Source organism: Chlamydiifrater phoenicopteri (genome assembly GCF_902807005.1).
Lineage (GTDB): Bacteria > Chlamydiota > Chlamydiia > Chlamydiales > Chlamydiaceae > Chlamydiifrater > Chlamydiifrater phoenicopteri.
In genome coordinates, this window is sequence record NZ_LR777658.1 from 173,015 (window position 1) to 230,685 (window position 57,671).

At 39.9% G+C, this 57,671-nt stretch carries 49 protein-coding genes, 1 tRNA gene and 1 other RNA gene (2 of these 51 running past the window's edge); 29 read left to right on the forward strand and 22 right to left on the reverse strand.

Annotated elements, in window-relative coordinates:
* Positions 1 to 2,809 carry the 3' portion of a serine/threonine-protein kinase PknD gene (gene pknD, locus KJA58_RS00775; protein WP_213357575.1) on the forward strand. 44 nt of this gene lie to the left of the window's left edge, so 2,809 of the gene's 2,853 nt are visible here — the last part of the coding sequence; the start codon falls outside the window, past its left edge; its stop codon occupies positions 2,807 to 2,809.
* A gap of 37 nt (positions 2,810 to 2,846) precedes the next feature.
* On the opposite strand, the gene uvrA is transcribed toward pknD, so the two are convergent.
* Positions 2,847 to 8,276 carry an excinuclease ABC subunit UvrA gene (gene uvrA, locus KJA58_RS00780; protein WP_213357576.1) on the reverse strand — a complete coding sequence of 1,810 codons (5,430 nt, stop codon included), beginning with the start codon at positions 8,274 to 8,276 and terminating at the stop codon, positions 2,847 to 2,849.
* Positions 8,277 to 8,492: 216 nt separating this feature from the next.
* Between uvrA and pyk the strand changes: the two genes are divergently transcribed.
* Positions 8,493 to 9,932, forward strand: coding sequence for a pyruvate kinase (gene pyk / locus KJA58_RS00785; protein ID WP_213357577.1), 1,440 nt, complete (start codon positions 8,493 to 8,495; stop codon positions 9,930 to 9,932).
* A gap of 28 nt (positions 9,933 to 9,960) precedes the next feature.
* On the opposite strand, the gene KJA58_RS00790 is transcribed toward pyk, so the two are convergent.
* From KJA58_RS00790 to cdaA, 4 genes are read right to left on the reverse strand one after another with little or no spacing between them, the layout of a single operon-like run.
* Positions 9,961 to 11,298, reverse strand: a complete 1,338-nt coding sequence (locus KJA58_RS00790; protein ID WP_213357578.1) for an LpxL/LpxP family acyltransferase — start codon at positions 11,296 to 11,298, stop codon at positions 9,961 to 9,963.
* A gap of 33 nt (positions 11,299 to 11,331) precedes the next feature.
* Positions 11,332 to 11,643 carry a hypothetical protein gene (locus KJA58_RS00795; protein WP_213357579.1) on the reverse strand — a complete coding sequence of 104 codons (312 nt, stop codon included), beginning with the start codon at positions 11,641 to 11,643 and terminating at the stop codon, positions 11,332 to 11,334.
* A gap of 18 nt (positions 11,644 to 11,661) precedes the next feature.
* Positions 11,662 to 12,960 carry a CdaR family protein gene (locus tag KJA58_RS00800; RefSeq protein WP_425513808.1) on the reverse strand — a complete coding sequence of 433 codons (1,299 nt, stop codon included), beginning with the start codon at positions 12,958 to 12,960 and terminating at the stop codon, positions 11,662 to 11,664.
* Positions 12,960 to 13,742 carry a diadenylate cyclase CdaA gene (gene cdaA / locus KJA58_RS00805; RefSeq protein ID WP_213357580.1) on the reverse strand — a complete coding sequence of 261 codons (783 nt, stop codon included), beginning with the start codon at positions 13,740 to 13,742 and terminating at the stop codon, positions 12,960 to 12,962. The genes KJA58_RS00800 and cdaA overlap by 1 nt, the downstream gene beginning before the upstream one ends.
* 329 nt (positions 13,743 to 14,071) lie before the next feature.
* Here cdaA and KJA58_RS00810 point away from each other — a divergent pair, with 329 nt between their 5' ends.
* From KJA58_RS00810 to KJA58_RS00820, 3 genes are all read left to right on the forward strand, one after another.
* On the forward strand, positions 14,072 to 15,391 hold the full coding sequence (locus KJA58_RS00810) for a cytochrome ubiquinol oxidase subunit I (RefSeq protein ID WP_213357581.1): 1,320 nt from the start codon (positions 14,072 to 14,074) through the stop codon (positions 15,389 to 15,391).
* A 32-nt stretch (positions 15,392 to 15,423) separates the two neighbouring features.
* Entirely contained in the window at positions 15,424 to 16,485 is a 1,062-nt protein-coding gene (cydB, locus tag KJA58_RS00815) for a cytochrome d ubiquinol oxidase subunit II (protein WP_213357582.1), read from the forward strand.
* A 96-nt stretch (positions 16,486 to 16,581) separates the two neighbouring features.
* Complete coding sequence (locus KJA58_RS00820) at positions 16,582 to 17,670, forward strand: exo-alpha-sialidase (protein ID WP_213357583.1); 1,089 nt, start codon at positions 16,582 to 16,584, stop codon at positions 17,668 to 17,670.
* A gap of 6 nt (positions 17,671 to 17,676) precedes the next feature.
* On the opposite strand, the gene KJA58_RS00825 is transcribed toward KJA58_RS00820, so the two are convergent.
* A complete protein-coding gene (locus tag KJA58_RS00825) occupies positions 17,677 to 18,894 on the reverse strand; it encodes an SH3 domain-containing protein (RefSeq protein WP_213357584.1) in 1,218 nt (405 codons plus the stop codon).
* Between the two features lie 164 nt (positions 18,895 to 19,058).
* Positions 19,059 to 19,787, reverse strand: coding sequence for a hypothetical protein (locus KJA58_RS00830; RefSeq protein ID WP_213357585.1), 729 nt, complete (start codon positions 19,785 to 19,787; stop codon positions 19,059 to 19,061).
* A 218-nt stretch (positions 19,788 to 20,005) separates the two neighbouring features.
* On the opposite strand from KJA58_RS00830, the gene KJA58_RS00835 reads away from it, so the two are divergent.
* Positions 20,006 to 21,310, forward strand: a complete 1,305-nt coding sequence (locus KJA58_RS00835) for a PhoH family protein (protein ID WP_213358352.1) — start codon at positions 20,006 to 20,008, stop codon at positions 21,308 to 21,310.
* 143 nt (positions 21,311 to 21,453) lie between these two features.
* On the opposite strand, the gene KJA58_RS00840 is transcribed toward KJA58_RS00835, so the two are convergent.
* From KJA58_RS00840 to ssrA, 5 genes are all read right to left on the reverse strand, one after another.
* Positions 21,454 to 21,918 (reverse strand): hypothetical protein, encoded by a 465-nt coding sequence (locus KJA58_RS00840; protein ID WP_213357586.1) that lies wholly within the window; start codon positions 21,916 to 21,918, stop codon positions 21,454 to 21,456.
* A 201-nt stretch (positions 21,919 to 22,119) separates the two neighbouring features.
* Positions 22,120 to 22,626, reverse strand: a complete 507-nt coding sequence (locus tag KJA58_RS00845; protein WP_213357587.1) for a hypothetical protein — start codon at positions 22,624 to 22,626, stop codon at positions 22,120 to 22,122.
* A 181-nt stretch (positions 22,627 to 22,807) separates the two neighbouring features.
* Positions 22,808 to 23,260, reverse strand: a complete 453-nt coding sequence (locus KJA58_RS00850) for a hypothetical protein (protein WP_213357588.1) — start codon at positions 23,258 to 23,260, stop codon at positions 22,808 to 22,810.
* Between the two features lie 79 nt (positions 23,261 to 23,339).
* Positions 23,340 to 23,828: a hypothetical protein gene (locus KJA58_RS00855; protein WP_213357589.1), complete on the reverse strand. Its 489-nt coding sequence runs from the start codon at positions 23,826 to 23,828 to the stop codon at positions 23,340 to 23,342.
* A 28-nt stretch (positions 23,829 to 23,856) separates the two neighbouring features.
* Positions 23,857 to 24,283, reverse strand: a transfer-messenger RNA (tmRNA) gene (gene ssrA, locus KJA58_RS00860).
* A 317-nt stretch (positions 24,284 to 24,600) separates the two neighbouring features.
* Here ssrA and ileS point away from each other — a divergent pair.
* Entirely contained in the window at positions 24,601 to 27,720 is a 3,120-nt protein-coding gene (gene ileS, locus KJA58_RS00865; protein WP_213357590.1) for an isoleucine--tRNA ligase, read from the forward strand.
* 30 nt (positions 27,721 to 27,750) lie between these two features.
* On the opposite strand, the gene lepB is transcribed toward ileS, so the two are convergent.
* Both lepB and KJA58_RS00875 read right to left on the reverse strand, forming a co-directional pair.
* A complete protein-coding gene (gene lepB / locus KJA58_RS00870) occupies positions 27,751 to 29,667 on the reverse strand; it encodes a signal peptidase I (RefSeq protein ID WP_213357591.1) in 1,917 nt (638 codons plus the stop codon).
* A 124-nt stretch (positions 29,668 to 29,791) separates the two neighbouring features.
* On the reverse strand, positions 29,792 to 30,472 hold the full coding sequence (locus KJA58_RS00875) for a hypothetical protein (protein WP_213357592.1): 681 nt from the start codon (positions 30,470 to 30,472) through the stop codon (positions 29,792 to 29,794).
* 83 nt (positions 30,473 to 30,555) lie between these two features.
* Between KJA58_RS00875 and KJA58_RS00880 the strand changes: the two genes are divergently transcribed.
* The 13 genes from KJA58_RS00880 to KJA58_RS00940 all read left to right on the forward strand — a co-directional run bounded on the left by KJA58_RS00880 (position 30,556) and on the right by KJA58_RS00940 (position 40,679).
* Positions 30,556 to 30,906: a type B 50S ribosomal protein L31 gene (locus KJA58_RS00880; protein ID WP_213357593.1), complete on the forward strand. Its 351-nt coding sequence runs from the start codon at positions 30,556 to 30,558 to the stop codon at positions 30,904 to 30,906.
* Positions 30,907 to 31,021: 115 nt separating this feature from the next.
* The gene (prfA, locus tag KJA58_RS00885; RefSeq protein WP_213357594.1) at positions 31,022 to 32,083 is read left to right on the forward strand and encodes a peptide chain release factor 1; all 1,062 of its coding nucleotides are present in this window, start codon (positions 31,022 to 31,024) and stop codon (positions 32,081 to 32,083) included.
* Positions 32,080 to 32,922 carry a peptide chain release factor N(5)-glutamine methyltransferase gene (gene prmC / locus KJA58_RS00890; protein ID WP_213357595.1) on the forward strand — a complete coding sequence of 281 codons (843 nt, stop codon included), beginning with the start codon at positions 32,080 to 32,082 and terminating at the stop codon, positions 32,920 to 32,922. The genes prfA and prmC overlap by 4 nt, the downstream gene beginning before the upstream one ends.
* A gap of 66 nt (positions 32,923 to 32,988) precedes the next feature.
* Positions 32,989 to 34,332: a signal recognition particle protein gene (gene ffh, locus KJA58_RS00895; protein WP_213357596.1), complete on the forward strand. Its 1,344-nt coding sequence runs from the start codon at positions 32,989 to 32,991 to the stop codon at positions 34,330 to 34,332.
* The gene (gene rpsP, locus KJA58_RS00900) at positions 34,323 to 34,685 is read left to right on the forward strand and encodes a 30S ribosomal protein S16 (protein ID WP_213357597.1); all 363 of its coding nucleotides are present in this window, start codon (positions 34,323 to 34,325) and stop codon (positions 34,683 to 34,685) included. The genes ffh and rpsP overlap by 10 nt, the downstream gene beginning before the upstream one ends.
* A gap of 12 nt (positions 34,686 to 34,697) precedes the next feature.
* Entirely contained in the window at positions 34,698 to 35,789 is a 1,092-nt protein-coding gene (gene trmD, locus KJA58_RS00905) for a tRNA (guanosine(37)-N1)-methyltransferase TrmD (protein WP_213357598.1), read from the forward strand.
* Positions 35,790 to 35,793: 4 nt separating this feature from the next.
* Positions 35,794 to 36,162 (forward strand): 50S ribosomal protein L19, encoded by a 369-nt coding sequence (rplS, locus tag KJA58_RS00910; protein ID WP_213357599.1) that lies wholly within the window; start codon positions 35,794 to 35,796, stop codon positions 36,160 to 36,162.
* A 53-nt stretch (positions 36,163 to 36,215) separates the two neighbouring features.
* Positions 36,216 to 36,875, forward strand: a complete 660-nt coding sequence (locus KJA58_RS00915; RefSeq protein ID WP_281412039.1) for a ribonuclease HII — start codon at positions 36,216 to 36,218, stop codon at positions 36,873 to 36,875.
* On the forward strand, positions 36,860 to 37,495 hold the full coding sequence (gmk, locus tag KJA58_RS00920; protein ID WP_213357600.1) for a guanylate kinase: 636 nt from the start codon (positions 36,860 to 36,862) through the stop codon (positions 37,493 to 37,495). Before KJA58_RS00915 ends, gmk begins: the two co-directional genes overlap by 16 nt.
* Positions 37,470 to 37,760, forward strand: a complete 291-nt coding sequence (locus tag KJA58_RS00925) for a hypothetical protein (RefSeq protein WP_213357601.1) — start codon at positions 37,470 to 37,472, stop codon at positions 37,758 to 37,760. Before gmk ends, KJA58_RS00925 begins: the two co-directional genes overlap by 26 nt.
* A gap of 9 nt (positions 37,761 to 37,769) precedes the next feature.
* Positions 37,770 to 39,404, forward strand: coding sequence for a methionine--tRNA ligase (gene metG, locus KJA58_RS00930; protein ID WP_213357602.1), 1,635 nt, complete (start codon positions 37,770 to 37,772; stop codon positions 39,402 to 39,404).
* 80 nt (positions 39,405 to 39,484) lie between these two features.
* The gene (locus KJA58_RS00935; RefSeq protein ID WP_213357603.1) at positions 39,485 to 40,036 is read left to right on the forward strand and encodes a hypothetical protein; all 552 of its coding nucleotides are present in this window, start codon (positions 39,485 to 39,487) and stop codon (positions 40,034 to 40,036) included.
* A gap of 139 nt (positions 40,037 to 40,175) precedes the next feature.
* Entirely contained in the window at positions 40,176 to 40,679 is a 504-nt protein-coding gene (locus tag KJA58_RS00940) for a hypothetical protein (RefSeq protein ID WP_213357604.1), read from the forward strand.
* Here KJA58_RS00940 and recD2 read toward each other — a convergent pair.
* On the reverse strand, positions 40,676 to 42,871 hold the full coding sequence (recD2, locus tag KJA58_RS00945) for an SF1B family DNA helicase RecD2 (protein ID WP_425513803.1): 2,196 nt from the start codon (positions 42,869 to 42,871) through the stop codon (positions 40,676 to 40,678). The two genes, KJA58_RS00940 and recD2, sit on opposite strands and share 4 nt — an antisense overlap.
* A gap of 85 nt (positions 42,872 to 42,956) precedes the next feature.
* Positions 42,957 to 43,997, reverse strand: coding sequence for a DMT family transporter (locus KJA58_RS00950; RefSeq protein ID WP_213357605.1), 1,041 nt, complete (start codon positions 43,995 to 43,997; stop codon positions 42,957 to 42,959).
* 113 nt (positions 43,998 to 44,110) lie between these two features.
* Between KJA58_RS00950 and KJA58_RS00955 the strand changes: the two genes are divergently transcribed.
* On the forward strand, positions 44,111 to 44,920 hold the full coding sequence (locus tag KJA58_RS00955; RefSeq protein ID WP_213357606.1) for a BPL-N domain-containing protein: 810 nt from the start codon (positions 44,111 to 44,113) through the stop codon (positions 44,918 to 44,920).
* A 22-nt stretch (positions 44,921 to 44,942) separates the two neighbouring features.
* Here KJA58_RS00955 and KJA58_RS00960 read toward each other — a convergent pair.
* The 6 genes from KJA58_RS00960 to KJA58_RS00985 all read right to left on the reverse strand — a co-directional run bounded on the left by KJA58_RS00960 (position 44,943) and on the right by KJA58_RS00985 (position 50,852).
* Positions 44,943 to 45,014 (reverse strand) — tRNA-Asn (locus KJA58_RS00960).
* Positions 45,015 to 45,104: 90 nt separating this feature from the next.
* Entirely contained in the window at positions 45,105 to 45,836 is a 732-nt protein-coding gene (locus tag KJA58_RS00965; RefSeq protein WP_213357607.1) for a hypothetical protein, read from the reverse strand.
* 193 nt (positions 45,837 to 46,029) lie between these two features.
* The gene (gene groL / locus KJA58_RS00970; RefSeq protein WP_213357608.1) at positions 46,030 to 47,658 is read right to left on the reverse strand and encodes a chaperonin GroEL; all 1,629 of its coding nucleotides are present in this window, start codon (positions 47,656 to 47,658) and stop codon (positions 46,030 to 46,032) included.
* Between the two features lie 43 nt (positions 47,659 to 47,701).
* Positions 47,702 to 48,010: a co-chaperone GroES gene (locus KJA58_RS00975; RefSeq protein WP_213357609.1), complete on the reverse strand. Its 309-nt coding sequence runs from the start codon at positions 48,008 to 48,010 to the stop codon at positions 47,702 to 47,704.
* Positions 48,011 to 48,252: 242 nt separating this feature from the next.
* Positions 48,253 to 50,079, reverse strand: a complete 1,827-nt coding sequence (gene pepF, locus KJA58_RS00980; RefSeq protein ID WP_213357610.1) for an oligoendopeptidase F — start codon at positions 50,077 to 50,079, stop codon at positions 48,253 to 48,255.
* A gap of 23 nt (positions 50,080 to 50,102) precedes the next feature.
* Complete coding sequence (locus KJA58_RS00985; RefSeq protein ID WP_213357611.1) at positions 50,103 to 50,852, reverse strand: Nif3-like dinuclear metal center hexameric protein; 750 nt, start codon at positions 50,850 to 50,852, stop codon at positions 50,103 to 50,105.
* A 273-nt stretch (positions 50,853 to 51,125) separates the two neighbouring features.
* Between KJA58_RS00985 and rpiA the strand changes: the two genes are divergently transcribed.
* The 8 genes from rpiA to KJA58_RS01025 all read left to right on the forward strand — a co-directional run.
* Positions 51,126 to 51,842, forward strand: coding sequence for a ribose-5-phosphate isomerase RpiA (rpiA, locus tag KJA58_RS00990; RefSeq protein ID WP_213357612.1), 717 nt, complete (start codon positions 51,126 to 51,128; stop codon positions 51,840 to 51,842).
* Entirely contained in the window at positions 51,839 to 52,276 is a 438-nt protein-coding gene (locus tag KJA58_RS00995; protein ID WP_213357613.1) for a bifunctional nuclease family protein, read from the forward strand. Before rpiA ends, KJA58_RS00995 begins: the two co-directional genes overlap by 4 nt.
* 35 nt (positions 52,277 to 52,311) lie before the next feature.
* The gene (locus tag KJA58_RS01000) at positions 52,312 to 52,881 is read left to right on the forward strand and encodes a YqgE/AlgH family protein (protein ID WP_213357614.1); all 570 of its coding nucleotides are present in this window, start codon (positions 52,312 to 52,314) and stop codon (positions 52,879 to 52,881) included.
* A 100-nt stretch (positions 52,882 to 52,981) separates the two neighbouring features.
* Entirely contained in the window at positions 52,982 to 54,292 is a 1,311-nt protein-coding gene (locus tag KJA58_RS01005) for a glutamate-1-semialdehyde 2,1-aminomutase (RefSeq protein WP_213357615.1), read from the forward strand.
* Positions 54,293 to 54,297: 5 nt separating this feature from the next.
* Positions 54,298 to 55,089, forward strand: a complete 792-nt coding sequence (locus KJA58_RS01010; RefSeq protein ID WP_213357616.1) for an MlaE family ABC transporter permease — start codon at positions 54,298 to 54,300, stop codon at positions 55,087 to 55,089.
* An 11-nt stretch (positions 55,090 to 55,100) separates the two neighbouring features.
* On the forward strand, positions 55,101 to 55,925 hold the full coding sequence (locus tag KJA58_RS01015; RefSeq protein ID WP_213357617.1) for an ABC transporter ATP-binding protein: 825 nt from the start codon (positions 55,101 to 55,103) through the stop codon (positions 55,923 to 55,925).
* Positions 55,926 to 55,936: 11 nt separating this feature from the next.
* Positions 55,937 to 56,749 carry an MlaD family protein gene (locus KJA58_RS01020; RefSeq protein WP_213357618.1) on the forward strand — a complete coding sequence of 271 codons (813 nt, stop codon included), beginning with the start codon at positions 55,937 to 55,939 and terminating at the stop codon, positions 56,747 to 56,749.
* Between the two features lie 59 nt (positions 56,750 to 56,808).
* Positions 56,809 to 57,671 carry the 5' portion of an ATP-dependent Clp protease ATP-binding subunit gene (locus KJA58_RS01025; protein WP_213357619.1) on the forward strand. The gene runs 1,744 nt beyond the window's last position, so the window shows 863 of its 2,607 coding nt (coding positions 1–863); it begins with the start codon at positions 56,809 to 56,811; the stop codon falls past the right edge of the window.

The following is a 57,671-nucleotide window of genomic DNA, read 5'->3' on the forward strand; positions in this document are numbered from 1 at the left end:
AGGAATGGGAGAAGTATATTTAGCTTATGACCCTATTTATGACAGGAAGGTAGCTTTAAAAAGAATACGTTCGGATTTACCCTCAAGTCCTGTTCTTAAACAAAGATTTCTTAGAGAACCTCGTATAGCAGGTAGGCTAGTGCATCCTGGTGTGGTTCCCGTGTATTCCATCCGAGAGGAGGAAGATCATGTGTATTACACAATGCCCTATATAGAAGGCAAAACATTAAAAAGTCTTTTTAAGGAAGTTTGGAACAAAGATCTTATACCTCAAACTCTTAAAGAGAAAACATCCGTATCCTCCCTTGTTTCTATTTTTTACAACGTGTGTAAAACTATAGAATATGTTCATTCGCAAGGCGTTTTACATCGAGATCTGAAACCAGATAATATTTTACTTGGACTCTTTGGTGAAGTTGTTATTCTAGATTGGGGAGCTGCTATAGAAAAGCAGTATAGCTCAGCAGAGGATTATGATGAGGATATAGCGGGGGGTAGCCACGGAGATAGGGAAGGATTCTCTGGCATTACAGTCCCAGGTAAAGTTGTTGGAACATTAGATTATATGGCTCCCGAACGTCTAAACGGGGAGCCCGCAACAGAGCTAACGGATATTTATTCTCTCGGGGTTATGCTGTACCAGATGTTGACGCTTTCATTTCCTTTCCCTAAGAGAAGGAAAATGAAAGCCTCGAAGCTTGGAGAGAATATTTTACCTCCGGAGACGGTGGCTCCTTACCGCGAAATTTCGCCGATATTATCTAAAGTTGTTATGAAAGCTTTAGAGTTTGATCCGGCATTGCGTTATCAATCAGTTGCTGAGTTGTGTTCAGACCTAGCATCTTATTTGTCTGGGACTTCAGGTTATTCTGAAGAGGAAGTATTATTTCTGTCTGATAAGAGCGTGTGGAAATTTTCTGAGCCCATACTTTTATCAACGTATTTCCCAAAGCTTAAGGGAGCGTCTTCTCTTTGGTATGAATTGTCCGTATCTAAGCAGGCTTGGTTTTCAGATGTAAGGTTTCGATATACTATTCCAAAGAACCATATTCGAGAAGGCTTAGGAGTACTGTTTCCGGTAGCTCTGCATACAGGAGTTTCTAGTCCTCTAGGGTATGGGCTGTGGCTTGCTTTACAGAATAACGAAGTGGTTTTTTCTTTAACTAAAAACGGTACAGAACTAGCTCATCAAACGATTTCCATTTTGGGAGATGCTGTGTCTATTCCTGTTCTTATAGAAAAAGAAGAAACAAAGATAACTTTTAAAATAGGCGACTTTTTCTTATTTTCTTGTACGGAAGACCTTTTGAGAGGGGGACACGTAGGTATATTGTCTTGTGACCCGAAAGTATTTTCTGGGGAAATATTTGTTTCTGAGATTAACAATAGCTTACAAGTAAGCTGTCTATCTATTCCGGATGCCTTTTTGGCTGAAAGATTTTATGACCATGCGTTGGCATTGTATCGACGCATAGCAGAAGCTTTTCCTGGAAGGAGAGAGGGGTGTGAGGCTCGGTTTCGCGCAGGGATGACTCTCTTAGAGAATTATTCGGGTAAAAAGGGAGATCTGCGTACTGATTCCAGAAACTTATTGACGGCTTTAGAAGAATTTTCTTACCTACACAACACTATACTAGCTCCTTTAGAGTATTTGGGTAAGTCTTTTGTATATCACGTTATGGGGGATTATTCTGAAGAATCTAAATGTTTAGCTCTAGGGCTGAAACGTTATTCTACACATCAGGAAGTTTATCGTCTTAAAGAGCAATTGTTATATCGAGTTCACGAATCATCCCGTAAAGATCCAAGAGCTTTTTTGCGATTTTTATCGTTAGCCTTGGGAGTTTCTCCAGAGGCATTTTCTCAGTCAGATAGACAGCGCTTTTTCCAATTATTACAATTGAAAATTGATGCTACATTTTTGTTTGATGATCGATCTTTGACACTTTTTGATTCGAAGAAGATTCGCCTTTTGCTGAGTTATTGGACTGGAGAATCTACAGCTGTTTTGGGATTTGTAGAGAAAGACAGCAGGGAAAAAGATTTTTGGGCAAAAGCTCTTACTGTGTTGTTCATAAATTCTCCTAAGCAATTTGCTACGCATGTACAATCACTGATAGATGAAGAAGAGATAGCTTTAGATAAACATTTGATGCTATTTTCTGAATGGTTGTCAATGGTGTTCACGAAATTTGATGATGTGTATTCTTCCGTGACTCAAGTAGGTGCAGAATTTCCTGAGAGTTGTCTAGTTTATTTGTTCGAGATTCTTTTATTAGCGGCTCCATTGACAAACCGTGAAGAACAAATGCTGGAACTAATCGCTAGGGTAGAAGAAAGTATTTGTCAATCCACATCTCTTATTGGGGATATTTTTGCAGAAAAATTTTTGAAGTTTTACGCTGGAAAGTCTCTTTCTGAGATAAAATTCTCTTTGGACTGTAAGAAGATTCGACTTTTGTTATTCTTAGGAGACAGAAAACGTGCTGGAGCTCTATTAGCCTCTTATAATGAGAACCTTTTTATTGATGATGCGAAAGAGCTTTTTGTTTTGTATGGATGTTGGTTAGCTTTAACAGAGGGAGAAGAACTAGCTCGCGTACATTTTTTAGGTGTAAATGAATCTTCAGATTATTCTCCCAAAGTTCTCCTTGCTCGACTAATTGTCGAAGGCTCTAGGTTTCCTCTTCAGTCGTTGTTGGAAGGAGAAAAAAGAGAGCTGTTGGGGCAACAGCTACTGTATTACAAATGTTTAGGAGATGTTGAAGGAGTATCAACAGTGTTACGTCAGTATAGGGAAATGTTTTAGCCCTATTGAAAAGGACTATTCTTAATAGAAAACTAGTTTAAGTTAACTCTAGGACGTAGGAAGCAGACTGAAGAATTTCTTTTGAGTGGTCTGCACAAAGGACGGAGTGACCATCATTTACTAGTTGTTTTAAGATTTTAACCAGGGCTTGAATTCCTTTTTTGTCTAGTTGAGAAGAGGGTTTATCTAGAAGGTACAGGGAGGGGGCAACATTTTTTTTGCAAAGAGTCTTTGCTATTTCTATTAAATATCTTTCACCCTTGGACAGAGAGGATAACTTTTTTTCTAGTGGCAGATAATCTATCTGTAGTTCCTTCATTATTTGAATCTGAGCAACTAATTTCTTCAAGAAAGGGAACGTTTCTGAGAGGACATATGCTGGGAGTCGTAGAATTTCACCGAAATGTTTTTCCTGATAGAAGACGCTTAAACTTATGGGGTTTAACATAAATCCGTGGCACTCTGGGCAGCGGATTTCTTCCTGAGACAATGATGTTTGTTGAGAATGTAGTTTGCCTGTCCCAAAACATGATGAGCACATACCCTTTTTAGTATTTGAGCTAAAAGAAGATGGAGAAAGATTGTGGGCAATAGATTTTGGGAGTGATGCAAAAAACTTTCGCAATAGAGGAGATAGATCCAAATAAGTTCCTACATCAGATCTTGTGTAAGATCGATCTATATGTGAATCTAGGAAGATTAAGTGTTTAATCTTGCTAGAAGGGAGGGTTAGCAAATTTTTGCCTGTTTTAAGAAATCCATCGCGCAACAAAGCACTGGGTTCAGCGTTTGCAGATCCCGTTATACAAGCCAGAGTATTCAGGGGAGCTTTATAGGAAGTTTCTGTTTTTTTCCCTATGGTTACCTCTTCTGTTATAATCCATTCTTGGAAAGTATTTTTCGATGGTTTTAGAGGAGAAGGAGTAGCAGAAGTTGGGGATTGGCTGAGAGGGCATAAATATCCTCCTTCAGGACCAGAAAGAGGTCCCAGGTGGATATTATGATCGGCAAAAACAGTCAGTTGGTTATTTCTATCTGTCGCTATAATGGTGTTACGCAAAGTTTTTAATCGGGTGAAAAGTTCTACAAGTTTTGGAAGCTCTCGAGGATAAAGATAAGAGGCTGGAGACTCTAAGATATAAATAATATTTGATAAGAAATTACTTGTTTTAGAAACGATGTAAGCAAAATACAGTTCACTAGTACAGAGAGTGTCTAAAGAACGAATTAAAGACAGATGCGATAAGCCTAACATTTTGATGGAAGAAAGAATGCTAGTTAGCTTTTGTTTGATGGGTAAAAGCACAGAAGATAGAGTTGGAGAGTAGAGTGTGGGATCAAAAAATGATTCCAGATTTGCGAAGGAATTATTCATGAGATCTAGCAAAGATGAGCCCTCTACTTTAATGGAAAGAGAAAAAGAATTTAAGCCTGTTCCAGAGCATTCTGTGCATAGTTTCTTTGATAGAAAATGTTTTAAAAAGAACCACTCTTCTTCCGAATTATCTCGTAATTTTTGGGAAAGGAGGGTTTCTATTCCGGGATAACTTTCAGAACCTTTTAACAATCTTTCTATTTCTTTAGAGGAGAATTGTTTGATTTTTTCTGTAAAAGACAATCCAAGGTTCAGGATGGCTTGCTCGTCTTCTTTTAAATTAGTTTTTTGAGGAAAGAAATAGGTGAAAAGTTCTTTGGGAGACATTTGAGATAATTTGTCTTTATGTAAAGACAAGTCGAATGTTTTTAAGAAACCCTTTCCTAAGCATTTCTTACATGAGCTTAAGGGGTTTTCTTCAGAAAACGTTTCTGAAGAAATTTTAGGGAATGTTGTTCCTAAGTGGTTTTGAAGGCCTTTGCGAGCTTGCTGAATGGATTTAGTATTCTCTTTATCTGATATCAGAAAGATACATTTGTCTCCTGATAAATCGAATGCTAAAGAAAATGCTTGTGAAATTTTACTTTTGTTCTTTTCTGCAATCAACAGATGATTGATAACAGCTCCAGCTTCTTGTAAGTCTTTGAGCGGGAAGTTATCGATATCGAAAATTTGTTTGTTTCCAAAAAATTTTACGTACCCCATTCTTTGTTTTTCTTGGAACTCTTCTTTGATGTTATCTGATGTGAATGGAGCTACTATTGTCACATAATTTCCATTTGCTTTAGCAAGAAGGTCTTCAGTCAAAGATTCTTCGTGGACATCTTTTAAGGGGTTTTGTGTTTCCGGATCTGTTGGTACTCCTACGGAGATAAAGATTAGTTTGAGAAGATCATAGATGCCCACAATTTTGGCCAGAGATTTATTGGCTGGAGAGTTTTGAGAGCTGATGGCGTTTTTTTCGAAGATCTTCATATCTTCAGAAGATAGCGCCACAACAGGAGAAAGATTGTGAACTTTTCCACCTTCGCTATGCGATGCTTTTGGTAATAAAGGAGCTAAATAAGAAGGGAGTAGATCAGAATAATTAAGCATTCCTTCTGAGAATATCGTGCCAAAGGCCAAAGAATTTTTACCAGAAGCTATAGGACCTGATATTACGTTGAATGCATTTCTCTTGATAGTGACGTCAATGTTTTTGAGGTTATTTTTATTAGCTTGGATAATTTCAATGTCTGGTAACTCTGGAGCAGAGTGTCTTTGGGAAGAGTGATGTAGGGGTAGAAGATTTGTCGAGGATAGAAAAGGTTGTAGAAATCTACCTGTTTGAGAAGAAGTTTTTATAAGCTCTTCGGGGGTGCATTCATGAAGAATATATCCACCTTCAGGACCTCCAACGGGGCCTAAATCTATAACAAGGTCGCTCATTTTAATGACATGAGCGTTGTGCTCAACGACAACCACTGTATGTCCCAACTCTGTAAACGCATAAAGAATTTTTAGTAAGTCTTTTATATCTTGTGTGTGCAACCCTGTTGTGGGCTCGTCTAATACATAAAGAGTAGGTTTTTTCATTCGTTTAAACGAATGAAGCTCTGCTGCTAATTTTAATCTTTGACATTCTCCCTCCGATAAGGTGGATAAGGGTCGACCCAATTGCAAATGATCCAATCCTATTTGAGTTAATGAAAGAATTTTTTCATGAATAGTTGGATAATCTTGAAAAAACGTTTCGGCTTCTAAGGCAGTCATATCCAAAATATCAGCAATATTTTTTCCTCTGAAAGAAACAGACAATACTTTGGGAGAAAAGCGCTTCCCTTTACATGCGGAGCATGGTACAGCGTATTCTTCACAAGATTCAGAAATTTGTATTTCGCCTAAACCAGAGCATGATGAACAAAGATGTTCGGGATCAGGAGTATTGAAGCTGAAGGAAGATTTTGTTAATCCGAACTGATTAGCCAAAGGTTGTTCTGCAAATAAATCCCTTATAAGATTGAAAACACCTATGTAGGTGGCGGGAACTGAACGTTTATTTTTTCCGGGGGCTTTTTGATTAATGCTGATTACATTAGAAAAAATTTCTTTGCCGTAGACTTTGATTTTGGAGTGTTCAGAGTTTAGTGGATAGCCGTTTAAGCAAGCTTCCATAATAGGGACTAACGTATCATTAATAAGAGAAGATTTTCCTGATCCAGAAACTCCTGTTATGGAGATGAAGAGTCCTTTAGGAATATTTAAGGTGACATTTTTGAGATTGTTCGTGGAGATATTTTCTATCCGCAAGCATTCTGAACTAGTTCTTCGTTTCTTTGGAATTTCTATCACAGCTTCCTTTCTGAGGAATTTAGCCGTCATGGAATCAGATTTCTTTAGAAAATCCTCAGGAGTTCCGTTAAATAGGATATTTCCTCCAAAGGATCCGGCTTTGGGGCCGATATCGATGATTCTGTCTGCAAAGGACAAAGAGTGATCGTAATGATCGACAAGAATGATAGTGTTGCCTTTTTGCTTGAGCTCTTGGATGCAAAGAGACAATTTCTCGGTATCTAATGGATGTAGTCCTATTGAGGGTTCGTCTAAAACATAAATAATGCCTACGGGGCCAAAGCTAATTTGTTTTGCTAGCATTGTTCTTCTTGCTTCCCCTCCAGATAACGATTGCATGGGTCGATCGCAGGAGAGGTAGCCCAATCCCAAGCGGTTCATCAAGGAAATTTTGTTTTCAAGGTTTTGAATAATTTCTTGAGAAAAAATTTTTTCTGTCGGACTCATAGACAGATTTTTCAAATGCTCAGAAAGAGAAGCTATGGGCATAGAAAGAGTTTCTGCAAAAGTTTTTCCTCCTAGGGTAACATTTGAGATCCATGGGTGGTAGCCATTCCCTTGGCATGTAGGGCATTTCGAGATGGTGAGGTAGGGTGAAAGTTTGCTTTTGACTTGTTTGGAAGAAGATAAGATAAATCTTTCTGCCAGTTCGGGAATAACGCCCTTCCATCGGATATAAGATTTTTTGCCAAATAGATTGATTTCTAAGTACTTATTTGGATCGCCGTGTAAGAAAACCTTCTTGGCTACTTTGTCCAACTGTTTCCAAGGTGTTTTCAGTGAGAAATTATAGTTTTTTGCCAAGGCGTCATAGACAGCCTGATAGTAAGCAGTTTGATATTTACCTGCGGGGATACAAGCATTCTCGGAAATACTGAGTTCTTCGTTAATGGAAGTTTGGGGGTTTAGTTGCACTAGGCTCCCTAACCCAAGGCATTTAGGGCATCGCCCCTTTTCTGTTTTGTTAGAAAAATCTTGAGGAGATAAAGGGAAAGAGAGTTCTTCGGGTAGGTTTGGGGTTAATGATAATTTTTGCTCTTCGTGATTAGGCTGGGCAAGAAAGCAAATACCGTGGCCTTCATCGAAGGCTTTAAATAAGGAAGAGGCTATTCTGGATGCATTGGATGGTTTGACAGATATTGTGTCGACGACAAGGTTAAGATGAGATAGCTGTTTTATTTTAGAAGAATTTTGAAGATCGTAAAGGGACATGAGTTGTCCATCATAGAGAATTTTAGAAAAGCCTTTTTGGATAAGGGTTGTAAGAGTTTCTGGAGAAAGATTTTTAGGGTTGAGGGAAATTCTTAACTGAATTTTAGTGTTTTCAGGAAGAGCTAGGATATTTTTTAAAAATTTTTCTTTGGATCCAAACACCACGGGCTGCTTTGTGTTTGGGTCTCTGATGATGCCAAGAAGAGAAAAAAGTGTTTTTAAATATTCCGTAATTTTCGTTGTGGTTCCCACTGTAGAATAAGGATTGGTGCTCTTTATTGAGTGTCGGTGAATGGCGATTGTTGGAGTGAGCCCTTTAATATCATCAGCCTCGGGAGCTTGTGGTAGTTGGAAATGTTCTGAAAGATTAAATGTTGAAGCGTATTGTCTATGTCCAGAAGCAAAGATGGTATCGAAAGCTAGAGAAGACTTCCCTGATCCAGAGGGGCCGGTAAGTAAAACTATTTCTCCGAAGTAAAAATAAGCAGAAGCATTTTTCAGGTTTCGTACTCTGACATTAATTAATTCTACAATATGATTTTGCTGCATGATAGCGTATTTAAAATGTTGGTTGCTTAACAGAGATGCTTTTGGCAATTAATTATTAAGGAAAGGTTTGTTTTTAGAAAAAGTTTTTATTTCTTTTTATAGGTTTGTTTTTGAACGATTTTTTGTTTTTTTTTTTGGTCTGGAGCGTATACTGCCTCTTTAACCCCCCGTGGTTTTTGTTAACTAGGCTTTATTTTTTGGTGGGAATAGGCGCTAATGATTACACGAACAAAAGTTGTTTGCACTATAGGTCCAAGGACATCCAGTGAAGAGATGTTAAATGCTTTATTAGATGCTGGGATGAACATTGCTCGGTTAAACTTTAGTCATGGATCCCATGAGGAACATGCTAAAGTCATTACTAGATTGCAGACCCTTCGTCAAGAAAGAGGAGTTCCTTTAGCTATCATGTTGGATACTAAAGGGCCGGAGATCCGGATAGGAAAGATTCGTCACGGAGCTATGAATATTTCCAAAGGACAAAAGCTTTCTTTAGTAGCTAGGGAATTAGAGGGCGATGAGCAGGGAGTGTCGTTATACCCAGCGTCGGTGATTTCTCATATTTCTCCTGGGGTAGAGATTCTTGTAGATGACGGTTATATCCACGCTAAGGTAACCAAGATTATTGAGGATGGATTAGAAATAGAATTTACCGTTAATGGAACTTTAAAATCCCACAAGTCCGTAAGTATAAGGGGTGTAGATGTCGATCTGCCTTTCATGACTGATAAAGACCGTGAAGACCTTAGATTTGGCATAGAACAAGGGGTAGATTTTGTGGCAGCCTCCTTTGTTCGTTATCCTGAAGATGTTAAGAGTATGAAGAAGTTTTTGGCTGAGAATGGAAGACCGGATATGCCTATCATAGCCAAGATTGAAAACCAATCTGGAGTGCAAAACTTTAATCAGATAGCTGATGTTGCTGATGGCATCATGATTGCTAGAGGTGATTTAGGTATAGAGTTGTCTGTGGTCGAAGTTCCTGTTTTGCAGAAGCGTATGGCAAAAATTGCCAGAGACAAAGGGCGTTTTTGTATTATTGCTACGCAAATGTTAGAATCTATGATCCATAATCTATTGCCGACAAGGGCAGAAGTTTCTGACATAGCAAATGCTATATATGATGGAGCTTCAGCTGTGATGCTTTCCGGAGAGACAGCTTCAGGAAATTATCCTATAGAAGCAGTGAATATTATGAAGGCTGTTATTTCTAAGACTGAAGGCAACATAAGTTGTGATGAATTTTCTCAATGTGATGATGGGGCCTGCATTTTAAATGTTTCTTCTGGACTAAAGGCTTTAGGATCCTCTGTTGTTTCTATCGTTAAGCGAGCAAAAGTAAGGGCAATTGTTGTTTACACGGAGAATGGGGTATCGCCTGTGTTTTTGGCTAAATACCGTTCAGAAATACCTGTCTTGGCAGTAACAACTTCTTCCTCTTTGTACCATAGGCTTTCTGCAGAATGGGGAGTATATCCAATGCTGACGGGAGAATCCAACAGGACTGTGTGGAGGAGACAAGCATGTCTTTATGGTTTGGAACAAAGGTTCTTTTCAGAAGATGATCGTATTTTGGTTTTAAGCCGTAGCTCCGGAAGCAGAGAAACAAATATGTTGGCAATAGCCTCGGTAAAAGACATTATCAGAGGAGAGTAATTTTTTCCGCGAAGAGATTTGTTTCGACTTATTTAAGAAAACTTTCTGTTAGAGAAAAAAGTTCTTTGGTGGTCTTTTTTGCTAAGGGGAAAGCGTGGTTTGTTCCTGTTTTTTTTAGGTGTCTTCGGAGAGCTTTGTTATTTGTGCAGTCGAATACAGCTTCGAACGTATTGGGAATGGAAAAAATCTCAGAGCTGTCTTTTAGAAGAGATATTTTCGTTTCTGGGTGCTTGGAGGTTATGTCTGCTATTAGTTGTCTAGAATGGGCGTCTTCTGCAGCAACGGATATGTCCGCACCTTTAAATATTGTAATCCATCGGCTAAGAACCACTTCTCTTTCTTTTGAAAAGTTTTCATCGAGCAATATAAGGATGCGGCTAAAGGAGAATTTTTTCTTAAGGGAAGACGGAAGTTTTTTTTTCCAACGTTTATGTAGCCACATCCACTGCTCTGGTCGATGTCGAATACCAATTTCTAGGAAACGCATCAATTTATCCATAAGAGCAGAACAAGCTTCTTTAGGAGACAGATCTTTGTCTATAAAAAACGGGGGGGAAGGGCGAAGTACATAACCGTGTTTTTCCCTAGATACGGCTACAGCTATGATTGGAGCAGAGGTTCTGTGAGCTAATATTGCTGGTGATATGGTTGTCCATGCCTCGCTTCCGAATAAAGGATAAGAATATGTCGACATAAGCAAAGCTTGATCTCCGACAATACCTACTAAGTTGCCTTGGTGTAAAGCTTTCAAACATTTGCTGATACCATCTTTGGGAGATGAGATCTTTCCTTTGTGCAATTCTCGTAATTTACAGATTTTTTTATCAAGGAGCTGATTTTTGACTGTTTTCGCCAAGGCTAGTCCAGGATAATCCTTGGTAATAAAAAGAAATGGGAGTTCCCAGTTGGCTTGATGCCCGCAGAATGCGATAAGCCCTTCTTTCTTTGCAAGTCTTTGATAAATACTCTCTAATTCGAGGTCTGAAATAATTGTGGCGGGAAAAGTAGGGTCTCTTTTGGATTCTGTTTCTATGTGAATAAGGTTATTGATTTTTTTAGCTATTCTTTCTACGGAAAGAATTTCTAATAAAGTAATTCCGAGGTGAGCAAAAGATTTCTGGGCAATCTGTTGCCTCTCTGCAAAAGTTTTCTCTGGATACGCTAGAGCAAGGTTTCTTAGTGCAGTATTTCTATAATCTTTAAGGCTTATGTAAGCAATTCGACCTAGTAACTTACCTGTGAGATGTATGAATGAAATAGGAAAACATTTGAGTATGTGAATGATGGCGGAGACAGAGAGGTAAAGAGGTAATTCTGCCAGAATGCGTCGAAGATGTTTTGTTTTTGATTGACGACTCTTGCTCATTTGAATTCCGGGGAGTTTCGGCGTGAATTTGTTCTAAATCGTTCGGGAAAATTTATTCCATGATTTGATGCAAGCTATAGCCAGAGATAGAGAAATTAGAGCAGACGCTAGAAGGAGTGCTATAACTAGGTATGATGATTGCACGCCAAAGAAGGGGGAAGGTAGAGTGATTATTTCTGCTGCTGCCAAGCTTATCAGAGAAACCGATGTTAGAAAAATAATAGACATTAAGGTGGATGCTGCTAACGTTATAGCTTCTCTTTTTTTATGGCTTCGATCGAAAGGAGAACAGGTTATTGTAAGCAAGCAGTTAGTCGAAGCCGAAATACAATCTGTACAGCACATGTGCTTGTCCTTGAGGGTTCAATGTTGCTCTAGAGTTATACCAGAGGGTTTTTTTAAAGGAATATCATTTTTCATTAGTGATAGCTTTTGTTCTGTAATAATCACTTTGTTTTCTTTAACTTTTGCAGACAGGGAAAGAGGTTTACCGCTGTCATTGAAGAGAGTTATTTTCCTTAAGTATTCTCGAAATCTGTGTCGAATCTGTTGCTCGTCAGCTTGTCTCAGAATTTCGTTTTCATAAGTTTCGTGTTCTATGGTAGTTTTTACAAAAGTGTTCTCTAGAGTCTTCTCATCGATAAACTCGATGGCACAGTTGGCCTGGGAGCTAGGTTGCTGAGAAGGAATAACCACGACGGCTACTGAAAGATTATCTTTAACGACATCAAGGAATAGTCTGCTAACATCTTTGACGTATAAAGGAATATTTAGTACGGGGATGCCGTTTTTTTGAGAAACAGCTTTGGTAGGTAGGATGGAATAGTCTAGAGGGTTTATGGAAGCACTATATTTGACTGGGAAAAAAAGAAATATAGGTAATTTTGCGTCTAGAGGCATTAGCTCTTGTTTCAGAAACAATATTCTTAAAAAATCAGCCTTAGGATCATTTAAAGTAATAAGAGTATTATCTCCAAAGGGAACGGAAATTTTTTTCCAACTATCAGGGACCTTGAAAACAACCTCGTCGTGGTGATTTTGTTCTATATAGTTTTTATCTAACTCTTCTGCAGAGACTTTATTCAAATTTAAAGTTAGTTCCAACCCTTGTTCTTTTAATGCAGCAATTTGTTCTTGAGGCCCGCTGATTTTTTGATTTAAATATTTAGGCCATACATCAAGATATTCGTAGCCTCTGGGAGGATTCCCTGTTGGAGGCATGATAGTGACAGTAATGTCTTCTGTTATAAATTTTGTTAGGTTGATAAAGACATCCGAAGCAACAACAGAGGTTACTTGTTTTCTTATGTCTACATTTTGATTTAGACTTACAAGATTGTGCTTATCAATAGAAGCTATCCAACTTTCTCTATGTCCAGAAGCATCGATCACTACTTCAAGATCATTAGGACGTAAATCTTGGACAACGATTTTGTTTCCTGTAATAGTGATAGTTATTCGTTTTTTTAATAATCCTGTGGGAAGCAAGCCTACGACAGTTTGTTCTGGGAGTAAGCCTATAATACGAATAGGGATGTTGGTAAGCGTTTTAGAGACCGTTGTGGTTTGATTAACGAGGAACCAAATGCTAACAGCAAATACTAGAGAAACGAGTTTTCTTGGCCAATTTTTTACGAATAAAGAAAATAAAAACGATTTCATTAGAAAGAAAGCCATGATTTATAAGATTTATTTCTATTTTTATTTGCTGCGAATAAACTCCTTAATACAGCCTTAAATCGATCCATCTTTACTCCTCTGGTTAGAAGCCCGTCCCTAGACAAAGAAACGTTTCCATTTTCTTCGGAAACAGTAATGATCAAGGCATCCGTTTTTTGGCTGGCCCCTAAGGCTGCTCTGTGCCTAGTCCCCATTGTCCTAGAGAGTTGCGCCGTATCTTGGGCCAGAGGTAAAATTACCCTAGCGTAAGCAATAACCTCTCCTCGTATAATAACTGCGCCGTCGTGCAAAGGTGAAGTAGGTTCAAAGATAGATTTGAGCAATTCCTCAGAAAAATCAGCATTCAGTGCAACGGAAGATAGATTGAGGTATTCGTTGAGAGAGTCTTTGTTTTCCAGTACGATAAGAGCGCCAATTTGTCTTTCGGAAAAATAGTAAACAGTATTGGTAATTTGTTCGATAAAATGGTCTTTGGCATTTAGATTATACTTTCTTCCTCGGATGCGTATTCGAGAAAGAGCTAGTCTAATTTCAGGTTGGAAAATAATAAAGACGGCTACAGCGGCGATATTCACTACATTAAGCATTAACTTGTTTATAACAGGAAGATTTAGTCTGTCAGAAAGAACGAATAGGAACAAAAAGAATAAAAAGCCAAAGACCACATCCATGGCTCTTGTTCCCCAGAAAAATTTCAAGAGGTAGTGTAAGAACGCCCAAATCAAAACAATTTCGGCAAGAGGAATTAAATGGGAAGCATCCATAACAGACAAAACTACACGCGTGCTCTTCTTTTGTTTTTAATATCGCCCCCTTCCATTAGGGATCTTTAGAGAAAGAATCTTTCTAAGAATTTAGCCGCAGCATACAGAAGATACCCTTAAGGTGAAAGAATTTTTATTTATTTTTAGATAGAAATAGATAGTTGACTTGTTTAGCTTTGATAAAGATGATCAGAATGACCCTTGTTTATAGAATAAAATAGATTTGTTTTGTAATTACAAATGAGGGGAAAAGGGTTTATATAGACTTGAGAGTAAGATTTCGTTCGTGTATGGTAAACTTTTTTTAATCTTTTAGACAGAATTGATTTATGGATGCTTTGCTTTTGTCTCGAATTCAATTTGGTTTGTTCGTGGGTTTTCATTATCTCTTTGTTCCGTTAAGTCTGGGATTAGGAGGTATGTTGGTTATTATGCAGGGGCTATTTTTAAAAACTGGCTTGGAAGTATATCGCAGGCTTACTTACTTTTGGGTTAAGATTTTTTCTTTACTGTTTGTTGTTGGAGTCGTCACTGGGTTAATGCAGATCTTTTCGTTCGGATCTAATTGGGCCAGATTTTCTACCTATGTGGGCAATGTTTTTGGAACGCTTCTTGGAAGTGAAGGTGTTTTCGCCTTTTTTTTGGAATCTGGTTTTCTTGGTGTTTTGGTCTTTGGCAGAGGCAAGGTTTCTGAGAAAATGTATTTTTTCTCCACATGTATGGTGGCATTAGGTGCTCATATGAGCGCTTTTTGGATCATAGCGGCTAATTCTTGGATGCAGACACCTTCAGGGTACAAGATGGCTATTGTTAATGGACAAGAGGTTCCGGTGATAGAGTCGTTCTGGAAAGCTGTTTTTTCTCCTTCCTTCTTAGACAGATTTACCCATGCCACCTTGGGGGCTTGGTTATCCGGATGTTTTCTTGTATTAAGCATTTCCGCTTACTATCTATGGAAAAAAAGACATTTAGAGTTTGCTGTTAAGGGTTTGAAAGTAAGCTCTATAACAGCTGTAATTTTGCTGGTCTTGCAGTTGTGGTCAGGAGATACCACTGCGCGACACCTAGCCGTTAATCAGCCAGCAAAATTGGCTGCCTTTGAAGGAGTTTTTAAAACTAAGGAAAGAACGCCTATATGGTTATTCGGATACGTTGATGTAGAAAACGAAAAAGTTCATGGAGTGGCCATTCCTGGAGCTTTATCTTTACTGGTTCACAGGAACATCAATACTCCGGTAACCGGATTGGACGCTTTCAGTAAAGAAGATATTCCAAATGTTCAAGTAGTATTTCAATTGTATCATTTAATGATAGCTCTTTGGGGCGTGATGTTTCTTCTTGCCATTACTGGTATCGCAGCATACAAAGGAAAAAGGTGGGCTCAATCAAACTTTTTCTTTAGGCTTTTATCCTTTTCCGTGTTGATACCGGCTATCTGTAATGAGGTTGGCTGGGCAGCTGCGGAGATAGGAAGACAACCTTGGATTGTGCAAGGTTTGATGAGAGTCAAAGACGCGACCTCGTTATTTGTTAATCGAGGACAAGTTATCCAATCCTTGGTTCTTTTTAGTATTATTTTTTGCTTATTATTTGGTTTATTTACGACTTTACTTTTGAAAAAAATTTCAGAGGGACCTGAACAAGAATAAGCTGAAAGAAATTAGAGTTTAGAGGTTATCAAATGCTAAGTACGTTTTCTTCTGGAGTTTTTTCTTCTCTTTTTTCTGAGAATACGCTTGCAGTTCTTTGGTATGTCATATTGGCTGTGGCTGTGTTCGCCTACTCTTTAGGAGAAGGCTTTGATTTAGGTGTCAGTTCCATATATTTTTTGTCAAAAACGGAAGAGGACAGAAGAAAGCTTCTGAACTCTATAGGGCCTGTTTGGGACGGGAATGAAGTCTGGTTAATTATTGTTATTGCGGGGATGTTTGCTGGCTTTCCCAGTGCCTATGCATTATTGTTGTCTATATTCTACATGCCCATGTGGAGCTTTGTGACTATGTTAATTCTCAGAGGAGTATCTTTGGAGTTTCGTAGTAAAAGTGAATCAAAAAGGTGGAAGAAGTTTTGGGATTGTTCCTTTGCTTTTTCTGGTTCATTAATAGCATTTTTCTTAGGTGCTTTTCTTGGAAATTTATTAATGGGGTTGCCTATAGCTCCAGATATTTCTTATGCAGAAATATCTTGGTCTCTTTTCTTTCGCCCTTACGCAGTATTATGTGGATTATTGGTAGTCTCCGCATATTCTATTCATGGGGCCTGCTTTTCTTTAATTAAAGTAGATGGAGAGTTGGAGCAGCGGATTTCTCAAAAAATGTCTCAGCTAGTGTCTATATTTTTGGTTCTTCAGCTCACTGTAGTTGTAGTAACTACTTTAAAGTTAAAGGAACTTCTTTTCGGAGCAGGCTATCCTGTTATGATTGGCTGTGTTTTAGCTAGTTGTTTGGCTTTGGTTGCTTCTGTCAAAAAAGTTAGAATAGCTAAGTATCGCCAGGCTTTCTTTTTTTCTGTTTGCAACCTTGTTTGTTTAGTTGTTTCTAGTAGTGTAATGCTTTTTCCTAATTTATTGCGTTCTTTAGTGTCTCCAGAGCATTCCCTCACTGTTTACAACAGCGCAGTAGAAGCAAAGACGTTGAAGGTGCTTCTTCTTATTGTTTTAATAGGGCTGCCTTTTGTTATTGCTTATGCTGTTTACATATATCGAGTGTTTCGAGGTAAAACTGATTTCAAATCCATATATTGAAAGAGCTTTGTTTAGAAATTGTTTCTAGAGAGCTGTTAGAGGTTCTACATAAAACCTTCTGAATGTAAAATATTTATTTTATTTTTAGAGGGTTTTATGTTCTGTCGGTGTTTCATCGTCTTCTTTATTGCGTTAATAGGTTTTTTTCGGGAAGTTTCAGGAGAAGTATTCTGGGAGGATAATGTATGTGATGAGGAAGAGTGTATTCTTTCTTCAGAGAGTACAAATAGCGATAAAGCTAGCATTGTAGATTTAGGGGGGAGGCTTCTGGTTGTTTGGGAAGAAGACTGTTCAGTTAAAAGGCTTGTGGCAAAGGAATACGTGGGGGGAATATGGAAAGATCTAATGTTGCCTTTTAAGAGCGAAAAAAGTTCGCATAGCAATCCTATATTAGCCAAAATTTCTTCAAAGGAGATTATATTGTTTTATGAAAAACAGAGGGAGGGCTCTTCCCACTCTTGTGCTAAGATTTCGTCTAGTGGAGGGCGTTTATGGGGAGAGGAGAAAATTTTGCCTCCAGGAATTTTAGGCTCAATGAGGAATGCTCCATTAGTGAAAAGATCTTTAGGAATGATGTATCTGCCCGTTTATGCTTGTTACCCCTATTCCAAAAAATTAACAACAACGACCTCTGTTTGGTTAGAAGTAGTGGATATCAAACTCAGAAAATGGAAGGGGAAAAGAGGCCCAGTATATTCCACAAGCTTTGATAAACAACCTAAAGAACCGTCTCTAGTATCTCTTGGCGATGATAGTTTGTTACTAGTATGTCGTAATCATGCGGGTTCGAGTTACGATACAGGAGCAAGCATTTTATTTTCTCGATCTTTTGATGAAGGCAAAAGCTGGTCTGAAGTAGAAACGAGTCCATGGCCTAATCCAGACACTTCTGTTACCGCTGTTTATGGGATGAATACTTTGTTTGTCTTTGCAAATAACTCGCTTATTGGACCCCAAAACCTATCTTGTTTTTCTATTTCTGATATAGAAACTCAATGGAATGAGGTAAAGGAGATAGAAAAAGGGTTCTCGGAAAATCCTTCAGCTGTTTTAACCTCAGATGGTTATGTGCACATAGTGTATACGGTCAAAATCAATGGTAAAAAGAGGATAAAATATAAAAAGCTCTCATCTCGTGCTTTAATTTCTGGAGACGCTGTGTTCGTTAGCGAAATCTTCGATTAGTCAGAATCAAAGCTTGTCCTCTCTGATAGACAAGATGAAATAAGCTGGAAAAGCAAAATGGTTATTGGGTCTGGGAACAACTTGTACAACAACTTTTTTTCCAACCCAAGCATCCATGTCAAATTTGGTAGTATACAGAAAGGCTAGAGTGTTGTCTTGATCTTTGAGTAGATAATCTCCTGGGTTATTTCGAACAACGTGAGTATACTGCTCTATTGTTCCTCTTAAGGTAGAGGCTTTAGCTTGCTCCGCTTTATAAAAATCTTCTAGCGAGACGTTGCTAGAGTTTTGCATATTAGCCCATACCGAAAACAAAGAATTTTCCATCGTCACCCGCCCCTTAGTTTGAGGAGAGCACTTGATGGTTGTCTGTTTGCGAATATGTTGAGATAGAAGAGATTTTCCCATATAGTTTTCTATAGCTTTGGGAAGATGAGAGGAAAAAGAGTTCGTAGGAGGTAGCGGTTTTGAGCTAGAGATCTCTTCCGTAGAGGTTTTTTCTAGGTAACGGTCCTGTATCTTTTCCAAAACTTCCTGAATTTTTTTTTGCAGTTCAGGAATTCCAGCAAATTCTTCTGTTTGGACAAGGTTGACTTTGCTATAGATAGATTCGAGATCGACAGACTTCAGAGGTTTTTCTAACTCCTTAAAAGCGAAAGAAGCTGCGGAGTCCAAGAGATCTAAAGCAATTTTTCTGTTATGCTCTAAAGTTTGATAAACTTCTGGAGAACCAATATTATTGATGTAGTTTTTAGCTACGTAAAACACGCACTCTTCTGGCAAGGCAATTTCTTGCCATTTTCCTTGTGAAGATGGCCCTGGAATGGTTTTGATTTCTGTTCCCCGCGACAGACGGGTAACAATGGGAGCTGTTGTAGAGGGCTCAAGGCGGACATTGACTTGCTCTCCCTCGACTACGCCATCAAGTACAAAGGTTTTGAATATGTATCCCGTTACTGATGACGGAGGTTTTACCATGTAATATTCGGAGTTCATTCCGACGACTAAAAGTTTGTCTCCTTTAGATAATTCCTTAATGATGGTGCTGCCAACATTGGGGGCATGACGTAATCTGACTTTTGACCCTTTGATTTCTCCAGTAAAAGAAGAGAATTCTTTGGATAAAAGCTCTTTAGTTCCAGAGCTCTTATTGGAAGATGCCAAAGATTGCTGAGATACCAGCTGAGAGCCTAGGATCAACAATAGAACGGGTAATTGACGCATGCCATCTCCTTATTCATTCATCTCTTTTGCCTGAAAGCATTAACTCAGCCGGGCGGAGCAGCAAAAAACGCTGCGCCCCATCACGGGTGAGATTATATCGACGATTTTGAAAAAGTCAATGGCGATACGAGTTTAATTGCGAAGAAGATTGTTTTCTTCATCCCCTATGTATAAAGGACGGCTTCAATGTGCTCGCACGTTGTTTGTCCACAAGTGCATCCTATAGGTGTTCCTAGATAGACGCTGAACTGTTCTTTAGGATCTAAAGGATTGGTAACGACATACATGTTTTCTCCGCTTTGAACTATGTCCCAAGATCTGAAAGAAAGATCAGACTCTGAAACAGTTGAGTCATTCTCCTCTTCGATGAACCGGCCTACTTGACAGTGCAAACAGTTGCAGTGAGGTTCGGGAGAGGGCAGTGCTCCAGGAATATTATTAGCTAAGTTTTTCGTAATTTCAGCCATTTTTTCTAGAACTTCTGTTGGAGCATCAGAGTGATCCTTATGTTCTGGAACGTGTTGCAAAATCATTTCTATGGGATATGAGCCTGGTATGGGGAGTAGAGACTTTGCTGACAGAATCTGTACATCTGTATTTTTTGTTATTTGCTGTATTAGTGAAAGGAGGGGAAAAATTTTTTCATCTTCTTTTTTTTCTATTTCTTTTTTTGCTTGGGAGTTTTCCAAAAAACGGAGATGCTCATTGAAAACGACATCTACAATAGCCTTATCTAGGCCAGGGATTTCTACAACACTTCCATCAGTCAAATGCAGGTGAAGAGTTGCTTGGTGCTCATTACTTTCTTTGGCTTCAAGAAAAGCTATTTGACTCCATTTCGCCGAAATGTAGGGGGGAATGCAGATGATATGTTCGTTGACCTTCACTCTCATGTTGCCTCTCTTGAAAAAGCGCTAGAAATCTTTTCGAAAGCCAGATTGTATAAAATTGTAGTAATTTTTGCCAAACAACTAGCGCTCCATCTTAAAGAGTGCTAAATAAATTTTTTTTGTATTAATGTCTATGGTAATAATTGCTTGAAATAATAATGCAGGAAAAGCTACGAACAGAATTGAATTTGTGTGAGATTTCACCTCGGAATCATTTGTTGATGTCAAACAATAAATTAAAGAAAGCTTTTGTTTTAGATACTAGTGTCTTAATCTATGATCCAGAAGCAATAACCTCTTTTGAAGGATGTAAAGTTATTCTTCCCTTTACGGTTTTAGAAGAATTAGAGTCCGTGGGGAAGTTTCGAGATGAATCAGCAAAAAATGCTTCTAGAGCACTTTTGAATATCAGACATTTATTAGAAAATTCTTCTAGAAATTGTTCGGAAGGAATTTGTTTAGATAACGGGACTTTTTTAAGTGTCGCTGTTCTTCCTCAACATGAAACATTGAAAGCCTCTAAACTTTTAGTTTTAGACGTCCTCCAAATGTTGGTTGATAGAGGAGAGCGTTTTGTTTACGTAACTAAGAGCCTAGGAAGACGCGTCCGCGCTGAAAGCATGGGGATAGAATCCAGAGACTATGAGAATCAACGTTTTGCTTTTAGATCTCTGTACAAAGGCTTTCGGCGTATAGACGTGGATTCTGAAGTGATACAGTCCTTTTATAAAGATGGCGAGGCAGAAATTTCTGTTGATCTAGATCCATCTCCTAATGAGTACTTCCTTCTTCAGGAAGGAGAGAGATCTTCTGCTCTGGCTCGCTATGATGTCTCCGTTAGTAAATTGGTTTCTTTAAAGGCTCTTCCAGATTCTGTTTGGGGAATAAAACCTCTCAACGTAGAGCAGAAGTGTGCTTTAGATTTATTGCTCAGGGATGAGGTGAAGTTAGTCACTCTTATAGGCCAAGCTGGGTCTGGGAAAACTTTATTAGCTTTGGCTGCAGCTATGCATAAAGTTTTTGACAAAGGAATATACAATAAGCTTCTTATAAGTAGGCCTATTGTGCCTATGGGTAAAGACATTGGGTTTCTTCCTGGCGTTAAAGAAGATAAATTAGCTCATTGGATGCAGCCTATTTATGATAATATGGAATTTTTGTGCCATCTCAATGGTATGGAAGATTTTGGAGAAACCTTGCCATCGCTGATTTCTGCTAAAAAAATAGAGATGGAAGCATTAACTTATATTAGAGGACGATCTTTACCTAAAGTGTTTATGATTATTGACGAGGCGCAAAACTTAACGCCTCATGAAATCAAAACTATTGTGTCTAGAGCAGGACAGGGGACAAAAATAATTCTTACTGGAGATCCGACACAAATAGATAGTCCATATTTCGACGAAAATTCTAATGGATTAACTTATTTGGTAGGTAAGTTCCGCAATCTTTCTCTCTATGGTCACATGTTTATGTCCAGGACAGAGCGTTCAGAACTTGCCGCAGCAGCGGCAAAAATATTGTAATTTTTTAAGGCTTTTGTCTTCCTTTCTTTCATGTCTTCAAAACAGCTGCTTGGGATAGAAGTTTTCATTTAGGCAAGAACGAGAGGATCTGCTTTTGATTCGACTTGGAAGTTTTTCTAGTTTTTAAATTTTTTTAAGGATAGTTACGAAAGTTTTGATGAGAAATCTAGCTTTAGCAGCTTTCTGAAAAAGTCTATGCTGGAGTAACAGCTTAGCTCTACTGCAAGAGAAAAAATCATCACTAGCATAACCGCATACAGCACTAGCATAGCAATAAGAGAAAGGCCTAGCATCGAAAGGATGCCGAAGACAATGGTTAAGCGCAGATTGTTGGTAACATTCCGATCTAGAATTTCTTTCTGTCCAGACTCCCGAAGAATAGTTTGCCGGTTTTTATATGCGCAATAAAGAGTTATGGTTCCAGTTATTATTCCTATCCCAGGTATTAATTGGAGCAGAAAAAAGTATAAGGGCATTTCAGTCACCAGCCCTCTGGGATCAACGTTTATACATTGAAAAGTGCTTTTTCGCCATACTCGAGGCCGATCGTAGCATTTGTCTGGCTGGCGAAGGGTATCTGAAGGTCCTACGAAAACAGCTATCTCCATAAGAGCATCTAAATTAAATAAAAAGAATCAGTGTTTTAATGAGTTTCTTCATAAAAAGCACGAGATTTTATTCTATAGTTGGATAGCAATCAGTTGTTTCGTGATGGGATCTGAGGGAATGTAGCGGAGTTCTATTTGAAAAGGATCCATTCTTCGCAAACCAAGAGGGTATTAGACGAGACGGAAGAGGGGGCTTGCTCGTTAGGACTTTCTGCAAGGCACTGAATTTTTTTTGAGATCTGATTGCAGGGGGCGTGATGAGGAATCTAATACCAGTTGACTTTTGACAAAATTAACAAGAAGGCTGTAACTATGTTGCATCAAAAGAGACAAGGCTATTACTAAAATAACTGCCGCTATTATCAGAACAGCGAGGAGGGAGAGGCCTAGCATTGAGAGGAGGCCGAAAAGACCTGCTATGCGAAGATCGCGTAAAATGGGCCTATCTGGAATTTCTCTTAATCCGGTCTCTCGATGTATTGCTTTTTTGTTTTTATAAACGCTTCGGAGAGTTATTGCTCCAGTTACTATTCCTATCCCAGGCACTAATTGGAGAAGAGCAAAGTACCAGGGCATTTCTGAAATAAGCCCTCTGGGGTCGAGGTCTACGTATTGAAAGGTTCCGAGGAGAGATCCTCTGAATGTTGTGTAGTATTTTCCTGGAACTCGAGAAGCTCCCGAAGGGCCAACAAGAACGGGTATTTCCACAAAAGCCTCTAAGTCAAATAAAAAGCGCTGCTATTTTAACAAGTTTTTTCATAAAAGGCACGGGGTTTTATTCGACAGAAGTAGTGGAGGGATTCTGTGTAATATGGATTTAAAAGATTACAGAAGTAAGCTGTTTAGCAAAGGATCATTCATTTTAATTTTTTATTTTACGAGAGTTGGGTTATGGGTTATTAGTGCCTAGGGTGAATGTTCTTACTAAGAGTGTCGGAGCTATTATTAGGAATGCTATGGTGGCGGCGACAAGGGCTAAAGCTAGGGTAAGGACAAAGACAGGAAGAGCTAGGCCGAGCATAGAAAGAATGGCCCATACTTGGGTAGAACGAATCGTGAGTAGAGAGTCGTTATCAAGGCCCGGAAGTCCGGTCGTCTCTTTTATGAGGCGCTCGTTCCTATAAGCAGCGCGAAACGTGATAGCGCCGGCCACGATGCCAACAAGAGGAATTAACTGCAGAACAAAAAGAGTTTTAGGAATATGACTGAGAATTCCTCTGGGATCAATGTTTCTTACTACAACACAAATCTTATCTCCTTTAGTAAAGAAGCCTGGGGGAATTTTGTGAGTATCAAAAGGATCGTCAGAAATTAGTTTTCCAACAGCTGCTGCTATTTCCATAAAATTCTCTCAGATACGTTTTACTGCCTAAAAAGGAGAACAGAGAGTCTCCAGGGTTTTATTTAGCCATGTTTTTAGGTTATACTTGGACTGCAGGATTAAGGTCTATCGCCCGCATAAAAACTCTGGGTTTCAATAAGGTTACAAGCCGAAGTAGGGCGAATTGAATCACAACTAAAATCGCCGTAATGATTGTTGCTATGGCGACTACAGCACAAGCTACTAGAAATACGGGTAAGGCAAGCCCTAATATAGCTAGCACGCCGAAAGCTTGAGTTAAACGGATTTCTGCGGCAGAGCTTCTCTTAAAGGTTTCTATGGAGGTGTTTTCAATAATTAAACGCTTATTTTTCTGAGCTGCGGCAATGGCCATGCTTCCTGTTACAATGCCGACCACTGGGATTAGTTGCGAAATAAAGAATCCTAGAGGCATAAACGTCCAGTAACCTCTAAGGTCTATTCCGTCTACGGGTTTAAAGTACTTGTCGTTTTTGCTTATAATGGAAGCGTCTGTTTTTAAAACATTTAAGGGTAATTCATTAGGCTTAACTTCTATAAGTAAACTCATGTAAAGTACCAAGTTTAGTTTCTTCTAATTTTGGAGGTGGAGAGAATCGAACTCTCGTCCTTAGCAAACTCCCTGATAACGTCTACATGCTTAGCCCAAGATTAATAACGTTCGCCCTCTGAGTCTTGAGCTGCTAAAAGAACAAACGACCCCTTTTTATCTCGGAAAGCAACCAAAGGAGTACCAGTGTGGCTTCCTTACCAGATCTATGACGGCGCTTCAACGATCTCTGGCGGAATCGTTGGGCGCCGGGTCGCTAGCTTGCGCCAGACGACAGCAACGCTACGCTATCAACTTAAGCAGCTTTTTGCTCGTAGGCAATATCAGCAAAGTTAATAATTTCGCATTCGGCCTTAGGTTCGGCACTTATTGTTTCGTTGGCTTTTTAGGAGGCCAGCCAACACCCTCCGCATGCAGTTAACGCTTCATTCCTAAGTCGAAACCTTTACACCCCCAGGGCAGAGATTTTACCTAAAATAAAGCAAAAACTTAAGTAAAAAGTACATTTGATTAAAAAATGTGAAAAATTTTCTAATTTTATAGTGGACTCTATTAAGATTTATTGACGAGAGATAACGTTTTATTTTTGTCTAAGTTGTTCTTTATTTCTCTACGTGGTATGTTCCACCCCTGTTTTGTTTCCGGAAGTTTTTTATGCGCTAACCCGTCCGTTTTCGGGGACTTCTAGAGTTTTCGGGTCTTAATTGGAAAGGCCTAGTCCGTCTCGGCCGGTTTGTAAAGATTTTATATTTTTGTAGAGTAAATAGAACTCATGTCTAGTAATTCGAATAGAAAGGAAGCCTCTGTTTCTGATAGGGAATTGGAAATCCTCGATTTTTGGAAGAGTAGTGAAATTTTTCTAAAAAGCTTAGAAAAGCGTCAAAATAGTCCCCTATTTTCTTTTTATGATGGCCCTCCTTTCGCTACGGGGTTGCCTCACTATGGACACTTATTAGCAGGGACTATTAAAGATGTTGTAGGTAGATATGCCTCCATGAAAGGCTTTTTTGTCCCGAGAAGATTCGGATGGGATTGTCACGGAGTCCCTGTCGAGTATGAGGTGGAGAAAACCTTTAAGTTTGACTCTCCTAGTTCTATCCAGGAGTTTGGTATCGCAGCTTTCAATGAAGAATGTAGAAAAATAGTCCTAAAATACGTTGGGGAATGGCAGCATTTTACCGAACGTATAGGGCGGTGGGTAGATTTTTCTGAAACATGGAAAACAATGGACCCTTCTTTCATGGAAAGTGTTTGGTGGGTGTTTGGACAGTTATATGAAAAAGGACTTGTTTACGAAGGAACTAAAGTTGTCCCTTTCTCAACGAAGTTAGGTACTCCGTTATCTAATTTTGAAGCAGGACAGAATTACAAGGACGTGGAAGACCCTTCTGTTGTCATAAAGTTTCCTCTCAAAAATGACAATGCTAGTCTGCTAGTTTGGACAACTACTCCTTGGACATTAGTTTCAAACATGGGAGTCGCTATTGGAAGGGATATTACATATCTCAGAGTTCTACATAAAGATAGTGGGCAAGAATTTATTCTCGGGAAAGGGTGTTTAGATCGTTGGTTTAAAGAAGAAGCGAAGTTGGATGTTTTAGAGGAAATTCCAGGAAGAAGCTTAGAGGGGGCTTCTTACGAGCCTCCCTTTTCTTTTTTTGAAGAAAAACGTTCTGAAGGGGCTTTCCGTATACTATTGGGGGATTTTGTAGAAGAGACTGATGGAACGGGAATCGTTCATATGGCCCCCGCTTTTGGAGAAGCTGATCATTTTCTATGTAAAGAAAAGAACGTTCCTTCAGTTTGTCCTTTGGATAATTTTGGTGTTTTTACTGAAGAAGTTCCAGATTACGCTGGCCTAAGTTTCAAAGAAGGTTCTAAAAAAATTCTAAAGGATCTTCGAGATCGAGACCGTTTGTTTTATAGAGGGACTATCAAACATAGGTATCCATTTTGTTGGCGTACAGACGAACCGTTAATTTACAAGGAAGTTAAATCTTGGTTTGTCGCTGTAGAAAAAATTAAATCGGAGTTGCTTGCCTCTAATGAAGCAATATCATGGGTCCCGGGGCATATTAAAAATGGTCGCTTCGGAAAGTGGCTTGAGGGCGCTAGAGATTGGGCCATTAGTAGGAATCGTTACTGGGGAACGCCTATTCCAGTTTGGAGAAGTGATGATGGTGATGTCATAGTTGTAGACTCTGTAAAAAAATTAGAAGAACTCTCAGGAGTCTTTGTGGAGGATTTGCATAGACATTTTGTTGATTCTATAGAGATTGTAGCTGATGGAAAAGTTTATCATAGAGTCTCTGAAGTTTTCGATTGTTGGTTCGATTCTGGGGCTATGCCTTACGCGCAGAACCACTACCCCTTTGATAATGCTGAAAAAACCAGGCAGGCCTTTCCCGCAGATTTTATTGCTGAAGGATTAGATCAGACAAGAGGGTGGTTTTATACCCTTACCGTCATATCCACAGCTCTTTTCGGAGGCCCTGCGTTTAAGAATGCGATAGTAAACGGATTAGTTCTTGCCGAAGATGGCAATAAGATGTCTAAAAGGTTAAGCAATTATCCGAGCCCAAAGAGCATTTTAGATAAGTACGGAGCCGATGCCCTTCGACTATATTTGTTGAGTAGCGTCGTCGTTAAAGGAGAGGATTTAAAGTTTTCTGAGAAAGGGGTAGAAGGTGTTCTCAAGCAAATTCTTATTCCTTTAAGAAGTTCACTATCATTTTTCCAGACATATGCAAAAATCTACGACTTCGCTTCCATGGACTTTTCTAAGGAAAAGTCTTTTCAACAGACGGATTTATGGCTTTTTTCTGCCTTTCAAGGTCTTGTAGATAAGGTCAGGAAAGGATTAGATTCTTATGATCTTAATTCAGCTGTTCAACCTTTAGTAGAGTTTGTAGACTCCTTGACCAATTGGTATATCCGAAGATCAAGAAGACGCTTTTGGGAAGCTGAAGATACAGCAGATCGTAGAGCTGCTTTTTATACTCTGTACAATGTTCTTTTAGATTTCTCAAAACTTTTAGCTCCATTTATGCCTTTCGTTGCAGAAGAAGTTTATTTGCAGCTTAGAAAAGATTCTATGCCGGAATCTGTACACCTGTGTGATTATCCAGAGGTGGATTTTTCCGCAGTTGATCCCAGATTGGACGCTATGATGGATAACGTCAGAGAAGTCGTCAGTATGGGACACTCTGTCAGAAAGCAACACAAATTAAAGGTGAGGCAACCGCTGCCCTCAATACATATTGTCGGGGATAAAAAGAGGGTGGCAGATCTTCTTGAGTGTAAGCAGCTGATATTGGAAGAGCTTAATCTTAAGGAGGCGATTTTTTATGATAAGCTTCCAGATTTTGTTGAGGTTTCTGCAAAGCCGAATTATCGAGAGTTAGGGAAAAAAGTTGGCTCAGCAATGCATTTTATAAAAGAGTTCTTGGAAACCGTTTCCCCAGAGGAACTCAAGTCTTTAGAAAAAGGAGAGAGGCTAAATTGTCTTTTGCCGGAAGGAGACAGTATTTCTTTGTCTTTGGATGATGTGATAATTCAAAGAAATGCTCTACCCGGGTACATTGCACAAAATTCTGATAACTTCACCCTGGTCCTGGATACGCGGTTGACTCAAGATTTAATTTTTGAAGGTATTGCTCGAGAGCTTGTGAATAAAATAAATACGGCCAGAAAAAATTTGGGACTGGATGTAACGGATAGAATTATTGTATCGATAAGAGCTCTTCCAGAAGTTTTCTCGGCATTTGAGGCTTTTCGAGAATATATTTGTAACGAAACGTTGATCACAGAGTGTGTTTTCAGGGATGACGAGCAAGCGGATGTTTATGACATCAACGGATATGAGACAGGAATAGTCATTCGTAAAGCTTAGGTTTTTATTAGAGAGTTTTGATTTGGAACGCTATTTAAATAAACGCCGAGATCTTTTTCGTTTGGCAGAAATGCAAAGCCAGATAACAAAAAAGGCTGCTGTTCCATTAACAATAAAGAAGCTGGGAGATTTCGGGATTGGAGGTTGAGGTAGTTTTCCAAAACTTTCTCCGAACGGCCAGAATTTCCAGACAGGAGTTCCTAATAGGTTGTTTATCGGCACGAAACCAAACTCCCGGCTATCTGCACTAATGGGATAATTATCGCCAAGGACCATTACGTGTCCCTCAGGTACCTTGATTCCAAATTTTGTGATAAAATGAGTGAACGCTTCTTTGTCTTTTTGAAAAGAAGGAGGTTCTCCCTGATCTATAAAGGCGACGTACGGTTGATCTTCTGAAGACTGGGCGGCTCTTTCTTTCTCTTCCTCAATAAATTTCATTAAGGCTGGATCCTTTTTAAGGAATACAGGAGCATCCATTAGGTATAGATTGCCCTTGTTGTAGAAAGCATATCTATATGGTAATTGAAGGGGCGATCTATTGGCGGGTGAGTAAAAAGAGCTAAAGACTATTCCAAAATTAAAGAGTTGGATGACTTGCTTGTGGTTTAGGTCCATGAGGGGGTGAGAAGTTGGAAGGCGCTTCCTAATGCCTCCCCAGTTGATTTTATACGCTTGCCCTTTTTCATACTCATAGCAACCGTCAGGAATGCCAGGTAGATCTATAGCAAAAGAAATGTTAGGAGGGCTTTCGTGGTTGCTGCTGTACCTAAAGGCTTTTTCAGAAGAAACAATAAATCGAGAGGTGGTTAAATTATTCTTTATTAGATGAATATGTTCTTTTCTAAGAGGTAATAGAGTGCTAAAAGGGTGTATAGTTGGTAATAATGGGACTTTTTTTGTGGAATATAGCCAAGGGGAAGGATAACTAGTATTTGGCGTGTGGTAAATTTCTAAATAGGCTATAGGATGCACAGAGGGAGTCTTGTAGGCGGGATAATACTCCAGAGCCTGACTTGGTGTGAGAATGCGAACCATTCCATAGTTTCCGATGCCGAAAAGATCTGCATAACTGACAGGTTCATCTCTTCGATAGCGAAGTAAAGCAGGTTTGTCTTCCTTCCATTCGTAGTTAAAGAAAGAACCCTTCATTTGGTTGTTGAAGAAGTCAATCTTTCCTAGCCTTTGATTCATTTGTTTGTAAAACACCGTCACTCCCTTAGAAGAGGATCTTTCGATTTCAGTTGCTCCGCTAAAGGAAAGAAATGGGCAGTGATAAATAGAATCTATAGAATATTTTTCTAGTAATTCTTCAGAGGATAGATCCGGGACGGGGTTAAGATCTTTGTCAACGATGTATATTCTGCCTCCATAGAAATATACAGAGTCGCCGGGCTTCCCAATACAACGCTTAACGTAGCGTTTTTTTCCAGGTATAAAACCAAAATATTTTGTATCAGAATCAGGGACATTCATGTCTGAGACTGTGAATATTACAAGACTGCCCCGTGTTAAAGAAGATTCTTTGAATGCTATCGGTCTTTTTTTGAAGGGGATATGTAGTCCAAAGGTGGTTTTTGACACCAACATTTGATCTTGCTCTCTTATGGTGGGTCTCATAGAACCTGTTGGTACTTCATAAAGCTCGAACCAAAATTGACGGATAAGTAGAGCAAAGACCACTGCTAAGAATAAATTTTTAGAGAAATCAAAAGCTCTAAATAAGAAAGTTTGCTCAGGGATAGTTGAGGCGATGGAAAGAACTTGCTGAGCTTGGGAAGAGGCTTCTTCAGAGTCTTTCTGAAAAATAGCATCTTCTAAGCTTTCAAGTTTTTTTTCTAGGAGAGCCTTTTTTTCAGGATGCTTTTTCAGTCGTTTTTGTTTTAAAAGCTTGTAAGAAGAGTGAAGAACTTGACGACTTTTATTCAGAGAAAAAGTTTTTTTCATGCAAAACAGCGGGTAAAGTTATTATTTTCTACTATACCGACTCACAATCAGCTGAAGACTAGGTTTGAGGGGAGAGTAAAGGTAAATTTTTTTAAATTCAAGTTTCTTAAGATGACGAGAGCGGTTAACTTTTGCTTTTCCCAAGATTTATACTCCGAATAGTTATTCTTCCCCTGGGTGATTCTATGACAACTCTGGCTGGGAATGGGGAAATGGTGGGGTCGGTAAGATAGATTAGAATTTTTCTTCCACTCAAAGGAGAATGGTCTTCGGGCCAAAAGGATTCAAAAACCCTGACGGGAACTTTAGGAGAGCGCTCTCCATCAATGGTGAGGGGTAAAAAAGAAGTTTCTTGAGTTTTTTTTGAGGAGGAGGGTGATGGAGAAAAAGGTAGGTGAAGTAGGGTATTCAGGAAGCAAAGCATGTTAATATCAGCCTTCGGATCTTCCAAAGAAAAGAGGTTTTCTTCAGATAAGGTTAAGTGGGTTTTTGTTCCTGGATACTTTTGTAATAAGGCGTCTTTGCTTGAAAGGTTGAATAGTTCCTGCTGGGATCCTTGAGGTAGGTGTGGGAAGAACACCTCTTCTATAAATATTTTTTTAGAAAGAGTCTTTTGAAGTGACAGAAAGCTAAAACTTCTGCCTTTGGCTAACACGATATAATCTCCCGAAGAGCCCGTCAGGAGTTGTTCTTTGAGAACTTGTCTAGAAAATTCTGCAGATACAGGAAATGAGAGAAAGCACGTAAAAAGTAGTGTTAAGAATTTTATTTTTGCACTAATGGTCACTAGAGATTTCTCCGACATTTTTTCTTGATTTTTCATTAAATGATTCAGTAGAATCTTCCTTTGGCCTTGTCTTATAAGGCGTTGTTTTTGGAGTTGTCAATATGAAAAAGAACACTCATCCTGAGTATCATCAAGTGTTGTTTGTGGATTCTTCGACTGGCTACAAGTTTGTTTGTGGATCTACTTTTACTTCTGAGAAGACTGAGATTTTTGAAGGTAAGGAGTATCCGGTTTGTTATGTCAGCGTCTCTTCGTCGTCGCATCCATTTTTTACTGGAAGTAAGCAGTTTATTGACAGTGAGGGGCGTGTTGATAAATTTATGAAGCGATATGGGAAAGGAGCGGTGAAGCCGCCGGTTGCCGCATCCTCCAGTGAAGCAGAGAAGCCTGTTGCTGAAAAGAAGAAGTCGGCTTCGGGAGCAAAGAAAGCGCCTGCGAAAAAGAAAAAGTAGAGTTTTCCTGCTATATTTACTCTTTATTGAAACTCGTTCCAGGGGCTCTTGGAATGAGTTTTTTTTTGATTTTAGCAACAATTTAATTTGATTTCTAGAAAGGGGCTGCTTGGTTATGGAAGAAAGGATCTCTGTTTGTATAACTCGTTTGCAAGAGGTAGAAAAGCTGCTTGCTGATCCAAACGTTTTTGGAGATCCCAAAGAGTATGAAAAATTAACAAAAGAACACGCATACTTATCTAGCATTAAAAATGTTGTAGACGAGATCTGTCGATTAAAGAAGATAGCTCAAGATGATCGAGACGCGTTGCAGTTAGAAAAAGACCAAGAGATGATAGAGCTTTTGGAAGGAGGCCTTCTTTCTATAGAAGCTCAGTTGGCTGCATTGTCCTCAAAACTAGAAAGTCTTTTAGTTCCTCCTGATCCGGACGACGATCTAAATGTAATTATGGAGTTAAGGGCTGGTACCGGGGGAGATGAGGCAGCTCTTTTCGTTGGTGATTGCGTGAGAATGTATCTTTTATACGCTTCTAGTAGAGGGTGGAAGACAGAGCCTTTGTCGGTATCAGAGTCTTCCATAGGAGGATATAAAGAGTATGTTATGGGGGTTTCTGGTTCTGGAGTGAAAAGATTGCTTCAATATGAGGCGGGGACTCATAGGGTGCAAAGAGTTCCTGCAACCGAAACTCAAGGTAGAGTTCATACTTCGGCTATTACTGTAGCTGTTCTTCTGGAGCCTGCTGAAGCAGAAGTCGTCATAGATGAAAAAGATTTAAAAATAGATACTTTTAGAGCTTCAGGAGCCGGAGGACAGCATGTTAACGTTACTGATTCAGCTGTGCGTATCACGCATATCCCAACAGGAACAGTTGTCACCTGTCAGGATGAAAGGAGTCAACACAAAAATAAAGACAAAGCTATGAGGATTTTGAATGCAAAAGTGCGTGAGGCTGAAGCTAAAAAAAGGATGGAGGCTGAGTCCGCATTAAGGTTGTCCCAGGTGGGTAGCGGGGACAGGTCTGAAAGAATCAGAACGTATAATTTTCCTCAGAATAGAATAACAGATCATAGGATCAACTTAACTTTGTATAACCTTGATAAAGTTATGGAAGGGGATTTAGATTGTATTACCGAGGCGTTGGTTAGATTCTTTTATCAAAAAAGATTAGAATCATGAATAAGGACGTGAGAAGAGTCCTGGATCAGGGGGCAGATATTCTTCGAAAGTCTGGAGTTCTTTATCCAGATCGGGAAGCTGGATGGTTATTGTTGTCTTTACTGGGTTTGTCTCGGTTTTCTGATTTAGAGTATATTTCTGAGCTAAAAAAGCAGGAGATAGAAAATTATTTTTCTTGTGTTAGGGTTCGATGTCAGAGAATGCCGCTGGAGTACATTTTTGGGAGAGCATTTTTTTATGGGCTATGTTTGACAGTATCTCCTAAGGTTTTAATCCCGCGTCAGGAAACGGAGGGTTTGGTTGACAAGATCTGCTCTTATCTAAAAAAGCGGGGCTCTGAGATTAAAGAGTTCAGAGATGTCTGTTGCGGGAGTGGTTGCCTTGGTTTAGCTGTCAAAAAAAATTTCCCAGATATTCGTGTAGTTCTGTCGGATATCTGCCCTCAAGCTTTGGAGGTAGCAGAGAAGAATGCAATAGACAACCAACTAGAGGTAGAGATTGTTGAGGGGGATTTGTTTGCTCCGTTTTCTTCTAGTTGTGATGCTTTCGTCTGTAATCCTCCATACCTGTCCTACCAAGAAGTAGTGACAGCAGAGCCAGAAGTTCGTTGCCAAGAACCGTGGTTGGCTCTAGTGGCGCCTAAGAATGGATATGAGTTTTATTATCGGATAGCAGAAGGCTTGAATGATTTTTTGGCTCCTGGAGGAGTGGGGTGGTTAGAGATTGGATCTTTACAGGGGGATAGGCTGAAAGAGTTATTTATTTCATCTGGGTGCTCTTCCGTGTCTTTAGACCAAGATTTATTTGGAAGAGATCGATTTATCCAACTTTTTCGATAATTTTTTTCTTGAATAGGAAATTTTTTTTCAGTACCCTTGGGGGTCTTTTCTTTGCTTTTTTGATCGATGTTTGGAGATTTATCCCAGAAGCTGTCTAAGGTTTTTTCGTCCTTCACCGGGGCTAGGCGTGTCACGGAGCAAGGTATTTCTGAGGCTATACGAGAGATTAGACTAGCTCTTTTAGATGCTGACGTTAATTACACATCAGTCAAAAGCTTGATTTCTACCATAAAAGAGAAAGTTTCTAAGGAACTTTTGCTCAAGAGTAGTGATCCGGGGACGGTTTTCCTGTCTTGTGTTAGACAGGAGGTCCTGTCTATGCTTTCTAGCTCAGATTCTGAGCTTCTTTGTTCAGGGAAACCTGGAGTTATTCTTCTATGTGGATTGCAAGGAGCAGGGAAAACGACGACAGCCGCTAAGCTAGCCTTATTCTTATCTGAAAAAAAATGTAAAAAAGTTTTGTTGGTTCCCTGTGATTTAAAGAGACCCGCCGCTGTCGAACAGTTGAAAATTTTAGGTCGGCAGATAGGAGTAGATGTATTTGATCCCGCAAATGAGTCTGATCCTATTTCTGTGGCCAAGAAGTCTCTCGAAGAGGCCAAGAGAAGCGGCTATGACGCGGTTGTTTTAGATACTGCGGGAAGACTCAATGTTGACGACTGTCTTATGAACGAGCTTGAGAGTCTACATAAAAGTGTTCCTGCTGGAGAGAGGCTGTTTGTAATGAATCCTTCTATGGGGCAGGATGCTGTTAGAGTTGCAAAAGCGTTTGATGATAGAGTTGGAATCACGGGGTTGATTCTATCAATGACAGATGGTGATGCCAAGGGAGGGTGTGTTCTCTCTATTAAAGAGGTTCTTGGAAAGGCCATTAAATTTGAGGGTTGCGGAGAGCGAGTAAAGGATCTCAGGGAGTTTGATGCAGAGTCCATGGCCGATCGGATTGTTGGTATAGGGGACGTTCGGAGTTTTATGAGGGAGGTCCGAGAGCTTGTTTCCGAAGAGGAAGATCGCGCTTTGGAAGAGAAGCTCCTTAAGGCAACCTTCACTTACGAGGATTATTACAAACAAATGAAAATTTTTCGAAGGATGGGGCCCTTAAGAAAAATTATGAAGATGTTCCCCGGTTTCGGAGGGGGAGTAAAAGAAAAAGAGCTAGAAGCTTCGGAAAAAGAGTTTACGAAAACAGAAGCCATGATATTATCGATGACTCCTGAAGAAAGGAAGGAGTTAGTAGCCCTTGATATGAGGCGTATGAAGAGGATTGCTCTTGGCGCAGGTGTTACGATCGGCGACATCAATCAATTTCGCAAAAAAATGGCTCAATCTAAGAAATTTTTTAAGGGCATGACTAAAGAAAAAGTTGAGCAAATAAAAAAGAAAATGAGCGGAGGAAACAAGTGGCGCTAAAAATCCGTTTACGACAACAAGGTCGGAGAAATGGCGTAGTATATAGACTCGTTCTTACAGAAACTAGTTCTCCTAGAGATGGTAAGTATGTTGAAATGCTAGGATGGTACGATCCCAGAGGGCAGGTGAATTACAAGTTACACGGGGAGCGTATTTTTTACTGGTTGTCTCAGGGGGCAGAGCTTACAGAAAAAGCTTCCGTTCTAGTTAAAAGGGGCGCTCCAGGGGTTTATCAGGAGTATTTGACAAAAAAACTAGAACGCAGAGCGGTTTTGTGCAAAAAACGTAGAGCTTATCGTAAGCGATTATCAGAAAAAAGAGATAATCGTATCAAAGAGCCTGCGAGCAAGTAGATTTTTAGGGAAATGAGGATAGATCTTTTGTCTTTGTTTCCCGAGTTCTTCGAAAGTCCACTTCGACAGGGGATTCTTTCTAAGGCTATCGCCAAAGGCGTGCTTTCCGTTCACAGACATGATATCCGGGAATTTGGTCTTGGTAAGTGGAAACAGGTTGACGATGTTCCCTTCGGTGGTGAGGGGGGGATGCTTCTTATGGCGGAGCCGGTAGTTTCTGCAATTCGAAAAGTCCGGACGAGAGATAGCAAGGTCATCTATCTTTCTCCTCAAGGGGAGCTTTTAACAGCAAAAAAGAGTAGAGCGCTTGCCAAATGTTCTCACCTTGTGGTTTTGTGCGGACATTATGAAGGAGTTGACCAAAGGGCCCTGGATTTGGAGGTGGACGAGGAGATTAGCATCGGGGATTACGTATTAATGAGTGGCATGGTCCCAGCTCTAGTTTTAGTGGAGTCTGTGGCTAGGTTTGTTCCCGGAGTTTTGGGTAATACAGAAAGTGCAAATAAAGACTCTTTAGAAGACGGTCTTCTGGAGGGGCCCCAGTACACCAGGCCTAGGGATTTTTTAGGGGAAGGGGTCCCCGATGTTCTCTTAAATGGAGATCGACGAGAAATTGAGAGGTGGAGGTTAGAAAAACGGCTCTCAACTACGCAAGATAAAAGGCCCGATTTATATGCCAAATATTTGAATGCTTCAGGGTCTTTCGTAGAAAGTGTAGAATTCCAGCCAAACTATTCTGAAGAAGACGTTGTTTGTTTTGGATCCGTAGTAGTGGGAGTTCGGGACGTTATTTCTGTAGGAAAGTTTTACTCAAAGGTTTTTGGTAAGGAAAACTTGGTTTTTAATTCCGATTTTGAAGCGAAAATTTCTTTAAAAAAGGGATTTAGTGTAATCTTGAAGTCCTCCGTTCCTCCTTTAGGGGGTTCAAGATTGGGTTTGGTTTTCAGTGACGAGGCCAGTTTTTTGCGTTGTGTGAATAAATGGAGAAGTTGTTTGAAGGCTTCTATAGAGTGGGACACTAGTTGTAATTGTTTTATAGCTAGGGATCCAGAGGGCAATAGTTGGACGCTGGTTTTAGACCAGGAAAAGAAGCTTAGAGGTTGATCATATGAATATATTAGAAGAGTTACAGCAAGAACAGTGTAGAAATGATATTCCAGATTTTTCCGTAGGAGACACTATAAAGGTTGCCACGAAAATTTCTGAGGGAGGAAAGGAAAGAGTCCAGACTTTTCAAGGAACTGTTATGGCAAGAAAAGGTGGAGGGGCTGGAGAAGTTGTTTCCTTACACAGAGTGGCTTATGGGGAGGGGATGGAGAAAAGCTTTCTTTTGCATAGCCCCAAGGTGGTAGGAATTGAGGTCGTAAAGAAAGGAAAGGTTTGTCGCTCTCGTCTATATTATCTCAGAGGAAAAACTGGTAAGGCTGCTAAAGTCCGAGAGTATGTTGGGGCTAAGGGCGCGAAAAGCAAAGCTTAGAGCTACTTTTTGGGGGAGATCTTTTGAAACCTCGAAACGTTGACCTAGAAGCCCTGAAAAAAAGATTCCTTATCATGACCTCTTTTGAAAGGGAAGCGTCTCTAGCGGGCTTCACGGTTGTTATGGGAGTTGATGAAGTAGGGCGGGGGCCTCTGGCCGGTCCTGTAGTGGCTGCTTCCTGCGTGCTGCCTTCTGGAAAAGAGTTTTTGGGTCTCGATGATAGCAAGAAGTTGACCCGGGATAAACGCCTGAAGCTTAGAGATCAACTTGTAGGGGACCCCGACGTTTGCTTTTCTTTAGGAGTCGTTGAGGTGGAAATTATCGACGAGATTAATATTTTAGAAGCAACAAAAGTAGCTATGCTTCAGGCCATAAAAAATTCCAAAGTGGCTCCCGATTGTATTCTCGTTGATGGGCTATCCCTTTCCATCCCTGGTAGAGACCACGTCTTGGTTAGAAAAATTATTAAAGGGGACTCCCTTTCTGCGTCCATAGCAGCAGCCTCTATCATAGCCAAAGAGTATCGTGATGACCTTATGTTGGAGCTACACAAGCAGTATCCTGAGTACGGGTTCAAAGATCATAAGGGGTATGGTACCTCCAAGCATTTGGAAGCACTAAAGAAATATGGCCCCAGCCCCTGCCATAGGCGCAGTTTTTCTCCAGTTAAAGAAGCTTTGGAAAAAGGAGTTGGGAAGTGGAGTATGTGTTGAAGCATCCTATTTCTTTGAAAAAAACTTCTTGTGAACCGAAGCTATTTGTTATCAGTGCCCCTGCTGGGGCAGGAAAGACAACTTTGATTCAAAAGATGGAGTCTGCGTACTCTCAATCTTTGGAGAAAGTAGTTACTTCTACGAGTAGAGCTGCCAGAGAAGGTGAGGTTCATGGAAAAGATTATTACTTTCTTTCCAGAGAAGAATTTGAGAAAGAAATTAGAAAAGAAAGTTTTCTGGAATGGGTATTCCTCTTCAGAAATTATTACGGGATAGGAAAGGGTGAAATAGATCGGATATTTGCTTTGGGCAAGCATGCTATAGCAGTCATAGATATTCAGGGGGCTTTAAAAATAAAAACTTTAATGCCCGCAGTGTCCATATTTATAGCGCCACCTTCCATGGAAGAACTTCATCGACGCCTTGAAGAAAGGGGCAGTGAAACGGATGAGCAAATTGCTGAGCGTCTTGCAAGGAGTTCTGAAGAGATTAAGGCTGCGAGCCAGTTTGATTATATTGTGATTAATGATAACCTGAATCAAGCTTACCAATCTTTAGTAGATGTTTTTATAGCAGAAGAAAATAGGAGTCGTCATGAGCAAAGGAACTTTAACAAATGAGAAGCTAAATAAAAAGTTTGATAGTCCTTTTGTTTTAGTTAATTGCGCTATTAAACAGGCTAAGATTAGAATCCAACGAGGGGATGTTAGAACCTCAAATGCTGCAATAGAAATTCTAGAGTTATTAAGCCGCGATGATTTTGTTCTAGGAAGTGAAGATTCTATAGAAAACAGAAGTGGAGAAAGTTGTGGTCGCATGACTTCTTCTGGATCCTCTTACAGAAAAAAAGATCCTTCTGCATACACGTGGAGTGATGTTAAATAGCCATCTATTATGAGATCTTCTAAAACTCGAGTCCTAATTACTGCAGCGCTTCCGTATGCTAATGGTCCGCTTCACTTTGGGCATATTTCAGGGGCGTACTTACCCAGTGACTGTTACGCTAGATTTCGTCGGTTATTGGGAGACGATGTTTTGTTTATTTGTGGATCAGATGAATATGGCATAGCTATTACTCTTAATGCTGAGAGAGAGGGTGTACCTTTTCAAAAATATGTTGATCACTATCATCAACTTCATAAAGACTCTTTTCGTCGGTTAAACATTTCTTTTGATTTTTTTTCTAGAACGACGAATCCATATCATCGAGAATATGTCTGCCAATTTTATGACGATTTAAAAAATAATGGCTTCATTCTTAAAAAGAAAACAGGGCAATTGTATAGCGAGCAGGAGCAGCGTTTTTTAGCAGATAGATATGTCGAGGGGACTTGTCCTGTATGTCATTTTGAAACAGCCAGGGGCGATGAGTGTCAGCAGTGCGGAGCTTCTTATGAAGCTACAGAGCTCATATCCCCTCGATCCAAAATGACCGGGGCAGCCTTATCTCTTAAGGAAACGGAACACTCCTTTTTACAACTAGAAAAATTCAAAGATTCTTTACTACGGTTTGTAGATGAGCTACGAGTAAAGAGCCATATGAAAAACTTTATTGTCGGTTATGTAAATTCTCTGAAGGAAAGAGCCATTACTAGGGACTTGGAGTGGGGAATTCCTGTTCCTGGAGAGGGTAGAGGTAAGGTTTTTTATGTGTGGTTTGATGCGCCTATAGGCTATATAAGTGCTTCGAGAGATTGGGCTGAGAATACTGGGAACAGCGATGCATGGAAGAAATATTGGTTAGATCCCGAAGTAGAATATATCCAGTTCGTGGGAAAAGACAACGTTCCTTTTCATGCAGTAATTTTTCCTTCGATGCAAATGGGGCAAAATCAACCCTATAAAAAGGTGGATGCTTTAGTAGCATCCGAATTTTATTTGTTAGAAGGGAAACAATTTAGTAAATCTGATGGCAACTACATTGACATGGATGAATTTCTTGATGAACATCCTGTCGACAAATTGAGATACGTTTTGGCTGCTACGGCTCCAGAAAGTTCTGATAGCGAGTTTTCCTTCGCTGATTTTAAGCAGCGTTGTAACTCTGATCTTGTTGGAAAGTTTGGTAATTTCTGTAATCGAGTACTCTCTTTTTCTTACAAAAATGGTTTTACGGAACTTGGTAACCCTGGCTCACTCAAGGAAGGTGACAAGCGTTTTATATCTAACTGCTTAGATGTTCTAAGAAAAAGTGAAGAAGCTTACCGCGAATTTTCTCTTCGAAAAGCAACAGCTCTTATCATGGAGATGGCAACTCTAGGAAATATTTACTTTAATGATGAGGCTCCCTGGAAATTGTTAAAGGAAGGGGATAAGAATCGGGTTAAGGTTGTTTTATTCAATGCTTGTTTCTGTATGAAATTGTTAGCTTTGATAGCATGTCCCATCATGCCGACCACTTTTGAGAAGATATTGCAAATGCTGGGTATTCCGTATGCCCATGTTGGTATATGGGACAAAGACTTTTTTGATATCGACTCTGTTTCGTTTAAAATAAGCTGCCCAGAGCATCTATTCTCTTGCTTGTAGTTTTTGGGATCCGCGGGAAATTTTTTGCTTTTTTATTGTGATAATCTTAGAATTCTTCCTAGCTTCAAAGGAGGTATGTCATGGGAGAGTTTGCTGCTTCTGCTACTGGTGCCGCCGGTGCTACCACCACCACTTCCGGAACAGGGTCTGAAGAGACCGTAAAAAAATCTAAGTGCTGGATAAGGAGTGGTCTGGGAGGAATCTCTGGAGGTTGTAAATCTTTTTACGCAAACTTGACTCGTACGCCCGATGAGCAGGGTAGAGTAACGAAAACTCAGCGGTTAGCCGCCTACTTAATCGCGACGCTTACATTGGCGCTTTTGAGTATAGCTTCGATGAGCTTAGTCGGGGTTACTTCTATGGTTATTTTAACGGCCTTCTTTGTGCTTGAAATGACAGTTTCTTTATTTTCACTGCTTTTGCTAATGACGGCTTTTTCTGGTAGGGACTGTGTCTTTTTCTCTGGGAGGCCGGCGGCTCCTGAAAAATACTCACAGATTCTTAAAGAGGTTTCTGAACGGGCTGTTCAACAGATGTCTCAAGGGGATGAAGAAGCTCTGGAGATGGAGGCGTTGGGCTCCTCTACTCATAGCGGGATGGAAGGGTCCAGCTCTAGGATGTGCCTAGGTTAGTTCTCGGGGTGAGGGCTGTCGATAAGAAGATTTCGTTTTTTTGAGGCCTCTGAGGTTCTTTAGGGGTCTTTTCTTTCTAAAAGTGTGGTCTGTTCCTGTTGGTATAGTAAAACTTTCAATGGCTCTTTTGGAGGTTTTTATGTCTTCGGTCCAGGGTGTGACAACTCTTCCAGAGGGAGTGGCTACTTCTTTGAATGCTGCTGAGCAAGCTTTATTAGATAGGGTGGAGAAGTTAGAGAAAAGTGGCCGAAAGACTCTTCTCATTACTGCCTTGCTGACAATGAATCTAGCCTTCTTAGTGGCTAACTCAGCCTCGGTAGTGTTGACCATTCCTAGTTTTCTGTGTTTCATATTGAATCTAGTTTTGGTTGTCCTCTGCGCGTATTTTCTTATTAAAATGATTCTGAAGAAAAAGCCGACTTCTTCTAGAGAGCCGAGCGAAGGGCCAGGTTTTTTAGATGCTGTAATAAGCTGTGTAAGGCCTGTTCTTCAAGGCTTTGAAGCAGGAGCTCTCCCTGCTATCATTAAGATGATCGTAGAATACGTCGCTCCTCTTTTTGCAAAGAATGATCTGAATCGGTCAATAAGTGATAAGATGGCAGAAGAAGATCCGACTTTTCAAGAAGTTCCCGATAAGAACTAGAGAGAGGCTTTTGAATGGATAGTTTCTAAAATTCGTCCTAATCCTGTGCAGCGCTGGTTTCCTTTGTTTGTGGAGACGGCTATGGCTATGGCTTTTGGGGTTCCTGTTAGCACCACAAGTTTCTTTCCTCTTGTAATAGCTGTATAGAGCAGATTTCGGTAAAGCATGACAAAGTGAGAAGTGTGGATAGGAACCACGATGCAAGGGCTTTCGCTTCCTTGGTACTTGTGTACAGATACAGCGTAAGCTAGGGTGAGCTCGTCTAAGTCAGAGTAAGAGTAAGAGACGGAGCGGCTGTCGTAATTTACAGTCATTTCTTTATTGTGAAAATCTATAAGAGAAACGTAGCCGATATCTCCGTTAAAGACTTCTTTAAGGTAGTTATTTCTTGTTTGCATTACCTTATCTCCCACGGAATAGTTTTCGAATTTTTTAGAAATCGATGGCTTACTCGGATTTAGAGCTTGTTTGATAGCTTTATTGAGATTAAGTATTCCAAGGACGCCTTTTTTCATAGGGGATAAGACTTGGATATCTTTAGGGTATATATGGTATTTTTCAGGAATAGTTTTTGTTATTAGATCGACGATAAAATCAGCTATTTCTTGGGGGTCCTTTTTGTAGTAAAAGAGAAAGTCTTTTTTGCAGTCCTTAGCGTAAAGTTCGGGTAATTTCCCTTCATTTATTCTATGAGCATTAATTACTATACCAGAGTTTTGTAGTTGTCTGAAAATTTCATTGAGCTCAGTTACTTGTATGAGGGAAGAATCTATTAGGTCTTTCAAAACATTGCCAGGGCCTATACTAGGGAGTTGGTGAACATCTCCAATCAAAATTAGGATGACATGATCGGGTAGAGCTTTGAGGAATTGGCACATAAGAATAGTATCTATCATTCCTGATTCATCAACTATTATGAGATCACAGTCTACGGGGTTGTTTCTATTTTTTTTAAAAGATTTTGTTTGAAAGTCGTATTGAAGCAAACTGTGAATAGTAACAGAGTGTTTCCCTGTTATTTCTGCCATGCGTTTAGCAGCTTTTCCTGTTGGGGCAGCTAGGATAATTTTGTTGGTGATTCTTTCGAAAATTTGAAGAATAGCTTTAGTTATGGTGCTTTTTCCTGTTCCCGGTCCTCCAGTGATAATATGTAATTTTTCTTTAAAAGAGAGAGAAACAGCTTCACGTTGCTTATCAGCTAACTTTAGATTCAGCTTATCTTCAACCCATTCCAAAGCTTTTAGAGAGTTGATCTCCCTTAAGGTTTTGGGTGATGAAAGAATTCTACGGATATCTTGAGCTATCATTTGCTCTGATTGGTACAAATACTTAGACCAAATAGTTTCCGTTTCACCTTCCTTTTGTATGAAGAGTTTTTTTTGCTCCTCCAGAAGGGTTATATTGTTTACGATCATTTCTGGAGAAACTATTGTTTCAGGAAAGTTCCCATTGAGTAAAGACAGGGCCTTCTCTACTAAGATTTCAGAAGGCGTGCAAGTATGACCTTCTTCTTGAATTTCTTCTAAAGCATGTAAGATTCCAGAAGAAATACGTTTATCTGAGGTTGGAGGGTACCCCAATTTTGTTGCTACAAGATCAGCTGTTTTAAAACCTATACCGTTAATTTCTCTTGCTAGAATGAAGGGGTCATGACGAATTTTTTCTATAGAAGCTTCTTTGTACTTGTTATAGATTTTGCGGCCGTAGTGGATGGGGATGTCGTAGCGTTGAAGAAACAGAAGAGTGGCTCTAAGAGATTTTTGTTCATTAAGTTGCTGGAGGATAACAGAGTATTTAGATGAGCTTATGCCTGGAATTAGAAGAAGTTTTTCTGGGTTTTCATCTAAGATAATTGCAGACTGCTCTTGAAATTTTTCTACGATTTTCTCAGCGATCTTAGGGCCGATGCCTTTTATAAGCCTAGAGGTGAGGTAGTTGAACACCCCTTTAGCTTCGGAAGAAGAGGATTCCTCTATAGCTTGTACATAGAATCTCACTTGATTATCTTCAGAAACTTTCCATTCCCCAGAAAGGACTAACTGTTTTCCTAACAGATGAGGCGTCAACACAGATCCGACGACAGTAACGGGGAGTGTTTGATAAGGGGTGAAGAAAAGTGCCGCAGGAGGGTGGCCTGTAGGGGCTTCTTCAGAGCAAAGAAACTGTTTAAGAGAACCAAAAATCTTCTCCATACGCCAGATCAGTTGTTTGTGGAGACGCGGGAACGCAAAAAGACCTCACAGCTCATGCTGGGATACGGTAAAGGTTAATGATTTTTTAATCTACTAATTCTTCAGAGAACTCATTATTTTCAAGAGTTTCTATAGAAGATTCAGAATGTGCAGCACTGCCGTGTTCTGAAAGTAAAGTCCCAGCTAAACTTCCCGTCAGCATAAGAAGTATACCAGTAGTTTCTATTAGAGAGGGGGTAGTTTTAGATACCAGAAGAAAGGAGAGGACAAGACCGAAAAGAGGTTCCAAGACGAGCATGGATCCTAGGACAGAAGAAGGAAGGGATAGAGAAGCCTTATTCCAGAGATTGATGGCTTGTCCTGAAGAAAAAATGCCTAAAATTGTTGTAAGAGCTAGGAATAAGTAAACATCTTTGGTGCTTGCTGAGGAGAAAGAGTTTAGCGTGTCTGTGAGACCTAGATAATTGCAAAAGATCAGGAGAGGGATACAGACTACCAATGCGCAGATTCCGAACATTCTTCCCCAAATTTCAGGGGTCATATCTTTATGGCACTTAACTAATTTTTCGTTAGAAATTACATATGCTACCCATATGGCCGTAGATGCTAAAACGCAAGCTATTCCGATAATTTTTTGTAGCACGCCTTCTACGGCTTCGCCGTGAAATTCAGAAACATTGGAGAGGACGACTCCGGCGGTTGTGATAATAACTATTCCAAACAAAAGACTAATGGGTAGTTCTCTCTTTCGAATATTGGCACAAACGAGGACTCCGACAGGAGTCAGGCCGGCGATGATTACTGTGATAGCGGACCCTGCTAGGCGTATAGCAGCGACTATGCCCAAGTAATAAATGGGGTTAATGATTGTGGACCAGATAAAGGCTTTGATCCAAATTTTTTTAGGGAAGGCATAAAAAATTTTTCTAGAATAAATGACGGATGTTGCCAGGGAAAAAAGTCCGTAGATAGAGTATCTGAATAGAACGATTTCTGTATCATGGAAGTGACTAAGAAACGCGGGGATAACAAAGACTATACCCCAATAAAAGCAAGCGCTTATAGCGTAAAAACACCCTTTAAGAGAAGTAGCTTTCCCTAGAGCATTATCTGAATCCGCGATCATGTCTCTCCCACAAATAGTAATGTTTTTCTTCTAAAGAGATACAAGACATTCTATCATAGAGTCTGTTTAGAAGAGTAGAAAACTGTGTTATAGACGACTTTGTATAGATTTGCATGAAAAATATTCTTGTTTATTCGGGAGAGGGAGTATCAGCCTATTTTCTTAGGCACGTAGTTAGGTACATAAAGTGCTGTCTCCCGGCTTCGTTTAGAGGTATACCGATTATTAGGGTGGATGAGGCGTATTTGAATACACATCCTTTTTGGGAAAAAGAGACGATTCTTCTGGTCGTTCCTGGGGGAGCAGATCGTCCCTATCACAAGGGATTGTCTGGTCGCGGAACATCGAGAATAGCGCACTTTGTTAGGGAAGGTGGGAGTTTCTTGGGTATTTGTGCCGGGGCATATTTTGCATCAGCTCGAGTATATTTTGAAGAAACAGACCCAGAAAAGAACATTATTGAAGAGGAGCGAGATTTAAAATTTTTTCCAGGGACGGCTGTAGGTCCTATTTACGGAGGAGGTTTTTCCTACCGAAATTTTCAGGGAGTAAGGCCTTCTCCTTTGGAGGTATGCTCTCCGTTAGTAGATGGTGGGATTTTTAAAGCCACCTTTTCATCTCTATATCATGGAGGGTGCTATTTTGCTGGAGCTGAGATGTTTCCCGGTATTCTTGTGGAAGGGCGTTATTCCGACGTAGAGGGTAGGCCTGCGGCCATCATTTCTAGTCGAATAGAGGAGGGCTTGGTTGTGCTTTCCGGTGTTCATCTAGAATACCAGACGACTTTTTGCGGGATTCAGGACCCCCTTGTCTGTAAGGCTAAGGAGCAGTTAGAGGTTAGCGGGAATCTAGAGGCGCTAAGAGCTTTTAGTAAAAACATGTTCGCAAGGCTTTTACATAGAGAGATGCTAGCAGCTTTCTAAGGAAAGGCTGGCTTAAAGGAATCTCCGGAGGATGGGTTCGAACCAACGACCAATGGATTAACAGTCCACTGCTCTACCGCTGAGCTACTCCGGAACAGAAGGGTGGGATTGTATGAAAATACAAAAAAAAAGTAAACCCTATAGCTCGTATTTTTTTTGATCCAAAAATTTTTGCTTTAATGAGTTATCGCGAGAGTAAATCTCTGAGAAGGTTCGGGAGGTCTTTAGAAGAAGGGAACAGAGATTGAGAGTCTTTGCGATTGGCTACAGTTTCCAGTAAGGGCAGATTAGAACCAAAAAAGGCCAAAGATTGATTGAGCAGGGTTTGAGAGGGAGTCAACTTGACTCCTAGATGAAGGCAACACTCCTCTATAGATAAGCATAGAAGAGACTTTATTGCTTGTTGGGGTGTTGGAACGGAGTCTGTTTTCCCGTGAAATTCCATGGAAGGAACAGCGTTTATAGAGAGCTCCTTATTAGAGTTTATAGTAGAGTAGCATCGCGTATTAAAAAAAAGGCATCGCTTGATAAATACAGGAGGCTGTCTCTGAGAGATCAGACTGGTGTTATATTCGGGGTTAAAGGTAGAAGATTTTTTATTTTGAGAATGTCCTCCATCCAAATTGACTAAGAATAGGGAGAGGTTATTTGCCCTTACGTCTTGTGAGTAAGAGAATAAAGAGAGGGTTGAGCCTTTAACGATGATTTCAGATATTTCAATCTTTTTTGATAGAAGCATTGTTGGTAAAGAGAATTTCATAAAGATTTGCTCGCTTTCCAACATGTATGGAAACTTTTCGTCGGAGACAGAATTGTGGATGCGAAGGTTACGAATTTTAAAAGTAGACAACCCTAAAGAGACTCTACCGACGGTGACTGTTGTTTTTAGATTGGAAGATAGCCACTGCTCTACCATCTTTTCTTTCTTCATCCAGAAGTAGGAGAAAATGCATAAGAAAATAAAGAAAAGATTTTTTAAAAATCTAAACATAGTAATGAAACGAGAAACTTTTCTCTAAGATAGATTAAGTAAAGAAAATAGGAAATAAAAAAAGCTCCCGCCCTGTAAGGGGCTAGGAGCCTTTCTTTTGAAAGAATGGTACTATTGATTAGTAATCCATCCCTGCGGGCATTGCTGGAGCCGCAGATTTTTCTTCAGGAAGGTTTGCTATCAAAGCCTCCGTAGTCAGTAACATTCCAGCAATAGATGCTGCGCTTTCTAAAGCGGATCGAGTTACCTTTGTTGGGTCCAAGATACCTGCTTGGAACATATCTACGTATTGATCATTGAGAGCATCATAGCCTTCGTTCATTGATAGAGAAAGAACATGTTGGCATATTACGGCTCCTTCTTTTCCTGCGTTAGCAGAGATTTGTTTTAGGGGAGCAGACAAGCATTTCAGCACAATAGAAGCACCAATTTTCTCATCTTCGTTGCCTATTGTTTGAATGAATTTCTCTAAAGCGGGGTAGCAGCGTAATAAAGCTGTTCCGCCTCCGGGCAAGACGCCTTCTTCAACGGCAGCTACAGTAGCTTGTTGAGCATCTTCGACTCTATCTTTTTTCTCTTTCATTTCAATTTCTGTAGCGGCGCCGACTCTGATAACAGCAACACCTCCGGCAAGTTTAGCCAAACGTTCTTGCAATTTTTCTTTGTCGTAGTCAGAAGTGCTGTCTTCGATTTGTTTCTTGATGGTCTCGCATCTGGCGTTAAGATCATCTTTGGATCCTAATCCTTCAACGATGGTGGTGTCTTCTTTCTTGATAATGACTTTCTTAGCCTTACCTAGAGTTTGGATAGTAGTATTTTCCAATTTCATTCCAAGCTCTTCACTGACGACTTGACCGCCGGTCAATATAGCTATATCTTCCAACATAGCTTTTCTTCTATCTCCGAATCCAGGAGCTTTAACAGCACATACTTTGAATCCTGCTCGTAATCTGTTAACAACCAATGTAGCTAAAGCTTCGCCTTCAATATCTTCTGCTATGATGAGAAGGGGTCTGCCGCTTTCTGCTACAGCTTGAAGTACTGGTAAGAACTCTTTAATTCCTGAAATTTTCTTTTCATAAAGGAGGATGAAGGCATCTTCCAAGATACATTCTTGAGTTTCTGGATTTGTTACAAAATAGCTGGATAGGTATCCTCTGTTGAAGCTCATACCTTCAACGACGTCTAAGACTGTTTCAAAGCCTTTTGCTTCTTCAACGGTGATAGAGCCATTTTTTCCAACTTTTTCCATAGCTTCAGCGATCATTTTTCCAACTTCTGGATCATTGTTAGCTGAAATGGTTGCTACCTGAGCTATTTCTGTATGATTTTGCACGGGTCGGCTGATAGATTTCAGTTCTGCCACTACTGTTTTGACAGCTTTTTCTATGCCTCTTTTGATATCCATTGGATTGGCGCCTGCAGTTACATTTCTGAGGCCTTCGGAGTAGATGGCTTCAGCTAAAACTGTTGCAGTGGTTGTTCCGTCGCCTGCGTTGTCTGCAGTTTTACTGGCGACTTCCTTAACCATTTGTGCGCCCATATTTTCGTGTTTGTCTTCTAGCTCAATTTCTTTAGCTACAGTGACACCGTCTTTAGTAACTTGAGGGGAGCCGAAAGATTTATCGATAACGACGTGTCTTCCTTTTGGTCCCATAGTAACTTTAACGGCATCAGCGAGGGTTTTAACCCCTTTTAACATTTTTGATCTGGCTTCTTCATTATATTTAATATTTTTTGCTGCCATCGCACATGCTCCTTAAAAGATAATCTTATCTAATTTTTTTGAATTAATTGATTACGGCCATAATTTCGCTGGCTTGCAAAATAACGAATTCTTCCCCATCAACGGAAACTTCTTGTCCTGCGTATTTGTCCATGAGGACTGTATCGCCGACTTGAACTTCAAAAGGAATAGTTTCTCCGTTATCGTTACGCTTACCTGTTCCTAAAGCTACTACGACAGCTTTATCTTGTTTTTTCTTTGCTGTGTCGGGGAGTATAATACCTCCTCTAACAGCATCCTCTTCTTCTTCTCGTTTTACTAAAACTCTATCTCCAAGAGGCTTTAATTTGAGGGTTGTCAATTGATCGGACATACGTACCTCTCCTTCGTAAACAGTGTTTTTGTCCTTCTTTTTTAGGGAGTCACGATAGCAAAAGTAGAGTTTTTTAAGCAACAATATTAGCACTAAAACTTGACAATTGCTAAAAGATAAAAAATTTTTTTAATCCGAGGGGAGACCAGATTTTCTTAACGGAAAAACTTTGAAGCAACGACCTTAAAAAGCTCTTCCTAGAATAAAAAGAGTCGGCTTCAAAACCGACTCTTTCAGAAGTTTTATGCTAAGAGATGTTCTAATTCATCCAATAGTTTTGAAATAAACGAGAAAGCTTTTCTTGATGGTTCCGGGCTAGACATGTCCAAACCAGCATTTTTCAAAATGTTTAGTGGGAAATCAGATCCCCCGCTTTTCAAAAATGTCAGATAGTCATTTAAAGCACCTGCCTCATTGGATAGGATTCTCTCAGCAAAGGAAAGAGAGGCTATAATGCCTGTAGCGTACTGATATACGTAGAAGTTATAGTAAAAGTGGGGAATTCGAGCCCATTCAATGGCAGCATCTTCAGGCCAACAAACTCCGTCTCCGTAGTACTCTTTGAGAAGGTTTTCATAGATTGAGTTTAGAAAATCTGCGGTCAAAGGCATACCTTTTTCTACAGAAGAGTGTATTTGATATTCAAAGTCAGCAAACATAGTTTGTCGGACTAAAGTAGCAAAGATAGTGTCTAGTGTTCTCGTTATTAGAGAGATCTTTTCTTCTTTGCTTTTAGCCTTTTTGATTAGGTGCTGCATTAGCAGCATCTCGTTTAAGGTGGAGGCTATTTCTGCTAGAAATATTGGATATTGGGCATTTTGGTAGGGCTGATTGAGTACGCTGTATAAAGTATGCATGCTGTGCCCAGCTTCGTGAGCAAGGACGGAGACGTCGTAGACGGTTCCCGTATAGTTTAATAGGATGTAGGGCATACTGTCGTAGCATCCAGAGGAATATGCTCCAGACCTTTTGTTAAGATTTTCGTATTTATCTACCCAGCGATTTGTTGTGAGTCCGTGATGCAATTTATCTAAATAATCCTCACCTAAAGGGGCTAAAGCTTCTAGTGTCAGTGATACGGCTTCTTCGTAGTCGTATTTTGTTTGCACAGATTCAGAAATGGGGGCATAGATATCGTAAGCAAAGAAAGTTTCAAGACACAGAGCTTTCTTTTTGATTTTGTAATACCTACTGGTGATCTCAGTATTAGATTTCACTGTTTGCAGTAGATTTGTATAGACATCGACGGGAATGTTGTTTGTGAAAAGAGCTGATTCTATGCAAGAAGAAAATTTAGAGGCTTTTGCTAAGAACCAGTGAGCATTAACGCGTCCAAACAATAAATTAGAGAAAGTGTGTTTATAATTTAAATAGCGTTCCCTTTGGGATACGTAAGTAGATCTCCTTAGCTCTCTATCAGTAGATTGCATATATAAGGAAGCTAGTGCATGAGATATAGGATGGGTTTCTCCCTTAGAGTCCGTTGCTTGGCCAAAAGGAATTTCCGAATCGTTCAGAGAGGAGAAGGTTTTCATCGTAGCGTCTAAAGCAGATGCTGAGGCCGCTATGATAGCCTCTTCTCGTTCTGTGCCGGTATGTTCTGCTGCTCGAAAAATGTTTTCCAAATAGAATTTATACGCGGACAATTGGGGGGCTGAGCGTAATTTTTCAATGATTTCTGGACTAAGGTTTACTAGAGAGGGGCGTATCCAAGAAATTTCTTCACAGAAGCGAGTATAAAACAGCGTTACAGACTTATAATTTTCGCTAGATTCTTGGTGGGTAATATCTTGGTCGTGTGCGAGGTGAGCGTAAACATATAGTTTTTCTACTGTTCTTTGTCTCGCAAAAAGGTTTTCTAGCAACGATTGAACAGAGTCAGGGTCTGATAGAGTATATTTTTGAGGAGCAATGACAGAATCTTGGTCCAGAGACAAAGCTAAGAAGGCTTCTTTCCAAGCTTCAGTGGTGGGGAACATTTTGGAGATATCCCAGGTGTCTTTTTCTTCTACGGAGGACCTTAATAAAGGTTTTTCAGTCTTATTTTGTGGTTCTGTCGCTGCTGTCATAGATTTTTCCTTGTCTAGGCGGGTTAAAACGGATTGTCTGTGTTGAGAAACTCTGTTGGCAAAGATAATTCTTCTTGAAGGTATGTTGCCAGCATCTTAACTCCTACTCGTTCAGTGTTTGTGTGTCCAAAAGCGAAAAAGTTAATATGTTCTTCGTGCGCCAAGGACCAGGCGGGTTCATCGAAGGTTCCTGTGATAAAGCAATCGAAGCCTTCTTTTGCTGCTAAGGAAATTTCTTTGTAAGCACTTCCTGATATGAGTGCTGCGGAGGAAACTATAGGCTTGCCTGCGTGGACGTAGGCTAAGGGAGCGCCGTAATAAGAGGAAAGTGTTTGTTGGAACTCTTCTACAGAAACTGGGGGGAAGCGTCCAGAGTATCCGACGTTTAAGGCTGGAGGGCCGAAAGGCTTTATTTGTTCCCATCCCAAGGTTCTAGCAGCTCCAGCATTATTTCCTAAAGTAGGGTGAGCATCTAGAGGCAGGTGGTAGGCTAATAAGTTAATATTCTGAGATATTAATGCCTGAGTTCTTGCAAATAGATGTCCAGTAAGGGTTTTTAATCCGGGCCAAAAAATTCCATGATGAACAATAAGTGTTTGGACGTCTTTTTCTGCAGCGAGTTGTATGGTTTTCAAATCGGCGGTTACGGCTGTAGCCACCCGCCCTACATGAGAATCTTCTTTACCTACTTGCAGTCCGTTGGGGCAACAATCTTTGAATAGGTGGGGGGAAAGAAGGGAATCTAAAACGTCTAGAAGTTCTTTAACTAGCATGTGTTATATAAAAATCTTTTGAGAAAATGAGACTCGCCGATTAAACGATATTTGTAGTTTTTTTGAAATAAAAAAACCTTTTAGGTAGGTTGTGTTCAAGAGGGTTTGTTCTCTCTCTTAGGGTTCGGAGCTTTGTTTTAGAGAACGTTCAGGTTGTGTAGGTTTGGGGAGCTGCTGGTTATTCTGTCGCATAGAGAAAAGCTTTTTTCATTGAGATTCTCTACTTCTTCTCCTATTCTGTCGTCGGATTTTTTATTTTAATAAATATTTCTTATGGTTCTTGATTCTAATAAACAGTCGGAGCTAAAAAGAATTTTAGCTAAAAAAGCTGCACAAGAAGTAGTTTCTGGGATGTTTGTTGGTCTAGGAACTGGTTCGACTGCTTCATTATTTATTAATGAGTTGGCGAAGAGGGTTCACGATGAAGGTATTAAAGTGGATGCTGTGGCTTCCTCTGTCTCTTCTGCGCGCTTAGCTACCCAACTAGGGATCCGGTTGCTGGCAGATTTTGATTACCCCTTGTTGGATTTAACAGTTGATGGAGCAGATGAAGTGGACCCCTTTTGTCAATTAATTAAGGGAGGAGGGGGGGCTATGACCCGAGAAAAAATAGTTATGTCTTCCTCTCGTCGAACGATTATTTTGATAGACGAAACCAAAGAGGTTGATGTTTTAGGTGCATTCGGAGTCCCTGTAGAAATCTTGCTGTTTGGCGCTAACTCTACTGTTCGTAGATTGAATGAGATGGGGTATTCAGGTTGTTTTCGCAAAAAAAATAATGAAATTGTTTTCAGTGATAACGGGAATCCTATATTCGATATTAGTTATCCAAAACAATTTTTTGATCCGAGCGAAGATATAAGCAAGATTTTGTCTATTCCCGGAGTTGTTGAAGTGGGATTGATTGTGGGGGGATATTATGATGTTTGGGTTGGCTCTTCAGACGGAAGTGTACGAAAAAAGATTTCTCAAAAGAAGGGGAAAGAATGAGTACAGGTAAAACTAATTCCTTTGTTCCGCTAACATTTCAAAAGCTAGTAAATTTTCGTAATTATGCTGGTATTGTTTTAGGTAACAGAGAGAAGAACTTTGCCATATATGGACATCCTTCTATGGCGGAGTCTTTCTGTTTTCGCTCTAGTGTAGAAGGGATCGAAGATCACTCTAGGCCTCTTTCCCATGATTTGCTAAATTTTGTGCTGTCTGGTCTGGATGTTAAAGTGTTATACGTTCTAATTAACGATTACAAAGATAGTGTTTTTTATAGTCGAATTTTTCTTGAGGCTGGTGCTGTCGGGGAGCTTACTAGGATCGTGGAGGTAGATGCTCGGCCTAGCGATAGTATTCCTTTAGCATTGGCTAATAAAGCTCCAGTGTTTTGCTTGCAAAGTGTTTTTGATAGTGTCGTTTGTTATGAAGAGTAGATAGAGCGGTTCTTGTTGTAGAAATAGAAGAGTTTATGTCAAAAAAATCTTATGTCCCCTTAAAGAAAGGCGTTTTTCTTATAGCTTCTCCAGATATAGATAAGAGTGTTTTTTCTCGGAGTGTTATTCTGCTTTGTGAGCATAGCGTTGCTGGTTCTTTCGGATTGATGTTAAATAGGACGTTGGCTTTGGACTTGTCCGATGAGATTTTTTCTTTAGAAAATGTTACTAATGAGAATGCGCGTTTCTGCATGGGGGGCCCTATTCAAGCAAATCAGATGATGTTGCTACATACTTGTGGATATATGCCTGATCAAACGTTGGAAATTTGTCCTTCGGTGTATCTTGGCGGGGATGTCAACTTTTTACAGGAGATGGCATCTAACCCTTCTAGCCCTTCTTTGTGTCTTTGTTTTGGGTATTCAGGATGGCAGGGGGGGCAGTTAGAAAAGGAATTTTTAGAGGGGCAGTGGTTCACTAGCCAAGCCTCTTCACAAAAAATTTTTAATTCTAATCCAGAAACTTTATGGCAGGATCTCTTAGGAGAGATGGGGGCCAGGTATGCCTCCTTAGCAACTGTGCCAGAGAACCTGTTGTTAAATTAATTTTTCTTATTAGAGGAGCCTCCGTTTAGCCAATTGCTTGCATTATTCTTTTTTCGCTTTTAAAATTTGCTTTTCTTTCTTTAAAAAGTGACTAGAGAACATGTCTGATCTTTGCCCTCCATTAGAAAAAGAAACTCAAAAGTATTCCTTTGAACGAGCTTTAAGTGTTTTCCCGGGAGGAGTGAATTCGCCCGTCCGTGCTTGCAAAGCTGTCGGGGTTCCTCCTCCGGTCATTGCCAAAGCGCAAGGACATACGATTACTTCCTCAGAGGGACAAGAGTTTGTAGATTTTTGTTGTTCATGGGGATCCTTGATTCATGGTCATGCGTATTCTGGCATAACTTCTAGTGTTTCCGAGTCATTAAGTGCGGGGACTTCTTACGGGTTGACTTCTGTTCAAGAAATTCAATTTGCAGAGCTAATACTTTCTTCTTCAGAATTTTCTGGATGTCAGATGCGGTTTGTTTCTTCTGGTACAGAGGCTGCCATGACAGCTATAAGATTGGCTAGAGGTGTTACTCGGCGACAGATAGTGGTGAAGTTTGTTGGAGGCTACCATGGTCATGCAGATGTGCTAATGAAAGATTCTTTTATAGAGGATATTGTTGAAGGAAGAGTAGAAAAATCTTTCTTATGGGGAGACTTCCCTTTGTTGTCTGTCCACTACAACGATGTAGATGGGCTGAGAACTTGTATGGAGTTATTTAAGGATCAGGTGGCGGCCATCATTATTGAGCCCATAGCGGCTAATATGGGTTTAATTTTACCAAGCAAAGAATTTGTGGAGGAGATAGCTGCAAGCTGTCAGAAATATGGTTGTTTGTTAATAGCAGACGAGGTTGTTACAGGATATCGTTTGAAGATAGGTGGTTTTGCAGAAGTTTTGCAATGGGATCCAGATATTCGTATTTTTGGAAAAATTATTGGTGGAGGATTCCCTGTTGCGGCCGTTGTTGCTAAGAAAGAGCTTATGGAGTACTTAGCTCCTCAGGGACAAGTTTTTCAGGCAGGCACACTGTCTGGGAATCCCGTAGCAATGATCGCTGGACGAGCAGCTGTGCAGGCGTGTATGGTTCCTTCATTCTATTCCCAGCTTTTGGCTAAAACAGAAGTTTTGATTGGCCCTGCTCGCTCTTTGATTGCAGAACATTCCTTGCCTGTTCAGCTTGTCAGTGAAGGATCAATGTTTGGCTTTTTCTTTTCGGAGTCTCCAGTAACGAATTTAGAGGAGTCTAGTTCTTGTGAAATTGATAAATTTGTGCGTTTCTACAAAGAAGTTTTTGATTCAGGGGTTTATCTCTCCCCATCGCCTTTTGAGGTAAATTTTGTTTCTGGGGCGCACGATTTGTCTGTGCTAGAGGTGTCATCAGAAAAGCTTTGTCGGGCGCTTCTTAAGACTTTTGATTTGTGAGGAATATGGGCGAAGGGGTAAAGAACGTTCTTTTCAAAATTTTAGCATTTCTTCGCTATTTGCCAGAAGGAATTGGAAGGTGGGTGTACTTTGTTTTTTCTGTAGCAAGGACCTTTTCTTTCAGGAGATATAATATAAAAGCTTTTTTTTGTCAGTGTTATGAAATAGGGGTATCTTCATTGCCAGTGGCCCTCTTCACCGGAGGGTTTACTGGTATTGTTTTGTCTTTACAGTCGTATTATCAGTTGGGGGTACATGGCCTGTCGTTTGCTATAGGTTTTTTTGTTGTTAAGAGCATGCTTGTTGAAGTAGGGCCCGTTCTTACGGCGTTGATATTAGCGGGTCGTGTTGGGGGAGCTATAGCAGCATTCATAGGAACGATACGGATGACAGAGCAGGCTTGTGCTATGAGAACAATGGGAGTAAATCCTTTTGAATATTTTGCCCTGCCAAGGGTTTTAGCAGGAATGTTTGTTACGCCAATAGTGTCTATAATTTCTTCTTGGGCAGGGATTCTATCCGGATGGCTTCTCTGTGTTGCAGGATTTCATATGAGAAGTTCTGAATACTGGGGAATGGTCTTTGGTAACATAGGATATGAAGATTTATTCATAATTTTAGTTAAGGCTTTGCTCTTTGGTTTTGTTATTACTTCTACAAGCTGTTACAGGGGTTTTCAGGTGAATAAAGCAGCTAATGAAGTTTGTGCTGTGACAACTTCGGCTGTTGTTTCTTCTTACATTGCCTTAATATTTCTTAATAGTTTGGTTACCATCATTTTTAACATGGTTTTCTGAAGGCTGGAGGTATGTTTCGTTTTACTAAAATAAGGGATCGCAAGTCTGATTTAGAGTATCCAGGGATCTTTAATAATAGATTGATCATTGTGGATAGAATTAGTAAGAGTTACTCGGATAGCCAAGGAAGTCCTAAAACTGTGTTAGATAGAGTTAGTCTGGAACTATATGTAGGCGAGCTTTTGGTTGTTTTGGGTAAGTCTGGAACAGGGAAGAGTGTGCTGTTGAGACATATCGTGGGTTTAGAAAAGCCTGATTCTGGTAGGGTTTATTATGCGCCCGAGTTGAGGGATGATCGAGGGGGATTGAAAAAGAATTCTGTAGGATTAGTTTTTCAAGGTGGAGCCTTATTTGATTTCCTTTCCGTCAGAGAAAATATTGCGTTCCCTTTACGATTTCATAAAGATTCTTTGCCTAGAGAAAAGGACGAGCAAGAGGAAGTTATTAGAAGTAAGGTATCACAAGCCTTATTTGAAGTGGGGTTAGAAGGCATAGAGGATTGTATGCCTTCCGAGCTCTCTGGAGGAATGCGAAAGAGAGTGTCTTTGGCTAGGTCTATGGTTTATTCTCCTAAGGTGCTTCTCTATGATGAGCCTACTTCTGGTTTGGATCCAATTACAAGTCGAGAGATTTCTCAATTAATAGTTAGGCTGCGTAAAGATAAGGGTGTTTGTGGGATAGTAGTAACGCACGACATGAGTCTGGCCAGAGACATAGCTGATAGGATTGCAGTGCACCATGAGGGGCGTTTAGAAAGTTTGAGCAGCTTTAGTTCGGATGCCTACAGCAAGCATCCCTTGTTGAGTCAATTTTTTCAAAGTAATGTTTATTTATAGTGGATTTTAGTATGGAGTCTTTGGAAAGGAAAACAATGTTTTCTCTTGGAGTGTTTGTTTTGTTGGGAGTTTTGGGCTTTTCATCGATAATTTTTTTCTTTTCTAAGAGAAATATTTCTGGGAATCAAGAGTTTCGCGTAGCTTTCACAGATGTTGGAGGTGTCTCCAGAGGGTCTGAGGTTTTATTTGCTGGAAAGCGTGTAGGCAATGTTTTGGCTGTACGCAGTATTGTAGATAAAGGGTTGTCAGATTCTTTGGGTCACTTATATGCCTATGAATTGGTGCTTAGACTCGATGATTCCGTAAGGATTTATAAAGGAGACGCCTTTACTATCACTTCACCTAAGATTATAGGGGAAAGGGTTGTTCACATAGTCCCAAAGACAAAAGAAAGAACTCCAGAGAATTTGTTAGACCCCACGGTATTATCTTTTGGCTTTAACAGAGACCCAGTAAAGCAAATAGGGGATTTTACTAAACTTGTTCAGGACTTAGTGGATGTTGCTTCAACAGAGATCACTAATATATCTCGATCCATTATTTCTGTTTCGGAAATCATTAAAAAATCCTTAGTAGACAGTGATAAGGAACTGTTGGCGGATAAGTTTGCTGCTACAGCAGATTCTATGAAGAAGAGTTCAGAGAGAGTCGTCGATTGTCTAGAGAATATACGTATGGACAATGTAAGAGGATTCTTAGAAAATGTAGAAGAAATTTCTAGTGATATTCGCTCTTATGGGATTTTTTACCGATATAATAAAGAATGGAAGCGTATTGATAAACAAAGAAAGCTAAAAAAACAGGAATTAGTGGCTAAAGAATAAAATCAAAAGAGCTCTTCTTCTTAGGGGTTTAGTTAGTTTTAGGTTGATTGTGGGGATTCATGGATAAATTTTCAGAGGCGGTACAAGAGGCGCTAGAAAAATCTATTAAAAGTGCTAAGAGAGCGCGCACACCTTCTGTTAGCGAGAACCGATTTATCATTGCTCTCTTAGATAACAAAGAATCATTGTTTTACCTCACGTTGAAAAGTATTAGTGATAACATAGCTTTATTAGAAACAGCTCTTAACGAGACCTTGTCTAGAGAGCCTGTTTTTGAAGGGGATGCATCAGACGCCCTTCCTAGATTTTCTCAGGGATTGCAGTCAGTGCTTCTGGAGGCAAACCTTGAAGCTGAAGAGATGGGTGATGAATACGTTTCTGGAGATCACTTAGTATTGGCTTTTTGGAAGTCTTCCAAAGAGCCTTTCGCTTCTTGGAAAAAAGTAACCAAAGTATCTATAGACGAGGTTAGAGAGTTAATTAAAAGAAACAGAAAAGGAAGTCGGATGGATTCTCCCGGGGCAGAGTCCAATATGCAAGGACTGGAAAAATATTGTAAAAACCTCACAGCTTTAGCCAGAGAAGGAAAATTAGATCCTGTTATAGGTAGAGATGAAGAAATTCGTAGGACTATACAGGTGCTATCTCGAAGAACGAAAAATAATCCTATGTTGATAGGTGAACCAGGAGTAGGAAAGACAGCTATAGCTGAAGGTTTGGCATTGCGTATAGTTCAAGGTGACGTTCCAGAAAGCTTAAAAGACAAAAATCTGTTTGTATTAGATATGGGGGGGCTGATAGCTGGAGCAAAATATAGGGGCGAATTTGAAGAACGACTAAAAAGTGTGTTACAAGATGTAGAAGCTTCTGAAGGAATGAGTATTTTGTTTATCGATGAAGTACATACTCTCGTTGGGGCTGG

Bases quoted from the DNA above. Each gene is read 5' to 3' on its own strand.
- prmC (WP_213357595.1), top strand. From the start codon at position 32,080: ATGAATAAGGACGTGAGAAGAGTCCTGGATCAGGGGGCAGATATTCTT.
- KJA58_RS00975 (WP_213357609.1), bottom strand. From the start codon at position 48,010: ATGTCCGATCAATTGACAACCCTCAAATTAAAGCCTCTTGGAGATAGA.
- KJA58_RS01005 (WP_213357615.1), top strand. From the start codon at position 52,982: ATGTCTGATCTTTGCCCTCCATTAGAAAAAGAAACTCAAAAGTATTCC.
- KJA58_RS00935 (WP_213357603.1), top strand. From the start codon at position 39,485: ATGGGAGAGTTTGCTGCTTCTGCTACTGGTGCCGCCGGTGCTACCACC.
- KJA58_RS00855 (WP_213357589.1), bottom strand. From the start codon at position 23,828: ATGAGTTTACTTATAGAAGTTAAGCCTAATGAATTACCCTTAAATGTT.
- cdaA (WP_213357580.1), bottom strand. From the start codon at position 13,742: ATGGATGCTTCCCATTTAATTCCTCTTGCCGAAATTGTTTTGATTTGG.
- KJA58_RS00985 (WP_213357611.1), bottom strand. From the start codon at position 50,852: ATGCTAGTTAAAGAACTTCTAGACGTTTTAGATTCCCTTCTTTCCCCC.
- KJA58_RS00880 (WP_213357593.1), top strand. From the start codon at position 30,556: ATGAAAAAGAACACTCATCCTGAGTATCATCAAGTGTTGTTTGTGGAT.
- KJA58_RS00925 (WP_213357601.1), top strand. From the start codon at position 37,470: ATGAGCAAAGGAACTTTAACAAATGAGAAGCTAAATAAAAAGTTTGAT.
- ileS (WP_213357590.1), top strand. From the start codon at position 24,601: ATGTCTAGTAATTCGAATAGAAAGGAAGCCTCTGTTTCTGATAGGGAA.
- groL (WP_213357608.1), bottom strand. From the start codon at position 47,658: ATGGCAGCAAAAAATATTAAATATAATGAAGAAGCCAGATCAAAAATG.
- KJA58_RS00800 (WP_425513808.1), bottom strand. From the start codon at position 12,960: ATGAAATCGTTTTTATTTTCTTTATTCGTAAAAAATTGGCCAAGAAAA.
- rpiA (WP_213357612.1), top strand. From the start codon at position 51,126: ATGGTTCTTGATTCTAATAAACAGTCGGAGCTAAAAAGAATTTTAGCT.
- KJA58_RS01020 (WP_213357618.1), top strand. From the start codon at position 55,937: ATGGAGTCTTTGGAAAGGAAAACAATGTTTTCTCTTGGAGTGTTTGTT.
- lepB (WP_213357591.1), bottom strand. From the start codon at position 29,667: ATGAAAAAAACTTTTTCTCTGAATAAAAGTCGTCAAGTTCTTCACTCT.
- KJA58_RS00820 (WP_213357583.1), top strand. From the start codon at position 16,582: ATGTTCTGTCGGTGTTTCATCGTCTTCTTTATTGCGTTAATAGGTTTT.
- ffh (WP_213357596.1), top strand. From the start codon at position 32,989: ATGTTTGGAGATTTATCCCAGAAGCTGTCTAAGGTTTTTTCGTCCTTC.
- pepF (WP_213357610.1), bottom strand. From the start codon at position 50,079: ATGACAGCAGCGACAGAACCACAAAATAAGACTGAAAAACCTTTATTA.
- metG (WP_213357602.1), top strand. From the start codon at position 37,770: ATGAGATCTTCTAAAACTCGAGTCCTAATTACTGCAGCGCTTCCGTAT.
- KJA58_RS01015 (WP_213357617.1), top strand. From the start codon at position 55,101: ATGTTTCGTTTTACTAAAATAAGGGATCGCAAGTCTGATTTAGAGTAT.
- KJA58_RS00965 (WP_213357607.1), bottom strand. From the start codon at position 45,836: ATGGTAGAGCAGTGGCTATCTTCCAATCTAAAAACAACAGTCACCGTC.
- recD2 (WP_425513803.1), bottom strand. From the start codon at position 42,871: ATGGAGAAGATTTTTGGTTCTCTTAAACAGTTTCTTTGCTCTGAAGAA.
- cydB (WP_213357582.1), top strand. From the start codon at position 15,424: ATGCTAAGTACGTTTTCTTCTGGAGTTTTTTCTTCTCTTTTTTCTGAG.
- rplS (WP_213357599.1), top strand. From the start codon at position 35,794: ATGAATATATTAGAAGAGTTACAGCAAGAACAGTGTAGAAATGATATT.
- uvrA (WP_213357576.1), bottom strand. From the start codon at position 8,276: ATGCAGCAAAATCATATTGTAGAATTAATTAATGTCAGAGTACGAAAC.
- KJA58_RS00825 (WP_213357584.1), bottom strand. From the start codon at position 18,894: ATGCGTCAATTACCCGTTCTATTGTTGATCCTAGGCTCTCAGCTGGTA.
- KJA58_RS01010 (WP_213357616.1), top strand. From the start codon at position 54,298: ATGGGCGAAGGGGTAAAGAACGTTCTTTTCAAAATTTTAGCATTTCTT.
- KJA58_RS00810 (WP_213357581.1), top strand. From the start codon at position 14,072: ATGGATGCTTTGCTTTTGTCTCGAATTCAATTTGGTTTGTTCGTGGGT.
- KJA58_RS00875 (WP_213357592.1), bottom strand. From the start codon at position 30,472: ATGTCGGAGAAATCTCTAGTGACCATTAGTGCAAAAATAAAATTCTTA.
- KJA58_RS00830 (WP_213357585.1), bottom strand. From the start codon at position 19,787: ATGAGAGTGAAGGTCAACGAACATATCATCTGCATTCCCCCCTACATT.
- prfA (WP_213357594.1), top strand. From the start codon at position 31,022: ATGGAAGAAAGGATCTCTGTTTGTATAACTCGTTTGCAAGAGGTAGAA.
- KJA58_RS00835 (WP_213358352.1), top strand. From the start codon at position 20,006: ATGTCAAACAATAAATTAAAGAAAGCTTTTGTTTTAGATACTAGTGTC.
- KJA58_RS00850 (WP_213357588.1), bottom strand. From the start codon at position 23,260: ATGGAAATAGCAGCAGCTGTTGGAAAACTAATTTCTGACGATCCTTTT.
- KJA58_RS01000 (WP_213357614.1), top strand. From the start codon at position 52,312: ATGTCAAAAAAATCTTATGTCCCCTTAAAGAAAGGCGTTTTTCTTATA.
- KJA58_RS00995 (WP_213357613.1), top strand. From the start codon at position 51,839: ATGAGTACAGGTAAAACTAATTCCTTTGTTCCGCTAACATTTCAAAAG.
- KJA58_RS00795 (WP_213357579.1), bottom strand. From the start codon at position 11,643: ATGTGCTGTACAGATTGTATTTCGGCTTCGACTAACTGCTTGCTTACA.
- KJA58_RS00940 (WP_213357604.1), top strand. From the start codon at position 40,176: ATGTCTTCGGTCCAGGGTGTGACAACTCTTCCAGAGGGAGTGGCTACT.
- KJA58_RS00950 (WP_213357605.1), bottom strand. From the start codon at position 43,997: ATGATCGCGGATTCAGATAATGCTCTAGGGAAAGCTACTTCTCTTAAA.
- pyk (WP_213357577.1), top strand. From the start codon at position 8,493: ATGATTACACGAACAAAAGTTGTTTGCACTATAGGTCCAAGGACATCC.
- KJA58_RS00840 (WP_213357586.1), bottom strand. From the start codon at position 21,918: ATGGAGATAGCTGTTTTCGTAGGACCTTCAGATACCCTTCGCCAGCCA.
- trmD (WP_213357598.1), top strand. From the start codon at position 34,698: ATGAGGATAGATCTTTTGTCTTTGTTTCCCGAGTTCTTCGAAAGTCCA.
- KJA58_RS00955 (WP_213357606.1), top strand. From the start codon at position 44,111: ATGAAAAATATTCTTGTTTATTCGGGAGAGGGAGTATCAGCCTATTTT.
- KJA58_RS00790 (WP_213357578.1), bottom strand. From the start codon at position 11,298: ATGAGCAAGAGTCGTCAATCAAAAACAAAACATCTTCGACGCATTCTG.